Source organism: Flavobacterium hungaricum (genome assembly GCF_015182285.1).
Classification (GTDB): domain Bacteria; phylum Bacteroidota; class Bacteroidia; order Flavobacteriales; family Flavobacteriaceae; genus Flavobacterium; species Flavobacterium hungaricum.
Genome location: NZ_PRDM01000005.1, coordinates 1 through 57671, shown reverse-complemented (window position 1 = coordinate 57671; position 57671 = coordinate 1). Strand labels below are relative to the sequence as shown.

Annotated in this window: 46 protein-coding genes; 36 read left to right on the top strand and 10 right to left on the bottom strand. The window is 34.1% G+C overall.

All coding sequences use genetic code 11. The features are described from left to right. The first annotated feature begins 155 nt into the window (after nt 1-155). From C4F50_RS19650 to C4F50_RS19535, 24 genes are all read left to right on the top strand, one after another. The gene (locus tag C4F50_RS19650; protein WP_194140353.1) at nt 156-725 is read left to right on the top strand and encodes a DUF3109 family protein; all 570 of its coding nucleotides are present in this window, start codon (nt 156-158) and stop codon (nt 723-725) included. Nucleotides 726-1062: 337 nt separating this feature from the next. After that, nucleotides 1063-2040: a ribonucleotide-diphosphate reductase subunit beta gene (locus C4F50_RS19645; protein ID WP_194140352.1), complete on the top strand. Its 978-nt coding sequence runs from the start codon at nt 1063-1065 to the stop codon at nt 2038-2040. Nucleotides 2041-2303: 263 nt separating this feature from the next. After that, on the top strand, nt 2304-4694 hold the full coding sequence (locus C4F50_RS19640) for a ribonucleoside-diphosphate reductase subunit alpha (RefSeq protein WP_194140351.1): 2391 nt from the start codon (nt 2304-2306) through the stop codon (nt 4692-4694). Between the two features lie 194 nt (nt 4695-4888). Beyond that, entirely contained in the window at nt 4889-5158 is a 270-nt protein-coding gene (locus tag C4F50_RS19635) for a hypothetical protein (RefSeq protein ID WP_194140350.1), read from the top strand. Nucleotides 5159-5354: 196 nt separating this feature from the next. Further along, nucleotides 5355-6752: a DUF1800 domain-containing protein gene (locus tag C4F50_RS19630; RefSeq protein WP_194140349.1), complete on the top strand. Its 1398-nt coding sequence runs from the start codon at nt 5355-5357 to the stop codon at nt 6750-6752. Nucleotides 6753-6764: 12 nt separating this feature from the next. Beyond that, nucleotides 6765-7928 carry a DUF1501 domain-containing protein gene (locus tag C4F50_RS19625; protein ID WP_194140348.1) on the top strand — a complete coding sequence of 388 codons (1164 nt, stop codon included), beginning with the start codon at nt 6765-6767 and terminating at the stop codon, nt 7926-7928. Between the two features lie 59 nt (nt 7929-7987). After that, a complete protein-coding gene (locus C4F50_RS19620) occupies nt 7988-8194 on the top strand; it encodes an addiction module protein (protein ID WP_194140347.1) in 207 nt (68 codons plus the stop codon). Then, nucleotides 8194-8493, top strand: a complete 300-nt coding sequence (locus C4F50_RS19615; RefSeq protein ID WP_194140346.1) for a type II toxin-antitoxin system RelE/ParE family toxin — start codon at nt 8194-8196, stop codon at nt 8491-8493. The genes C4F50_RS19620 and C4F50_RS19615 overlap by 1 nt, the downstream gene beginning before the upstream one ends. A gap of 362 nt (nt 8494-8855) precedes the next feature. Continuing rightward, nucleotides 8856-9686 carry a prephenate dehydratase gene (locus C4F50_RS19610; RefSeq protein ID WP_194140345.1) on the top strand — a complete coding sequence of 277 codons (831 nt, stop codon included), beginning with the start codon at nt 8856-8858 and terminating at the stop codon, nt 9684-9686. A 126-nt stretch (nt 9687-9812) separates the two neighbouring features. Then, complete coding sequence (locus tag C4F50_RS19605) at nt 9813-10958, top strand: pyridoxal phosphate-dependent aminotransferase (protein WP_194140344.1); 1146 nt, start codon at nt 9813-9815, stop codon at nt 10956-10958. Nucleotides 10959-11191: 233 nt separating this feature from the next. Beyond that, nucleotides 11192-12052, top strand: a complete 861-nt coding sequence (locus C4F50_RS19600; protein WP_194140343.1) for a prephenate dehydrogenase — start codon at nt 11192-11194, stop codon at nt 12050-12052. A gap of 12 nt (nt 12053-12064) precedes the next feature. Next, nucleotides 12065-13147, top strand: a complete 1083-nt coding sequence (locus C4F50_RS19595) for a bifunctional 3-deoxy-7-phosphoheptulonate synthase/chorismate mutase type II (protein ID WP_071635330.1) — start codon at nt 12065-12067, stop codon at nt 13145-13147. A gap of 297 nt (nt 13148-13444) precedes the next feature. Further along, a complete protein-coding gene (locus C4F50_RS19590; protein WP_228012091.1) occupies nt 13445-16786 on the top strand; it encodes a DUF2135 domain-containing protein in 3342 nt (1113 codons plus the stop codon). 138 nt (nt 16787-16924) lie between these two features. Then, nucleotides 16925-17902 carry a ribosome small subunit-dependent GTPase A gene (rsgA, locus tag C4F50_RS19585; protein ID WP_194140342.1) on the top strand — a complete coding sequence of 326 codons (978 nt, stop codon included), beginning with the start codon at nt 16925-16927 and terminating at the stop codon, nt 17900-17902. Nucleotides 17903-18049: 147 nt separating this feature from the next. Then, on the top strand, nt 18050-18502 hold the full coding sequence (gene dtd, locus C4F50_RS19580) for a D-aminoacyl-tRNA deacylase (protein WP_194140341.1): 453 nt from the start codon (nt 18050-18052) through the stop codon (nt 18500-18502). A 64-nt stretch (nt 18503-18566) separates the two neighbouring features. Beyond that, nucleotides 18567-20477, top strand: coding sequence for a DUF3858 domain-containing protein (locus C4F50_RS19575; RefSeq protein WP_194140340.1), 1911 nt, complete (start codon nt 18567-18569; stop codon nt 20475-20477). A gap of 44 nt (nt 20478-20521) precedes the next feature. After that, entirely contained in the window at nt 20522-22534 is a 2013-nt protein-coding gene (locus C4F50_RS19570; protein WP_194140339.1) for a DUF3858 domain-containing protein, read from the top strand. Nucleotides 22535-22539: 5 nt separating this feature from the next. Beyond that, nucleotides 22540-24456, top strand: a complete 1917-nt coding sequence (locus C4F50_RS19565; protein ID WP_194140338.1) for a transglutaminase family protein — start codon at nt 22540-22542, stop codon at nt 24454-24456. 2 nt (nt 24457-24458) lie between these two features. Then, nucleotides 24459-26414: a DUF3858 domain-containing protein gene (locus tag C4F50_RS19560; RefSeq protein ID WP_194140337.1), complete on the top strand. Its 1956-nt coding sequence runs from the start codon at nt 24459-24461 to the stop codon at nt 26412-26414. Nucleotides 26415-26417: 3 nt separating this feature from the next. Next, on the top strand, nt 26418-26744 hold the full coding sequence (locus tag C4F50_RS19555; protein ID WP_194140336.1) for a nucleotide pyrophosphohydrolase: 327 nt from the start codon (nt 26418-26420) through the stop codon (nt 26742-26744). Nucleotides 26745-26824: 80 nt separating this feature from the next. Further along, nucleotides 26825-28048 carry a 3-phosphoshikimate 1-carboxyvinyltransferase gene (locus C4F50_RS19550; protein WP_194140335.1) on the top strand — a complete coding sequence of 408 codons (1224 nt, stop codon included), beginning with the start codon at nt 26825-26827 and terminating at the stop codon, nt 28046-28048. A gap of 429 nt (nt 28049-28477) precedes the next feature. Next, nucleotides 28478-29527 carry a tRNA preQ1(34) S-adenosylmethionine ribosyltransferase-isomerase QueA gene (gene queA, locus C4F50_RS19545; protein WP_194140334.1) on the top strand — a complete coding sequence of 350 codons (1050 nt, stop codon included), beginning with the start codon at nt 28478-28480 and terminating at the stop codon, nt 29525-29527. 385 nt (nt 29528-29912) lie between these two features. Further along, nucleotides 29913-31187, top strand: coding sequence for a kynureninase (gene kynU, locus C4F50_RS19540; RefSeq protein WP_194140333.1), 1275 nt, complete (start codon nt 29913-29915; stop codon nt 31185-31187). A gap of 638 nt (nt 31188-31825) precedes the next feature. Further along, a complete protein-coding gene (locus C4F50_RS19535; protein WP_194140332.1) occupies nt 31826-32275 on the top strand; it encodes a YMGG-like glycine zipper-containing protein in 450 nt (149 codons plus the stop codon). Nucleotides 32276-32334: 59 nt separating this feature from the next. Here the strand turns inward: C4F50_RS19535 and C4F50_RS19530 are convergent, their stop codons facing one another. Next, entirely contained in the window at nt 32335-34134 is a 1800-nt protein-coding gene (locus tag C4F50_RS19530; protein WP_194140331.1) for a hypothetical protein, read from the bottom strand. 152 nt (nt 34135-34286) lie between these two features. Continuing rightward, complete coding sequence (locus tag C4F50_RS19525) at nt 34287-35843, bottom strand: hypothetical protein (RefSeq protein WP_194140330.1); 1557 nt, start codon at nt 35841-35843, stop codon at nt 34287-34289. A gap of 113 nt (nt 35844-35956) precedes the next feature. Between C4F50_RS19525 and C4F50_RS19520 the strand changes: the two genes are divergently transcribed. Beyond that, entirely contained in the window at nt 35957-38347 is a 2391-nt protein-coding gene (locus tag C4F50_RS19520; protein WP_194140329.1) for a penicillin acylase family protein, read from the top strand. Between the two features lie 143 nt (nt 38348-38490). Here the strand turns inward: C4F50_RS19520 and C4F50_RS19515 are convergent, their stop codons facing one another. The 5 genes from C4F50_RS19515 to C4F50_RS19495 all read right to left on the bottom strand — a co-directional run bounded on the left by C4F50_RS19515 (nt 38491) and on the right by C4F50_RS19495 (nt 43809). Then, a complete protein-coding gene (locus C4F50_RS19515) occupies nt 38491-39939 on the bottom strand; it encodes a serine hydrolase (protein WP_194140328.1) in 1449 nt (482 codons plus the stop codon). A gap of 151 nt (nt 39940-40090) precedes the next feature. Next, entirely contained in the window at nt 40091-41614 is a 1524-nt protein-coding gene (locus C4F50_RS19510) for a serine hydrolase domain-containing protein (protein WP_194140327.1), read from the bottom strand. A gap of 197 nt (nt 41615-41811) precedes the next feature. Continuing rightward, entirely contained in the window at nt 41812-42618 is an 807-nt protein-coding gene (locus tag C4F50_RS19505) for a helix-turn-helix domain-containing protein (protein WP_194140326.1), read from the bottom strand. A gap of 10 nt (nt 42619-42628) precedes the next feature. Further along, nucleotides 42629-43162: a hypothetical protein gene (locus C4F50_RS19500; protein WP_194140325.1), complete on the bottom strand. Its 534-nt coding sequence runs from the start codon at nt 43160-43162 to the stop codon at nt 42629-42631. Nucleotides 43163-43215: 53 nt separating this feature from the next. Next, complete coding sequence (locus C4F50_RS19495) at nt 43216-43809, bottom strand: GNAT family N-acetyltransferase (protein WP_194140324.1); 594 nt, start codon at nt 43807-43809, stop codon at nt 43216-43218. A 250-nt stretch (nt 43810-44059) separates the two neighbouring features. On the opposite strand from C4F50_RS19495, the gene C4F50_RS19490 reads away from it, so the two are divergent. Then, on the top strand, nt 44060-45400 hold the full coding sequence (locus C4F50_RS19490; RefSeq protein WP_194140323.1) for an FAD-dependent oxidoreductase: 1341 nt from the start codon (nt 44060-44062) through the stop codon (nt 45398-45400). A 127-nt stretch (nt 45401-45527) separates the two neighbouring features. On the opposite strand, the gene C4F50_RS19485 is transcribed toward C4F50_RS19490, so the two are convergent. Beyond that, a complete protein-coding gene (locus C4F50_RS19485) occupies nt 45528-47045 on the bottom strand; it encodes a helicase HerA-like domain-containing protein (protein WP_194140322.1) in 1518 nt (505 codons plus the stop codon). A gap of 381 nt (nt 47046-47426) precedes the next feature. Here C4F50_RS19485 and C4F50_RS19480 point away from each other — a divergent pair, with 381 nt between their 5' ends. The 8 genes from C4F50_RS19480 (at nt 47427) to C4F50_RS19450 (ending at nt 53905) form a co-directional block, all read left to right on the top strand. After that, nucleotides 47427-48251 carry a MotA/TolQ/ExbB proton channel family protein gene (locus tag C4F50_RS19480; protein WP_194140321.1) on the top strand — a complete coding sequence of 275 codons (825 nt, stop codon included), beginning with the start codon at nt 47427-47429 and terminating at the stop codon, nt 48249-48251. Nucleotides 48252-48301: 50 nt separating this feature from the next. After that, complete coding sequence (locus tag C4F50_RS19475; protein ID WP_194140320.1) at nt 48302-48913, top strand: ExbD/TolR family protein; 612 nt, start codon at nt 48302-48304, stop codon at nt 48911-48913. An 18-nt stretch (nt 48914-48931) separates the two neighbouring features. After that, nucleotides 48932-49498 (top strand): ExbD/TolR family protein, encoded by a 567-nt coding sequence (locus C4F50_RS19470; RefSeq protein WP_194140319.1) that lies wholly within the window; start codon nt 48932-48934, stop codon nt 49496-49498. A gap of 30 nt (nt 49499-49528) precedes the next feature. Continuing rightward, a complete protein-coding gene (locus C4F50_RS19465; protein WP_194140318.1) occupies nt 49529-50332 on the top strand; it encodes an energy transducer TonB in 804 nt (267 codons plus the stop codon). Then, the gene (locus C4F50_RS25715; protein WP_228012090.1) at nt 50332-50559 is read left to right on the top strand and encodes a hypothetical protein; all 228 of its coding nucleotides are present in this window, start codon (nt 50332-50334) and stop codon (nt 50557-50559) included. The genes C4F50_RS19465 and C4F50_RS25715 overlap by 1 nt, the downstream gene beginning before the upstream one ends. Before the next feature lie 6 nt (nt 50560-50565). After that, nucleotides 50566-51489: a PstS family phosphate ABC transporter substrate-binding protein gene (locus C4F50_RS19460; protein ID WP_194140317.1), complete on the top strand. Its 924-nt coding sequence runs from the start codon at nt 50566-50568 to the stop codon at nt 51487-51489. A 16-nt stretch (nt 51490-51505) separates the two neighbouring features. Next, nucleotides 51506-53173 carry a tetratricopeptide repeat protein gene (locus C4F50_RS19455; protein ID WP_194140316.1) on the top strand — a complete coding sequence of 556 codons (1668 nt, stop codon included), beginning with the start codon at nt 51506-51508 and terminating at the stop codon, nt 53171-53173. Between the two features lie 99 nt (nt 53174-53272). After that, entirely contained in the window at nt 53273-53905 is a 633-nt protein-coding gene (locus C4F50_RS19450; RefSeq protein WP_194140315.1) for a 7-carboxy-7-deazaguanine synthase QueE, read from the top strand. An 80-nt stretch (nt 53906-53985) separates the two neighbouring features. Here the strand turns inward: C4F50_RS19450 and C4F50_RS19445 are convergent, their stop codons facing one another. Beyond that, nucleotides 53986-54531: a YfiT family bacillithiol transferase gene (locus C4F50_RS19445; RefSeq protein ID WP_194140314.1), complete on the bottom strand. Its 546-nt coding sequence runs from the start codon at nt 54529-54531 to the stop codon at nt 53986-53988. 20 nt (nt 54532-54551) lie between these two features. Next, nucleotides 54552-55259 carry a class I SAM-dependent methyltransferase gene (locus tag C4F50_RS19440; protein WP_194140313.1) on the bottom strand — a complete coding sequence of 236 codons (708 nt, stop codon included), beginning with the start codon at nt 55257-55259 and terminating at the stop codon, nt 54552-54554. A 72-nt stretch (nt 55260-55331) separates the two neighbouring features. On the opposite strand from C4F50_RS19440, the gene C4F50_RS19435 reads away from it, so the two are divergent. Together C4F50_RS19435 and C4F50_RS19430 are read left to right on the top strand one after the other, a co-directional pair. Beyond that, entirely contained in the window at nt 55332-55826 is a 495-nt protein-coding gene (locus C4F50_RS19435; protein WP_194140312.1) for a YkgJ family cysteine cluster protein, read from the top strand. Between the two features lie 96 nt (nt 55827-55922). Continuing rightward, complete coding sequence (locus C4F50_RS19430; protein ID WP_194140311.1) at nt 55923-57158, top strand: ABC transporter permease; 1236 nt, start codon at nt 55923-55925, stop codon at nt 57156-57158. The last annotated feature ends 513 nt before the right edge of the window (nt 57159-57671 follow it).

Sequence of the window (57671 nt, the reverse complement as noted above, 5' to 3'; positions counted from 1 at the left end):
CGCAAAGATTCGCAAAGATTTACGCAAAGTACGCAAAGGATAGAAAAGTGATAAAGCTTTGTGAATCTTTGCGTGCCTTGCGGTTAAATATTAAGAGTGTTTATCTGTTTTCTTTGACTATCTTTGCACTTTATAAATAACAGTATTTTAAGATCATGTTTCAGTTAGGAAAAACGATTATTTCGGAGGATATTCTTGAAAAAGAATTTGTGTGCAACTTGTCTGCCTGTAAAGGAGCTTGCTGCGTTGATGGTGATGCGGGTGCGCCTTTGAGTGAGGCCGAAACTAAAATTTTGGAAGAGATTTATCCAAAAGTAAAACCATTTTTGCGTAAAGAAGGAATTGAGGCAATCGAAGCGCAGGGAACTTGGGTAAAAGGAACAGACGGTGATCTTGAAACGCCGCTTATTGATAATAAAGACTGCGCTTATGTAATTTTTGACGGCCAGACTGCGCTTTGCGGTATTGAACAAGCCTATAATCAAGGAATCGTAGATTGGAAAAAACCAGTTTCATGTCATTTATATCCAATTCGTGTAAAAGACTTCACAGAGTTTGCTGCAGTCAATTATGATAAATGGGATATTTGTGATGATGCTTGTTCTCTTGGAAAAGAATTAGAAGTTCCGGTTTATAAATTTGTCAAAGAAGCTTTAATCAGACGATTTGGCGAAGATTGGTATCTGGAACTTGAAAAGGTAGCTCAGGAGCTTAAAAATTCATAAAATTACCTATCCGTTATATGGTCTTTTTGACTACATATTTTTGACTCAAAAAAATAAAGTTTTAACTCAAAAAAAACTTTTTAAAAACTATTAAAAAGTACTTGCATTTTTAGTTTAAAAGTCTATATTTTACGCCTGTTCAGGAGGTTTTTGAGCTTTTAAATATCTCATTTACAAATATTTAATTATTGTCTGAAAAATATCGCAATTTTTAGCCGTTGTTAAAAACTACGCCAGATTGTGAATAAGTTTGCCTTTCATTTTTGGCAGTAATTGACAATCTTTGTAGTGCTTGTTTGAGAGCAAAAAATCAATACAAAAATTAACAAAATCCATCATGTCTCAAATCGAACCAATATTACAAGAAAATAAAAACCGATTCGTTATTTTCCCGATTAAACATCATGATATTTGGGAGTGGTATAAAAAGATGGAAGCAAGTTTTTGGACTGCCGAAGAAATCGACTTGCACCAAGATTTGACAGATTGGAATAATAAATTAAATGATGACGAGAGATATTTTATTAAACATATCTTGGCATTCTTTGCTGCGTCTGACGGAATTGTAAACGAAAACCTGGCAGAGAACTTTGTAAACGAAGTTCAATATGCTGAAGCGAAATTTTTCTACGGTTTTCAAATCATGATGGAAAATATCCACAGTGAAACGTATTCTTTATTAATAGATACTTACGTAAAAGACGAAGCAGAAAAAGCACAATTGTTTAATGCTTTGGAGGTTTTTCCTGCCATTGGTAAAAAAGCAGAATGGGCTTTAAAATGGATCGAGTCTGATTCTTTCGCAGAAAGATTAATTGCTTTTGCAGCCGTAGAAGGAATTTTCTTTTCGGGAGCTTTCTGTTCTATTTACTGGTTGAAAAAACGTGGTTTAATGCCGGGATTAACTTTTTCTAATGAGTTGATTTCGCGTGACGAAGGCGTACATTGTGATTTTGCAGTCCACCTTCATAATCATCACTTAATTAATAAAGTGCCAAAAGAAAGAATTAAGGAAATTATCGTTAATGCTTTAGATATCGAAAGAGAATTTGTTACAGAATCACTTCCGGTAAGTTTAATTGGTATGAATGCAGCGTTAATGACACAATACTTAGAATTTGTTGCAGACAGATTGTTAGTAGAGTTAGGCTGCGAGCGTGTTTATGGATCAGCGAATCCGTTTGATTTCATGGACATGATTTCTCTTCAAGGAAAAACTAATTTCTTTGAAAAACGTGTTGCAGAGTATCAAAAATCTGGTGTTATGAATACCGACAGTGATGCTCAGAAAATTTCATTTGATGCAGATTTCTAGACAACAAGAATAATTTAATGACTGCTCTTCAAGCAGTATTAAAAAAGATTAACAAACATTTTTTTTAGGTTGAATCTCTTTCCCAAATCGCAGATTCAATAGCAATTTTTGACCCTTTTAAATTTGATTTTCAAATTTGAAAAGGGTAACTATTGAGAATGTCATAATTCTCTAAAATTAATTTAAAAACACGCAATGTTTAGGCGCTTGGATTCGTTTTCCATGTGACTTTCATTTTTTCAATAACTAAAAATAGTAAGCTTATGTATGTAGTAAAAAGAGATGGCCACAGAGAGCCCGTAATGTTTGATAAGATTACAGAGAGAATTAAAAAATTGTGTTACGGCTTGAATGAGCTTGTAGATCCTGTTAAGGTAGCAATGCGTGTTATCGAAGGATTGTATGATGGTGTTTCTACTTCTGAATTGGATAATCTTGCAGCAGAAACGGCGGCTTCTATGACAATTGCGCATCCAGATTATGCACAATTGGCAGCACGTGTGGCGATTTCGAACCTACATTCAAATACCAAAAAATCTTTCTCAGAAACGATGAAAGATATGTACAATTACGTAAATCCAAGAAACGGACAAGATGCGCCATTAATTTCGGATGAGGTATTTAAAGTAATTCAGGAAAACGCAGCTTTCTTAGATTCGCATATTATTTACACTCGAGATTTTAATTACGATTATTTTGGATTTAAAACCTTAGAGCGTTCTTATCTTCTTAAGATAAACGGAAAAATCGTAGAGCGTCCGCAGCACATGTTGATGCGTGTATCGGTTGGTATTCACTTAGACGATTTAAAATCGGTAATTGAAACTTACGATTTAATGTCTAAAAAGTTCTTTACACATGCAACGCCAACATTGTTCAATGCCGGAACTCCAAAACCGCAAATGTCTTCTTGTTTCTTATTAGCAATGCAGGACGACAGTATTGACGGAATCTACGATACCTTAAAACAAACAGCAAAAATTTCGCAGTCAGCGGGAGGAATTGGTCTTTCTATTCATAACGTTCGTGCGACAGGATCTTATATTCGTGGTACAAACGGAACTTCAAACGGAATTGTTCCGATGTTGAGAGTGTTTAACGACACCGCTCGTTATGTAGATCAAGGAGGAGGAAAACGCAAAGGAAGTTTTGCGATTTATATCGAGACCTGGCATGCTGATATTTTTGATTTCTTGGATTTAAAGAAAAATACCGGGAAAGAAGAAATGCGTGCAAGAGATTTATTCTTTGCTATGTGGACTTCAGATTTATTTATGAAACGTGTTCAGGAAGACGCATCATGGACTTTAATGTGTCCTAACGAATGTCCAGGTCTTTACGATGTTTACGGAGAAGAATTTGAAGCATTATATACTGATTACGAATTTCAAGGAAAAGGAAGAAAAACAATCCGCGCTCGTGAATTATGGGAGAAAATCCTAGAATCTCAAATCGAGACTGGAACACCTTATATGTTGTACAAAGATGCAGCAAACCGTAAATCGAACCACAAGAATTTAGGTACAATCCGTTCTTCAAACTTGTGTACAGAGATTATGGAGTTTACATCTAAAGATGAAATTGCTGTTTGTAACTTAGCTTCTATTTCGTTGCCAATGTTTATCGAAAACGGAAAATTTGATCACGAAGCGCTTTACAATGTTACAAAACGTGTAACTCGTAACTTGAACAAAGTAATCGACAGAAATTACTATCCGGTAAAAGAAGCAGAAAATTCTAATTTACGTCACCGTCCGGTTGGATTAGGGGTACAAGGTTTAGCAGATGCTTTTATCATGCTTCGTATGCCTTTTACAAGTGACGAGGCTAAGAAATTAAATCAAGAGATTTTCGAAACTTTATACTTTGCTGCTGTAACCGCTTCTATGGAAATGGCGAAAGAAGAAGGACCGTATTCTACATTTGAAGGTTCTCCAATGTCAAAAGGAGAATTCCAATACAACATGTGGGGAATGAAAGATGAAGAATTATCTGGTCGTTGGGACTGGGCTTCATTAAGAAAAGAAGTTGTAGAGCACGGAGTTCGTAACTCGTTATTGGTTGCGCCAATGCCAACAGCATCTACCTCTCAGATTTTAGGAAACAACGAAGCATTCGAACCGTATACTTCTAACATTTACACACGTCGTGTATTGTCTGGTGAATTTATTGTAGTAAACAAACATTTACTTCACGATTTAGTAGAAAGAGGTTTGTGGAACGAAGATTTGAAACAAGAAATCATGCGTCACAACGGATCGGTTCAAAATATTGATATTATTCCGCAAGACTTAAAAGAATTATACAAAACAGTTTGGGAAATGTCGATGAAAGATATTATCGATATGTCGCGCCAAAGAGGTTATTTTATTGACCAATCTCAATCGTTGAACTTGTTCATGCAAGATGCAAACTATTCTAAACTTACATCAATGCACTTCTATGCTTGGCAGTCAGGTTTAAAAACAGGAATGTATTACTTAAGAACAAAATCTGCAGTTGATGCGATTAAATTCACACTAAACAACGATAAAAAAGAAGAGACACCAACATTAGTTGCAGCAACAGAAGAAATCAGTGTTGAGGATTATAAAGCAATGCTTTTAAAAGCTCAAGCCGCAGATCCTGAGGATTGTGAAATGTGTGGGTCTTAATAATTTTAGATTTTAGTCCCGAAGCCTCGGGATAGATTTTAGATTTTTAAAATTTAGATTTAATATATTTAAAGCAGTTATCATTTTTTTGGTGACTGCTTTTTTTTTTGGAGCGATTCCCACTTTTCTTTGTTAAAGAGGTTTTTACTTTAATCTGGGTTTGAATTCCGTTTTCATTATATAAAATTGAGAAGATGAATTTATTAGAAAATACAATTAGAGAGAAAAAAGAACTTTATAAACTTGCTGTGAAATATTTTCAAAATATAAATCCTGATGAATATGAAAATATTACATTCGATGATTTGGCTGCAAAATCTATTTCAATTTTAATAGATCATGATTTTATTCCCACTCCATGTATTGAAATCAGATTAGAGCTTTTAAGAAATCAAAAAAGAGTGGCTACTTATTTTGTTTATGTTAATGAAAACAGAGAATTTATAGATGAATTTCTAACATAGCCTGTATTTTCAATCCCGGTTATGTTGATTATCATTATGCTTACTATTAAATAAACAATATCCCGAAAAATTCCCCGTTTAAAACTATTACCAAATACTTTTAAATCTTAGCACCTTAGAACCTCAGTGACTTAGCCTCTTCAAAAAATTAAACCTTTTAAAGAGAACGAAGTCTTATTGTAATAATTTCCAGATTATGAAAAAAAGCAGTCTTTGGTCTTTACGATTAGGTTTTTCGGGAAAACAAGCCGATAAAATTGAAAAACTCGGATTAGAAAAATTTCTAAAACATTCCTATGATTCAAAATTTGACAGGGAATTCCCGGCGTTTCTGCAAGATCAGCCTAAAACCGCTTTAGAACTTAAGCAAGTTCGCGAATTAGTCAAAACCTCAGATCCTGAAACTAAAAAGGAAATTCAGAAAAAAGAAAATCAAGCAGCCACAGAACTTAAAAAATGGTGGATTGCCAAAATGCGCAATGACGAATTTCCGTTGCGTGAAAATATGGTTTGTTTCTGGCACAATCATTTCGTCTCCACTTCACAAAAAGTAAAAATCAATTATTGGATTTATCAGCACAATATGATTTTACGCGAAAATGCTTTTGGGAATTTTAAAGATTTAACCAAGCAGATTCTGAAATCGAATGCAATGGTGCGCTATCTCGATAATGGCGATAATAAAAAAGGCAAAATCAACGAAAACTTAAGCCGTGAATTGCTCGAATTATTCACTATCGGAATTGGAAATTATACCGAAGAAGACATTAAGAACGGTGCCAAAGCTTTGGCGGGTTTAAATGTAGGTGATAACGGAGCAGTTTATAGAAAGAATGCAGAAGACAACAGCGATAAAACTTATTTCGGGAAAACCGGAAACTGGAAGGCAGACGATTTAGTCGATATTATTTTTGAGCAGAAAAACATTCCGTATTTAATTACACGAAAAATTCTAAAATGGTTTGTATATGATGCTCCTTCAGAAAAATTAGTGACGTATTATGGCGATTATTTCAGAAAAGTAAAGTTTGAAATCGAGCCTTTGCTGACCAAGATTTTTACAGAAGAATATGCTAAAGAAAATGCTGGAAGCAAAATTAAAAATCCGCTTGTTTATATTCTGCAGTTAACAAATGAACTGCACATGCAGGATTTTGACAATGGAATGGTGCAGTATTTCTTGAAACAACAGGGAATGGATTTGTACAATCAAATCAATGTGAAAGGCTGGGACGGCGGCAATTCGTGGCTGACTTCTCAGATTTATTTGCAGCGAAATAATACATCTGATTTATTGTGTAAAGGACGAACGATTACGGGGAAATTTCTAAATAAAATGAATTCAGATCCTGAAAAACCAGTACTTGAAATTAATAAAGTTAAAGTTGAGGTTCAATTTGATGACAGCGGAAACAATAAAACAATTATTTCTGAATTGTCAGATCGCTTGCTTTTTAAAACAAATGAGGCTATTCAAAAAGATATGGAAAACCTTTTGAAATACGATTTTGATCCTAAAGAATCCAATGCAGATGCGGCTGTAATTCGGTTATTCAATTATATCACCAAACTGCCCGAATATCAATTAATCTAAAAGTTTGAAATCATGAACAGAAGAACTTTTTTAACTCTAACAGGAACTTTTACCGGCGGAATGCTTGTACTGCCAGATTTTCTACACGCTTTTGGAACGCAGCAAAATTTAATTGTCGGTGAGCAACGTGTCGTTTTTGTACAATTAAATGGTGGTAATGATGGGTTGAATACTTTTATTCCGTACGACGATCCTTTGTATTATGATTTACGAACAAAAATTGCTTTGAATAAAGATTTGGTGATTGGTAAAAACCGAGGCATGGCGTTTCATCCGTCGCTGAAAGACTTTGCGCAAATACAGCAAAATGGAGATTTAACCGTTATTCAGAATGTTGGTTATCCAGAACCAGTGCGGTCCCATTTTAGAAGCCAGGAAATTTGGCAGACTGCTGTTGATTCTAATAAATATGTAAATGAAGGATGGCTGGGGCGTTATCTGGATTTGCAATGCAAGGGACATCAGCCAACGGCAGGTGTTAACTTAGATTCGATTGATAATCTGGCTTTGAAAGGAATAGAACCGAATTCAATTACTGTAAAAGATCCGAATCGATTTAAAGTAAAAGCGGGAATGGAAGAATTAAAATTATCGGATAATCCGCAATTGGATTTTGTTCGAAAAATTGCCAATTCGGTTACTGAAGGTTCTGATGAAATCCAGAAAGCTTTATCGAAATCTAAATCGGAAAGCAGTTATGCAAAAACGGAACTTTCTAAAAACTTGGAATGGATTGCTCGTTTGATTAAAGGAAATTTAAATTCAAAAGTATATTATACTTCGTTAAATGGTTTTGATACACATGACAATCAGCTTGCGATTCATGAAAGGAAATTGACCGACCTAAATGATTCGGTTTTTAGTTTCTATAAAGATTTAAAACAGGCTAATCTACTGCAAAATGTAACAATAGTGGTTTTTTCAGAATTTGGACGTCGCGTAAAAGACAACGGAAACGGTACGGATCACGGGACTGCGGCGCCAATGTTTATTATTGGAGGAAATAATAAAGGAACGATTTTAGGTAAAAATCCCAATCTTGCAGACTTAGATAATGGAGATTTAAAATATGAAATTGATTTTAGGAGTGTCTATGCCTCTTTATTAAAAGAAAAAATGAACTTTGATTATTCTAAAATTGGGATTAGGAACGCGCCGGTTTCGGGATTGTTTTGAATAAGTTATAACGTAATTTAATTTGTTTAAATTTGTACATTGATAATAATACGAATAAGATGGATATTAAAAATTTATCGAGATATAGTAATGCTGAAAAAATTGTTTTAGCAGAGCAGCTGTGGGATAGCGTTTCTAAAGAGGATTTAGAAATTTCTGATGATGTTAAAAGAGAATTGGATATTCGAATTCAGAATTTGGAAGAAGGGAAAGCTGAATTGTATTCTTGGGATGAGGTTAAAGCACATCTAAAATCGGTTAGATAATGTACAAAATTCGTTTTGTAAAAGAAGCTTTATTTGATATTGAAGATGTTGTTATGTGGTATGAACAACAAAGAATTGGACTTTCTTATGATTTTGAACTCTGTCTGGAAGCCGGAATTGATGCTGTTTTACGAAATCCAGATTTATTTCAAAAGAAGTATAAAAAGATAAGAATACATTTTATTTCCAGATTTCCTTATGGAATTCATTACTTGGTAGGGAAAGATGAAATTGTTGTGATTGGAGTTTTTCATACTTCTCGCTCTCCGAAAAACTGGTCTAAAAGGCTAGAGAGGTAAAAAAAACTTAGCGCCTTAGTACCCCAGTATCTTTATCATCTCCGAAAAACCCATTGTAAATATCTCATTTCAAGCCGATATTTTTACATTATCATACAAAACCTGCTAAATTTGTTAAGAATTCCTTTTTTGTTTCATAAAATGCAATATTTTTTTTGGAGGGGTAAAAATAATTTATACATTCGCAGAGAATTTAAACAATAAGACAAACAAAATGGCAAGTAACCGTTTTTATTTTAGCAGCAATTTTTATTTCTTCTTTAGTAGAAGTCAGGATTGTGCTATGGTTATTTGAGAAAAATTTTAAGACAAATAAAACTAATATACAATCCTGATGCAAATCAGGATTTTTTTTTGACTATATGACAACGAAAATTGCAATACAAGGTATTAAAGGATCATTTCATCATCAGGTTGTAAAAGAGTATTTTGCTGAAAACGTGGCTATTGATGAATGTTTGTCTTTTGAAGAATTGATCGACAGCCTTATTGCCGGAAAATCTGATCAGGCTGTAATGGCGATTGAAAATTCGATTGCAGGTCCGATTATCCCGAATTATGCTTTGATTGACAAGAACAATCTGCACATTATTGGAGAGCATTATTTAAATATTCAACAGAATTTAATGGCATTAAAAGGTCAGAAAATTGAAGATATCAGAGAGGTTCATTCGCACCCAATGGCACTTTTGCAGTGTATGGATTTCTTGAAGCAATATCCAAATATCAAATTGGTTGAGGACAAAGATACGGCAGAAACGGCAAGAAGAATTCAGGAAAAACAGCTGACAGGAATTGCGGCAATTGCAAGCGAAACAGCAGCTGAAATGTACGATTTGGATATTATTGCACCATCGATTCAGACGATCAAAAATAATATGACACGTTTTGTAATCATCAAAAAACAAAATTCATTTCTGCCAGAGAGCGAAATCAACAGAGCATCTGTCAAATTTGAATTGGATCATAAAAGAGGAAGTTTAGCGGCAGTTTTAAATGTTATGAGCGACTGCAAACTGAATTTAACAAAAATTCAGTCGCTTCCAAAAATCGAAACACCTTGGAAATATTCATTTTTCGTAGATGTGACATTTGAGAAATACGAAGATTATGCAAAAGCAAAAGCCTTATTAAATATAATGGCAGAATATTTTAAAGTGCTGGGTGAGTATAGAGATACGAAACCTTTGTAAAAGGAAAATTCCAATTTTTGAAATTCCAAATTCCAACTTGGAAGATTTGAAATTCCAATTGTCAGGCTGAGCGGAGTCGAAGCCCGCGAGACAAAAAAAGAAACTGAAAAAGAGAACAAATAAAAAATGATTACAACAGCAAAAAGATTAGACACAGTTGAAGAATACTACTTCTCCTCAAAATTGAGAGAAGTGAGACAGCTGATGTCTGAGGGAAAATCGATCATCAATATGGGAATTGGAAGCCCTGATTTGAGTCCGTCGAAAGCAGTTATTGAAGCGGTGGCTTCTGCAATTCAGGACGAAAACGGACATGGCTATCAAAGCTATCAGGGATTGCCGGAATTGAGAAAGGGGATGGCCGATTTTTATCAGAATCAGTTTGGTGTTGAATTAAATCCGAATAATGAGATTTTGCCTTTGATGGGTTCAAAAGAAGGAATTATGCACATTTCGATGGCTTTTTTAAATGAAGGCGATCACGTTTTGATTCCGAATCCAGGGTATCCAACTTATACTTCGGTAACCAATTTGGTTCAGGCAGTTCCGGTTTATTATGATTTGAAAGAAGAAAATGGCTGGGAACCGGATTTTGAAGCTTTAGAAAAATTAGAGCTGGAGAAAGTAAAAATTATGTGGCTGGGTTATCCGCACATGCCGACTGGAGCAAGAGGAAGTTTAGCGTTATTTGAAAAATTGGTTGCTTTTGCTAAAAAACACAACATCTTATTGATCAACGACAATCCGTATAGTTTTGTTTTGAATGATAATCCAATGAGTTTATTGCAGGTTGAAGGTGCAAAAGATGTGGCTTTAGAATTGAATTCACTTAGTAAAACGTTCAACATGGCAGGCTGGAGAGTCGGAATGGTTTTAGGAAATCCTGAAATTATCGATGCCGTTCTTAAAGTAAAAAGCAACATGGACAGCGGTATGTTTTACGGAATCCAAAAAGGTGCAGTTGCAGCGCTAAATTGTGATAAATATTGGTTCGAAGACCAAAATAAAATTTACAGACGCCGTAGAGAACTAACCGAAAAATTAGCAGAAAAATTAGGCTGTAAAGTTTATAAAGAAGGAGTTGGGCTTTTTGTCTGGGCAAAACTTCCAGAAGGAATTGAATCATCAGAAAAGTTCATTGACGAAATATTATACGAGAAACATATTTTCATCACACCGGGAACAATCTTCGGAAGCAATGGTGAAGGTTATATTAGATTCTCGTTGTGTGTAAAAGAAGAAAAAGTACAAGAAGCGATAGATCGATTTTAGTAATTGTAGATATCAGATTTTAGATTTTAGATTGTCAGGCTGAGCGAAATCGAAGCCCGCTCTAGTTAGAAAAGCACTTCGACTTAGCTCAGGGTGACAGAAAAGATAAAAAGTCTTGAAAGAACGAGAAGCCCTAGCCCTGATAGAAGCGGCATCCTTTTGTGGTCTCGTTTCTTTAACGAGACCACAAAAGATACAGCGGATAGCAGGATTAGCTTCAAATAAAAAGAATTATGAAAGTATACGTAATAGGAATAGGATTAATAGGAGGTTCAATGGTGTTAGACATCAAGGGCCGTTATCCTGAAGCAACTATTCTGGGCATCGATAATAACGAAAAACATTTGCAGCAGGCAATTGAATTAGGGGTTATCGACGAAGCAGGGAAAATGGAAGATTTGTCGGGTGCCGATTTTGTAATTGTTTCGGTTCCGGTAGATGTAGCGCTGACGGTTTTGCCTAAAGTTCTGGATTCGGTTGGAGATAAAACAATTGTTTTTGAAGTTGGATCGACTAAAAAACCGATTTGCGAAGCAGTAGCCGGTCATCCGAAGAGAAGAAATTTTATCGCGACACATCCAATTGCAGGAACAGAGTTTTCGGGACCTTCGGCAGCGATAAGAGGATTGTTTCAAGGGAAAACGAATATAATCTGCGAAGTAGAAAAAACGGCTTTTAAACTGCAGGAAAAAGCTTTGAATCTTTTCTCTTCAATCGGAATGAGAATTCGATATATGGATCCGACTTCGCACGATAAACACATTGCTTACGTTTCGCATTTGTCGCATATTAGTTCGTTTATGCTCGGGAAAACAGTGATGAATAAGGAAAAAGACGAACAGGATATTTTTGACATGGCGGGAAGTGGATTTGAAAGTACGGTGCGTCTGGCAAAAAGTTCGCCGGCAATGTGGACACCAATTTTCAAACAAAATCAAGAACACGTTCTGGAAACATTAGAAGAATATATTGCAAATCTCAGTCGGTTTAGGGATTTGTTGAAAGACGAAAATTACAATGCCATTTTTGAAGAAATGGAAAGCACAAATAAAATAAAAGAAATACTAAACGGATTAACAACAACTAAAAAGTAAATTAGAATTAAGATGGAAAATAAGAAAGAAATGAGAAAGTGGTTAGAAGATTTCAATTTAAATCACCCACTTGTGATAGCTGGACCTTGTAGTGCAGAAACGGAAGATCAAGTATTGAAAATTGCTCACGAATTAAAAGATTCAAAAGTTAGTGTATTCAGAGCAGGAATCTGGAAACCAAGAACGCGTCCGGGAGGATTTGAAGGTGTTGGAGAAATTGGTTTAAAATGGTTACAAAAAGCAAAAGCTGAAACTGGTTTATTAATGGGTACTGAAGTGGCAACTGCAGCACACTGTAAACTGGCTTTAGAACATGATATCGATGTATTATGGGTGGGTGCCCGTACAACTGCAAACCCTTTCGCAGTTCAGGAAATTGCTGATACTTTAAAAGGAACTGATAAAATCGTTTTGGTTAAAAACCCAGTAAACCCTGATTTAGCTTTATGGTTAGGTGGTGTTGAGCGTTTACACATGGCTGGAATTGAGAAATTAGGAGTTATTCACAGAGGTTTCTCTACTTACGAAAAAACAAAATACAGAAACATTCCAGAATGGCAGATTGCTATCGAATTGCAAAATAAATTCCCTGATTTACCATTAATCATCGACCCATCTCACATAACAGGAGATCGTAAAATGATTTTTGAAGTAACTCAAGAGGCTTTAGATTTGAATTACGATGGTATGATTATCGAAACGCACTACGATCCAGACAATGCTTGGTCTGATGCTGCACAGCAAGTTACACCAGATTCTTTGAAACAAATCATTAAAGATTTGACGATCAGAAAAACGGATGATACTACAGATGAGTACAGTTCAAAAATGACAAAATTAAGAGCTAACATCGACGTTCTAGACGCTAACTTATTAGAACTTTTAGGAAAACGTATGAAAGTAGCTGACGAAATTGGTCAGGTGAAAAAAGATGCAAACGTAGCGATTCTTCAAAACAACCGTTGGAACGAAATCTTAGGAAAAATGATCTTGGAAGGTGAGAAAAAAGGTCTTACTGAAGAGTTTGTTTTGAGAATGTTCAAAGCAATCCACCAAGAAAGTATTGGTCACCAAGAGAAAATTTTCAACGCATAATTTTTGCTGAACCATATAAGTGATATAAGATAATTTAAGTTTCTATAAAACGCTGATCTTGGGTTTTCTTATATCATAATATTAAAATTATATTGTTTTTTAAGAATCTCCATTGCTTTATTAATTTAAAGTTTTGGAGATTTTTTGTTCTAAACTTCTATATTCTCTGACTTACTGCTTCAATCTTCAGCTAATATTTTCTTATATCACTTGTATGATTTAATTTTTTTTTCACGGCTGCCAACCTTTTTATATTTTTGATTCTCTATATGATTATAGAACCTTAACTTTCGAGTCATGAAATCAAAAATGTTTAAGCCAGAAAAATTTCAAGCCCATTTGAAATTATTATTTTATGTTCTGCTGTTTTTCGGAACCAAAACTTTTGCGCAGAGTCCAGAAATGTCAGTCAAAGGTGAAGAAGCTGAAAAAGTCAGAATGAGCCAGCTGCTTGTAAATGTGAAAGTGGTTGGCAATATCGCTTACACAACTGCCGAAATGCATTTTTTTAATTCGGGAAACCGCCAGATGGAAGCAGAATTGATTTTTCCATTGCCCGAGAATGTTTCGGTTTCAAGATATGCCATTGACATTAATGGAAAAATGAGAGAAGCGGTTCCTGTAAATAAAAATAAAGGGAAACAAGTTTTTGAAGCCATTGAACATCGTAGAGTTGATCCAGGATTGCTGGAAAAAGTAGACGGGAATAATTTTAAAACCCGAATTTATCCTTTAATGCCAAACGGAGAACGAATTGTGATAATTGGGTATGAAGAAGAACTTACGGCTTCAGACAAAAATAATCTGGCTTACCAGTTGGTAAGTCGTTATCCTAAGAAATTGGATAAATTTTCAGTGAAAATTTCTGTTCTTGGCGCTTCAACTTCACCAAAAATTATCGAAAAATCGTCCAGAATTTCCTTTTCAAAATGGGATCAATCCTTTAATGCTTCTTTCGAAAAAGAAAATTATCAGCCGACAGAAAAAATAGTTTTTGAAGTTCCAATACAAAACAATGCGCCAAGTGTTTTGACTCAGGATGCTGGTGGTCAATATTATTTTTATGGAAATGTTTTTATTGAAGGCAATACAAAAGCAAGAAAAATTCCGTCTTCAATTGGTTTAATTTGGGATAATTCATTAAGCTGCCAGACTCGTGATCTGAAAAAAGAATTGGATTTATTGGAGGCTTATTTTCAAAAAATACAAAACACCAAAGTGACGTTGTACTTTTTAAATTACATTTTTGAAAAGCAAAAAGAGTTTGTGATTTCGAATGGAAATTGGAGTGAATTAAAAACGGTTTTAGAAAATACAAAATACGATGGAGGAACTCGTTATTCGCAGTTAACTTTTGCAAATCACGATCAGTATTTGTTTTCTACGGATGGTTTGTCTTCTTTGAGCGAAAATTCATTTCCTAAAACGAAAAAACCAGTATTTACGATTTCATCTTGCGTTTCTGCAGATTTTGCTTTTTTAAATTATACGGCTTCGCAAACGGGCGGCAATTTCATCAATTTGAATCAATTGAGTACAGAAAATGCTTTGGGTAAATTGACAAATACGAATCTAAAGTTTTTAGGAATAAAAGAAAATCTGTTGATTACCGATTTATTTCCGATGGAAGGAACTCCAGTTTCTGGAAGTTTTAGTTTTGCTGGAATTTCACTAAATCCGAAAAATGAAATTACGCTGCTGTTCGGAAATGGCGATGATGCTGTTTTAGAAAGAAAAATAACGTTAGATGCCGCTGTTCAAAGTACAAATGAAGTTAATGTCGAAAAGCTTTGGGCTCAGAAAAAGATCGCCAATCTTGAATTGCAATACGAGAAAAATGCTCAGGAAATTGAAACTTTAGGAAAGAAATATGGAATCATTACCAAAAATACGTCTCTGATTGTCTTGGAAAATCTTCAAGATTATATCATGTATGATATTATTCCTCCGGCTGAATTACGCACAGAATTTGACAGAATTAAAAAGCAGGAGCAAGATAGAAATAGCGCAAAACAAAAAAGTAACTGGGAAAATGTAGACGGTTATTTTACAGCTTTAAATTCTTGGTGGAAAGAAGATATAAAATATGTGGCTCCGAAAGTTATTCCAAGATCCAAATACAAGAAACGCAATGCAAGGGAAACAATAAAGGGAGATCCAGATGCTGTTTTAACTATTGATGAACCTGTTGGATCAGGGCCAGTTAATGAAGTTATAGCTGAGGATAATGCTGTTTATAATACACAAGCTTCTCCTCCTCCCGCAAAAGTTGATCAGGTTAAATTTGTTACACCAGTTGTTGCAAAATCGCAAGAAGTTATTGAAGATGCGCCAAAAATTGTGGAGTTGAAAGATAAAAAAGTGGGTAGTGAAATTATAGATACTTCAAAAAATGATGAAGTTGAGGCAGCTGGATATGAGATTCAAAAAAAGGTTGTTTCGGGGCTAACAAATAATATGTCGCAAAAGTTAGAAGGAAAAACAGAAGGCGTGCCAGTATATCGTGATGGAGATAAACAAAGTCAGACTGTTAGAGGTTATCTATCAGGAGATTCAAAAAAGCCTTTAATTATAGTAGACGGTCAGATTTATGAGGGGGAATTAACAGATGTAAAAGAAGATATCGATTCTGTTGATGTTTTGAAAGATGCAGCTGCAACAGCTATTTATGGAAGCAGGGGAGCAGATGGAGTTATCATAATAACTACAAAAAAGAAAGCGGGTAATAAGAGTGTGACAACAACAAAATCTTGGAACCCAGACCGATTATATTTAAAAGCTTTAGCAGCAGCGCCAAAAGAAAAACAATACGATTTGTATTTTGAATTAAGAAAGGCACAGGAAAGAAATCCGAGTTTTTATTTTGATGTTGCGCATTTTTTCTACAATCAGGGCGATATCAAAAAAGCATTGCAGGTTATCAGTAATATTGCAGATTTAGGATTAGAAAATCATCAGCTTTATAAAACATTGACCTATACTTTGCGCGAATGGAAAGATTATGATGATGCGGTCTATACTGCAAAACAAGTGGTAAAATGGAGATCGCACGAACCGCAGAGTTTACGTGATTATGCTTTGACTCTTGAAGATGCTGGAAAATATCAGGAAGCTTTTGATGAATTGATTAAAGCCTTAGAAGTGAATTATTACGGAGAAATGCGTGGGCAATATGAGGGTGTTGAAGATATTATTCTAATGGATTTGAACCGAATGATTACACAACATTCAGGTTTGAAAACAGGAAAATTAGATAAAAAATATTTGGATAAAATGCCAGTTGATATTAGAATTCTCATGAATTGGAATCAAATGGATGTAGATTTAGATCTTCATGTAGTTGAACCAAACGGAGAAGAATGTTACTATAGTCATACCAGTACTGAGGCAGGCGCAAGATTCTCAAAAGACTTTACACAGGGTTATGGCCCAGAGCAATATTTGATTCGTAATGCAATCAAAGGGAAATATTTAATTAAAACCAATTATTTTGGCGAAACGCAATTAACAGAAAACGGTCCTGCGACGATTATGATAGAAATTTATACTACCAAAGCAGGAAAAGTGACTAAAACTTTAAAAACAATTCAGCTTGGAAAAATAAAAGAAAATGAAGTTTTAGCCGAAATCGTTTGGTAATGGCTTTAAATAAATAAGATGTCTTTCAAATTTAAAAGGCGAAGTTGCGTTGTTCAATTCTAAAAACGTAATTTTGCCTTTTATTTTTTAGATTTCAAAACAATCAGAAATCTAAAAGCTGCAATCTAAAATTAAAGAATGACAGGACTCGTTTATAAATCTACAGGAAGCTGGTACACCGTAAAATCTGAAAAAGGCGATTTTATAGAATGCCGTATGAAAGGGAAATTCAGAATGAAAGGTATCAAAAGTACCAACCCAATTGCTGTGGGCGATATTGTCGATTATGAACTCGAAGAAACTTCCGATACCTTAACGGGAACGATTCATAAAATTCACGAAAGAAAAAACTACATCGTTCGTAAATCGGTTAACTTATCCAAACAGATTCACATTATTGCTTCGAATATCGATCAGGTTTTTTTACTGATTACGATTGATAATCCGCCAACGACTACCAGTTTTATAGATCGTTTTCTGGTTACTGCAGAAGCATACGGAATTGAGGCGGTTCTTGTTTTTAATAAAATAGATACTTTAACAGAACAAACTTTAGACGATCAGCTTTATCTGCAGCACATTTATCAGGAAATTGGATATAAATGTCTTCGCATTTCTTCAACAGAAAATAAGGGTGTTGACAAATTAAAAGAAATGATGGTGGGAAAAGTAAGTATGTTTTCGGGACATTCTGGAGTTGGGAAATCAACTTTGGTAAATGCCATGGAGCCAAGTTTACATTTAAAAACCTCTGTCATTTCAGAACAAAGCAAGCAGGGGCAGCATACTACGACTTTTGCTGAAATGTATGATTTGTCTTTTGATGCCCGAATTATTGATACGCCGGGAATAAAAGGTTTCGGAATTGTAGATATGGAACCTACAGAAATAAGCGGGTATTTTCCAGAATTTTTCAAGCTGAAATATCAATGTAAGTTTAACAACTGTTTACACAAAGAAGAACCGCATTGTGCTATAAAAGCAGCTTTAGAAAAAGACGAGATCGCTTGGTCTCGATACAACAGCTATCTTAAAATCCTAGAGGGCGATGACGAACATTATCGTACAGACACTTATGGAGAAGATAGGGCCGCGAGTGATGAAACGAGAAAGTAAGAAATAATAAATTCCATTTCTTTTAAATTTCAAATCCCAGATAATCGCCAATTTGCACTTGTAGAGCTACATTGCCATGCAGCTAACATTCATAAATAAAATCCAAATAATCCTTTAATCTGTGGCTTAAAACCACATGTCAACAAAATGAAAGTAGTTATCCAAAGAGTTTCTCAAGCTTCTGTAACAGTAGATGAAAAAATCACTGCCGAAATTCAAAAAGGCTTATTGATTTTAGTTGGAATTGAAGATGAGGATACTCAGGAAGATGTTGACTGGCTTGCAGGAAAAATTATTAAAATGAGAATTTTTGGTGATGAAAATGATGTCATGAACTGCTCGGTTCAAGATGTTGATGGCGATATTATTGTCGTTTCTCAATTTACACTTCATGCTTCTACTAAAAAAGGAAACCGTCCTTCTTACATAAAAGCTTCAAAACCAGAGTTTGCAATTCCGATGTATGAGAACTTTGTAAAAACTCTGGAAAAAGAATTTCAAAAGAAAGTACAAACCGGAATTTTTGGTGCCGATATGAAAGTCAGTCTCTTAAATGACGGTCCTGTAACAATACTAATAGACAGTAAAAATAAAGAGTAAAAATAAATTAAACATTTGTTAAGAATTTCTGAAAATAATATATATTTGACGAAATTACTTACTAATGAAAAGCCTTTATTACACGTTTATTTTTTTACTATTTACGTTATTTTCTTACGCCCAGAAAGCAGAATATTCTATATTAACCATTGCCGATAGTTTAAAAGAAAATGCCAATGCTGTAGTGCGTCTGGATCAGATGGACATCGTTATCGTTTCGCAGCGAAGCATGAATATGAAATCCCAAAGAGTCGTAACTGTTTTAAACGAAAAAGGACTTAATCATATAGAAGCATATCAGCATTATGACAAAAAAACTTCGATTAAAAATATAGAGGCAGTTGTTTATAATAGTTTGGGCGGCGAAATCAAAAAGATTAAGCGCAAAGATTTTAGAGATCAAAGCGCTGTAAGCGGCAGTACGCTTTTCTCAGACAGCCGTGTCGTTTTTCTGGACTACACTCCAGTTACTTATCCTTTTACCATTGTTTATACGTGTGAAGTCGAAACTTCTAATACCGCTTTTATTCCGCAGTGGGCTTTTTTAAGCGGTTATTATGCAAGTGTTGAAAAAAGTGTTTTGAATGTCACTTTTCCAAATAATTTGGGGTTCAAAAAAAAGGAATTCCAGTTTTCAGGTTATAATATAAAAAAACAAGAAGAGACAGATACTAAGCTTAGTTACACAGCAGTCAATATTGCAGCACAAAAAAGAGAAGATTACAGTCCCTCGTCTAGTGATCTGTTTCCAAGGGTAATGATGGGATTGGAGAAATTTCATCTTGAAGGTGTTGATGGGAACGCTGCTACTTGGGAAGCATTTGGAAAATGGTACAGTGATAACATCTTAAACGGAACTACTGAACTGCCAGAAGAAACAAAAACTAAAATAAAAGCGCTGGTAGGAAATGAAAAAGATCCGATAAAAAAAGCAAAAATTATTTATGATTTTGTACAGAAAAAATCCAGATATGTCAGCATTCAGGTAGGAATCGGAGGCTGGAAACCCATGCTGGCGTCAGATGTAGACAGGTTAGGTTACGGCGACTGTAAAGCTTTAAGCAATTATACTAAAGCGCTTTTGGAAGCTGTAGATGTGCCTTCGTATAACACTATTTTGTATGGTGATCCCTATAATAAATCCAGTATCGAATCTGATTTTGTTTCTATGCAGGGAAATCATATGATATTGGCCATTCCAAGCGGAAATGATTATGTCTGGCTCGAATGCACCAGTCAGGATGACCCATTTGGATATCAGGGAACTTTTACCGATGACCGCAATGTTTTGGTCGTAAAACCAGAAGGAGGGCAGATTGTCAGAACCAAAATTTATGAGGACATAGGAAATATACAAAAAGATAAAGGATCTTATTCTATTGACGAAAATGGTAATTTCTCAGGAGCGCTGTCTATTGTTTCAGAAGGATCACAATATAGCCAAAGAACGAGGGTAGAACATTTGCAGCCTACAGAAAAAGAAAAGCATTATAAAAATCACTGGGAAAACATCAACAATTTAAAATTAGAAAAAATCAGCCTGAACAACGATAAAGAAAACATTCGTTTTACAGAAGATGTTCAGTTGAGCGCGACAAGTTACGGAGCAGTTTCTGGGAACAAAATGATTTTTGTAGTCAATTCTTTTAATCAGACAGATGGCAGTGTAAAACGCATTCGAAACAGAAAAAATCCGTTTGAAATTCAAAGAGGTTATTTCGATACTGACGAAATTGAGATTAATCTGCCAACTGGTTTTAACATTGAATTTATTCCTTCTAATTATGAATTGAAAGGGAAGTTTGGAGAATACAAAACCGAAATCATTAAAAAAGACAATAATAAACTGCTTTACAAAAGATCGATGTTTCTCAATAAAGGAAAATATTCAAATAAAGAATACGACGAATACCGCCTTTTTATGGAGCAGGTTTCCAGAAATGATAATGCCAAAATCATTCTAACTAAAAATTAAAAAACAACCCAATAATAAATCAAAACTAACCAAAACCAATAGTAATGAAAATCGTTAAACTATTTAGCAGTACACTCTTTTTACTGCTTGCGACTTTTGTAAACGGTCAAGAACTTAAATTAGGAAAAGTATCTGTTGCTGAATTAGAACAGAAGGCACATCCAAAAGATTCTGCTGCAACTGCAGCTATTTTGTACAAAAGAGGAAACTCGAAAATTGAGTATAATGAAACCGATGGCTTTGTTCTCGTTACAGACGTAGAAACAAGAATAAAAATCTATAAAAAAGACGGTTCAGAATACGCAAACCAGCAGGTAAGTTATTATCTAGATGGAAATAGCAGAGAAGTGGTGAGTTTTTCTGATGCCTATACTTATAATCTTGTAAACGGAAAAATAGAAAAAATAAAGGTAAAAAGTGACGGTTTTTTTGAAGAAGTAGTCAATAAGTACCGCGGGCGAAAAAAAATCACATTTCCAAATGTTAAAGAAGGTTCTGTTTTAGAATACAAATATAGTGTTCGCACCAAAAATATTGCCTGGATGCCGGATTGGGAGTTTCAAGAAGAAATTCCAGTAAATTATTCTCAGTTTTCAACCTTTGTGCCAGAATATTATGTTTTTAATATAAGACAGAAAGGTTATATTTTTCCGAAAATAGCGGTAGAGAAAAACCAGAAAAGCATGATTTATACAGAAAAAGAACGTACAGACGGACATGTAGTTCAGACTTCTTTTTCAACTTCTAAAGTAGATTATCTAGAAACAAAAACAACCTATCTGCTAGAGAATATTCCGGCAATGAAAGAAGAAGATTTTGTAAATAATATTAATAATTACAGATCTAGTCTGGAGCAGGAATTATCGATGATAAAATATCCAAGTGCACCGGTTAAAGTCCTTTCGCACGATTGGGAATCTGTAGCCAAAACTATTTACGATTTTGACAGTTTTGGTCCAGAATTGAATAAAACAGGTTATTTTGAAGATGATTTGAAACCTTTAATTGCCAATGCTAAAACAGCCGAAGAAAAAATACTGATTATTTTAAATTTTGCAAAATCAAAAGTAAAGTGGAATGACTATATGGGGTATTCTACTGAGAAAGGCGTAAGAAAAGCATACAAAGAAGGAAGTGGGAATATCGGCGACATTAATTTGATGCTTACTGCCATGCTGCGATATTCTGGTTTAGAAGCTAATCCAGTTTTAGTAAGTACACGTTCTAATGGTATATCAATTTTTCCGAACAGAACAGCTTTTAATTATGTAATTGCGGCAGTAGAAACTTCTAATGGAAAAGTTTTATTGGATGCCTCAGATAAGTTTTCGGCTCCAAATATTCTGCCGATACGAACTTTGAACTGGCACGGAAGATTAATTAGAAAAGACGGAACTTCTGAAGATGTCGATTTAATTCCGAAAAAAAATTCAAATGATATCGTTTTTATGAGTTACGATATTGCGCCAGAGGGTAAGATAACAGGGAAAATTAGAAGACAATGTACCGATTATAATGCTTTTAAAACAAGAAATACTGTTGACGGCGTAAAAGAAGAAGAGTATTTAGAGAAATTAGAAAATAAAAATCGTAAAATCGAAATCAGCGATTATTCGCGTATTAACGAAAAAGATGTTTTACTGCCTACAATTGAAACATATTCTTTTGCTGGAAACGATTTGTGCGAGGTAATAGGAGGTAAAATTTATATTAATCCACTATTGTTTTTTGCTAACGAAAAAAATCCATTTAAACAGGAAGTGAGAGAATATCCGGTAGACTTTGGTTTTCCGTTTTTGGATAAATTTAATGTAACAATAAAAATTCCAGATGGTTTTACGGTAGAAACTTTGCCAGCACCATCTGCAATAAACATGGAAGATAATGTGGGGAGCTTTAAATTTAATGTTGCATTTAATGATAATGTGTTACAATTAACTGTAGCCAATCAGATTAATGAGGCTATTATTTCTACAGAACAATATGAAATGCTTAAAGAATATTACAAAGGGCTTGTTGCTAAACAAACAGAAAAAATTGTTCTGAAAAAAATCTAGCATAAATGCGTAATCTATTTCTATTTGTTTTTCTTTTTTTTACACTACTAAAAAGCAGCGCACAAGATCTGGCATTTAGTACGATCACTATTGCAGCGCTCGAAGAAAAAGCCCATCCTAAAGATTCGGCTGCTGTCGGCGCTGTTTTACTGAGTACAGTAAAAGTTAATCTTAAAATGAATGGAAGTACAGAAATAGTTACTCATAAAAGGATAAAAATTTATAAAACAGAAGGGTATAATTTATCCAACATTCAAATCTATTGTCCGGCAGGAAAATCAAATACTGTAGCGATTGTAAAAGCCTTTACTTACAATCTAGAAGACGGTAAAGTTGTTAAAACAAAACTGACTTCTGAGAGTGAGTTTGTCGAGAAAACAAATACCAATTTCTGGATTAAAAAAATTACATTTCCAAATGTAAAAGAAGGTTCTATTGTTGAATATGAATATAAAGAATGGGGTGGTTTTTTGGGTTTGTACAATTGGAATTTTCAAGAAAATATTCCAGTAAATTATTCTGAAGTTAAAACCATTATACCAGATCCGTATGTGTTCAAAAAAAATATCAAAGGACTGTATACACCTAAGATGATTTCTAAAGTAGCCAATACTTACGGCTACAGTGCGACAGAGACCAGTTATTCTTTTCAGAATCTTCCGGCGATGAAAGAAGAGGCCTTTGTTAATAATATCAATAACTACAGAAGCAGTATTTCATTTGAACTAGAAAGTGTTGCTGTTCCAGGACAGCTTTACAAAACATTTTCGACTGATTGGGTAAGTGTTACAAAGACAATTTATGATTTTGAAAAGTTTGGACCAGAACTTAATAAAACAGGATATTTTGAAGAAGACCTGAAAAAAATAATTGAAGGAAAAAACAATCCGAATGCAAAAATTACAGCAATATTAGAATACGTAAAGGCAACGGTTAAGTGGGATGACTATGTGGGGTATTCCTGCATAAGAGGTGTTCGAAAAGCGTATAAAGAAAAATTGGGAAATTGTGCCGATATTAATTTAATGCTCACCGCCATGCTGCGTTATGCAGGATTAACGGCAAATCCTGTTTTAATAAGTACTCGCTCTAACGGAATTGCTTTTTTTCCAAATCTATCTGCCTTTAATTATGTAATTACCGCTGTTGAAAACGGTGATGAAATGATACTTTTGGATGCAACAGACAAATATTCGGCTCCGAACGTGCTTCCGTTAAGAGCATTAAATTGGTTTGGAAGATTAGTTCGTAAAGACGGGACTTCTGAAAATATAGATTTAGCACCGAAAAAAACATCGGCAGAGAATTTTTCTGTTGATTATACCATTGAAGCAAACGGACAGATAAACGGAAAAGTAAGGCATCAGTTTACAGAATACAATGCATTGGCTTTTAGAAATAAATTTGAAAAAGATAAACAAGAAACCTATCTAATAACTCTTGAAGAGCAACTGGGTAAAATTGAAATTACAGATTACGCTCAATCCAACTTAAATGACGTTTTGCTTGCTCCTGTCGAAAGTTTTTCTTTTTCCGGCGCAGATTTATGCGAATTGATCGGAGATAAAATTTACCTTAACCCCATGCTGTTTTTTGCGAATACTACAAATCCTTTCAAGCAGGAAAAAAGAGAATATCCGATAGATTTTGGTTTTCCTTTCGCAGAAAAATACAACATTAACATTAGAATCCCCGACGGATTTACATTAGAAACTATTCCTGAGGCCAAAGGGTTGGTTATGGAAGATGATTTGGGAACTTTTAAATACAATATTGCATTTAACGAAAACATGCTGCAGCTCCTCATTACCCATCAGATTAACGTTCCTATTGTAACCACAGAACAATATGCAACCATAAGAGAGTATTATAAAGAAATGATTGCGAAACAAACCCAGAAAATAGTTTTAAAAAAGATTTGAAAATGAGATTTTATATTGCCGTCTTTTTACTTTTTTTTATTTTAAAAGTAAATGCACAAAGTTATGAGTTAGGAAAAGTAACAATTGAAGAACTGCAGGAAAAAGTAAATAAAACCGATACTACAGCACCAGCTGCTATTTTATTTAAAAAAGGGAAAACTTATTTCTCTTACAATGAGCAAACCGGGTTTCTTGCCAATCATGTTTACGAGTTCAGAATAAAAATTTACAAAAAAGAAGGCTTAAGCTGGGCAACTCAAAAAGTATCGTATTATGTGGGTTACGAGAATTTGAGAGATGATAAAGCGGCTTTTTCAGACGTGGCAACATACAATCTCGAGAATGGGAAAATTGTAAAAACAAAACTCAATAGCGAAGGCAATTTTAAAGAGAAAGTTAATAAATATTGGAATGTTGCTTCTATTACTTTGCCTAATGTAAAAGAGGGGTCTGTGATTGAATTTAAGTATACGTTGAAATCGGAAAATATAGTTCGTCTTCCAGATTTTGAATTTCAGTACGAGATCCCAGTTAACTATTTTGAATATCGATCGGAAATTCCAGAGTTTTTTATTTACAAAACATTGCTTGTGGGAACTTTTAAACCTGAAATGAGTGGTGATATTGGGCAAATTAAACAAGTATATGCAAGCGAGTACAAACAAATAAATACGCTCTATTCGGGAAAGGACGTTCCTGCGCTTAAAAAAGAAAATTTTATAGATAATATTGACAATTATAAAGGCTCTATTCAAAATGAATTGGAACTAAAAAGATTCCCAAATAAACCTGTTGTAAATTATACTAAAACTTGGGAAGGATTGGCTGTCAGTACTTATAAAGATGCGAATCTGATTAGAGAATTAACAGACAGAGGTTATTTTGAAGACGATTTAAAGAAGATTATAGCAGATAAAAGCTCTCCAAGAAAGCGTTTGGATACGATTTTCAAGTTTGTTCAGGAAAGAATGAATTGGAATAAAAAGAAAGGGTATTACGTAGATAAAGGGGTAAAAAAAGCATACGAAGAAAAAACTGGTAATACAGCCGAAATCAATTTACTGTTGATTGCGATGTTAAAAGCTGCCCAAATACAAGTTCATCCTGTTTTAGTAAGCACGATCGAAAACGGAATTCCTTTATTTCCAAACCGAACTGTTTTTAATTATCTTATTGCGGCGGCCGAAATTGACGGAGAAAAAATTCTGTTGGATGCAACCAACAAATTTACCGTTCCCAATATCCTTCCGTTGAATGTTTTAAATTGGAAAGGAAGATTAATCAGAGAGAACGGTACTAGTGAGGAAGTAGAATTAATTCCGACTAAACCCTCTATGATTGTTAACAGTGTTAGTGCCTCAATAGTGCCGGAATCAGCAAAATTAGAAGGGGTTTTATCTTTGCAAAAAACAGATTACAAAGCGTTAGATTTTAGAGAAAGCTTTGCAAATATGACAAATGAAAGTCATATTGAAAATATTGAAAGTCAATATAAAGGCTTAGAAATAGAAGAGTATAAGGCTGAAATTAAAAATCTATCAAAGCCAGTATATGAGAAAGTTACTTTTAGTGCTGCAAATGCTTATGATATAATCGGAGGCAAACTAATTATAAATCCGCTGGTGTTTTTTGCATACAAGAACAATCCTTTCAAATTGGAAAAAAGACAAATGCCAATTTATTTTGGTTATCCAGAACAGCGAAGATTTAATTTGTTTCTGCAAATTCCGCAAGGTTACAAAGTAGAATCCCTGCCATCTCCCATACGAATTGTAATGGAAGACAAAGCAGCTTCTTATACCATGAATTTGACAGCTGATGAAAATCAAATACAAATTAAGGTGATACAAGAAATAACTAAAGCTATCTTTGCAGTTGACGATTATGATATGATAAGAGATTTTTTTGATAAAATAATCGAAATTCAAAATCAAAAAATAATACTAAAAAAAGCATAGGAAATGGATTTGAAAAATGCACAACTTGATGTTGATACTTGGATAAAAGAACACGGAGTTCGTTATTTTAACGAATTAACCAATATGGCGCAGCTTACAGAAGAAGTAGGGGAGGTAGCCCGAATTATTGCACGCCGTTACGGAGAACAATCTGAAAAAGAAAGCGATAAAAATAAAGATTTAGGAGAAGAACTAGCCGATGTTGTTTTTGTGGTTTTATGTCTGGCCAATCAGACAAGAATAGATTTACAGGCCGCTTTTGACAAAAAAATGGACCTAAAATCGGTTCGTGACAAAGACCGCCATAAAAACAACGATAAATTAAAATAATGTGATAAGTGGCGGCAAAGTTTTGGTGTATGCTTTTTTTAAAATAAATTTGCCAAAATGCCTAAAACAACACTCCTAAAATGAATTTATTACTACAAACCAATCATAAAAATCTACAAGGTCAAATTGCCGTTACGGGTTCAAAAAGCGAAACCAATCGTTTATTACTTCTAAAAGCTTTGTTTCCGAATATTACTTTAGCCAATACTTCAAATTCAGACGACAGCGAAGTCATGCAGAAAGCCTTAATTGGAAATGATGAAATTGTAGACATTCACCACGCTGGAACTGCAATGCGTTTCTTAACAGCTTATTTTGCCGTTAATGCAGATCGAGAAGTCGTAATGACAGGCTCAAGCAGGATGCAGGAACGTCCGATTAAAATATTAGTAGAAGCTTTGGCGCAATTAGGCGTTGAAATTTCATATGAAAAAGAAGTCGGCTATCCGCCAATCAGAATTAAAGGAAAAAAAGTTACCGCTTCAAAAGTGACTTTGGCAGCCAATGTCAGCAGTCAGTATATTTCGGCACTTTTATTAGTGGCTTCAAAACTAGAAAATGGTTTAGAACTGACTTTAGAAGGAGAAATTACTTCTATTCCGTATATTAAAATGACTTTGGCTTTGCTAAAAGATTTAGATATTCAGACTACTTTTGAAGGAAATGTGATTAAAGTTTTTCCTAAAACAGCAGTTGAAACCAAAGAAATGGTCGTAGAATCAGATTGGAGTTCAGCCTCTTACTTTTTTAGTTTAGTCGCTTTGGCAGACACTGCATCCATTACGTTAAGCAGTTACAAAGCAAACAGTCTGCAGGGAGATTCAGAGTTAGTTTCTTTCTATGAAAAGTTAGGAGTAAAAACCACTTTTGATGGAAATAAAATGACTTTGGTAAAACAAGAAAATTTTGAATACCAGACTATAAACTTCGATCTGAATAATACTCCAGACATCGCACAAACTATTGTAGTTACGTGTTTAGGTCTTGGTATTGGATGCCACTTGACAGGCCTTCATACTTTAAAAATAAAAGAAACCGATCGTTTAGAAGCTTTAAGAATAGAATTGACAAAACTGGGAGCAGACATCTCTGTGACCAATGATAGTTTGACTTTGAATGCTTCTCAAAATATCAATCACAATGTGAAAATTGCTACTTACAACGATCACCGTATGGCAATGGCATTTGCGCCGCTGGCATTAAAAGTGCCTATCATTATTGATGATGCAGAAGTAGTTTCAAAATCATATCCGGATTTCTGGAACGATTTAAAAGCTTTAAACTTCCAAGTTTCAGAATTGTAAAGACTTTAAACTATATAAGTTATATAAGTTCATTTAAATTAAAGCTCAATAAAACATAGCCTCTGGTTTTAACCAGAGGTTTTTTATGCTTGAGTTTGGCTATAATCGCATAGTTTGTCATTTCAATCCCGAGGCTTCGGGAGAGAAATCTTAGCAAGAAGCTCCGTAAAGAAAAGTCAATCTTTGTTGATTCTGCAACGGAGATTTCGATCCCGAAGCCTCGGGATCGAAATGATAATAATATGTTGAAGATGTTTTTTGTAGGTAAAAACATTTTTAATGGTTACTAAAACCTCAGTAAATCAACGACTTTTGAAAATAAACGTCAAAACACTTGACAACGCCTATCTCACAATCGTATATTTGCATCCGATTTAAAATTTTAGGCATGTTGTCTAAAATCTACATTCTAAAATCTACAATTCAAATATGAAATTATCACACTTCAATTTCAACTTACCGAAAGAACTTTTAGCTGAATTTCCAGCAGAAAATAGAGACGAGTCTCGTTTAATGGTAATCGATCGTCAAAAACAAACTATCGAACATAAAATGTTTAAAGACGTTATCAATTATTTTGATGACGGAGACGTTTTAATTCTAAATAATACTAAAGTTTTTCCTGCACGTTTGTACGGAAACAAAGAAAAAACAGGAGCAAGAATTGAAGTTTTCTTATTAAGAGAATTAAATTCTGAGCAAAGGCTTTGGGACGTTTTAGTTGATCCAGCTAGAAAAATCCGTATCGGAAATAAATTGTATTTCGGAGATGATGATTCATTAGTTGCTGAGGTTATTGACAATACTACTTCTCGTGGTAGAACTTTACGTTTCTTATACGACGGTTCTTACGAAGAGTTTAGAAACAAATTGACAGAACTTGGAGAAACTCCAATTCCTAAATACATCAACAGAGAAGTTACTGCTGAGGATGCAGAAAGATACCAGACAATTTATGCAAAAGAAGAAGGAGCTGTAGCAGCACCGACTGCTGGTTTACACTTCTCAAAACATCTTTTGAAGAAATTAGAAATCAAAGGAGTAAACTTTGCAGAAGTAACTTTACACGTAGGTTTAGGAACTTTTAATCCGGTTGAGGTAGAAGATTTATCTAAACATAAAATGGATTCTGAGGAATTGATTATCAATCAAAAAGCCTGCGATATCGTAAACGAAGCAAAAGCGAAAAGAAAACGTATCTGTGCTGTAGGTACAACTTCTATGCGTGCAATTGAAAGTTCTGTTTCTTCTGCAAATACTTTGAACCCTTACGAAGGATGGACAAACAAATTTATTTTTCCTCCTCACGATTTTAGTATTGCAAACTGTATGATTACAAACTTCCACACACCAAAATCAACATTATTAATGATGATTTCTGCTTTCTGTGGACATGATTTAATGAAAAAAGCATACGAAGAAGCGATCAAAGAAGGATACAAATTCTATTCTTACGGAGATGCAATGTTAATTCTATAATTAGATTTTTTAGCATATAAAAAGACCCGACAAGTTTTAAGACCTGTCGGGTTTTCTATTTTTAATGATATTGTTTCAAGTTTCAGGTTCAAGTTCGTTCTGCAGTTTAACCGCAAAGTTCGCAAGGATTTTTTGCTCACTTTATATTTGCCAAGTGCTAAAGAACGCAAAGCTTTGCGAACTTAGCGTTTGTAAACGTCAGCCTTGATAAAAAATCCTTGCGAACTTTGCGGTTAAACACACAAAGCATGTCAACATGAAACATGAAACGTGAAACATGAAACATGAAACTTGAAACTTGAAACATGAAACCTGAAACCTGAAACTTGAAACAAAAAAACAATAATCGATTTTTTTGTTATTTTAGCATTCAAAACAAAACACAATGACTTTTCAAAATACTCGTGAGTTTGCACAACAACTCGATAAAAATGATGCTTTACACCTTTACCAAAGCGAATTTATTTTTCCTAAAGTAAACGACAAAAGAGTTATTTATTTTACAGGAAACTCTTTAGGATTACAGCCAAAGCGAACCAAAGCATATATAGACGAAGTGATGACTGACTGGGCAGAATTGGCAGTTGAAGGTCATTTTTATGCCGAAAAACCTTGGTGGGATTATCAGGAAAGATTTGCTGAACCATTAAGTAAAATAGTAGGTGCTTTGCCTTCGGAAGTTACAGTAATGAATACGCTGACGGTAAATCTTCACTTATTAATGGTTTCTTTTTATCAGCCGACAAAAACACGATATAAAATTATCTGCGAAGAAAAAGCTTTTCCTTCTGATCAGTATATGTTTCAGAGCCAGGTTAATTTTCACGGCTATAAAGCGGAAGAGGCCATCGTAGAAATTAAACGACGCGAGGGCGAGCACAATATTCGCCTTGAAGATGTTCTGGCAAAAATAGAAGAAGTGGGCGATGAGCTGGCTTTAGTTTTAATTGGCGGGGTTAATTATTATACCGGACAAGTTTTCGATATTAAAACCATAACCGCTGCTGGACAAAAAGCAGGTGCAAAAGTAGGTTGGGACTTAGCTCATGCTGCCGGAAATATCAAACTAGAACTTCACGATTGGAACGTAGATTTTGCTGCTTGGTGCAGTTATAAATATATGAATTCGGGACCAGGAAATGCCTCTGGATGTTTTGTTCATGAAAAACACCACAATTCAGAGCTGCCAAGATTTGCCGGATGGTGGGGACATAATAAAGAACGTCGTTTTAAAATGGAACCTAATTTTGATCCCGTTCATGGAGCAGACGGATGGCAGATAAGCAACTTGCCAGTACTTTCTTTAGCACCTTATCTGGCTTCAGTAGAAATGTTTGCTGAGATTGGAATGGAGGCTTTAATTAAAAAAAGAGATCATATTACTTCCTATTTAGAATTTATTCTTCATGAAATTGATAAAGAAGTTGCGGGTAATTTTGAAATTATTACCCCTTCTAATCCAGAAGAAAGAGCTTCTCAATTATCTGTTTTTTTACACGGAGAAGGAAGAGCTTTATTCGATTATTTAATGAAAAATGGAGTCATTACAGATTGGCGCGAACCAAACGTAATTCGTCTGGCGCCCGTGCCGTTATATTGTTCTTACGAAGATATGTATGATTTTGGGCAGATTTTGAAAAGTGGTATTTTAGGGAAATAAGTTGCAAAGTTACAAAGCTACAAAGCGACAAAGTTTTTTTAGCAACAAATTAAGAGGATTAAAAGGGATTTTTTGATCTGAGAATTTATATAAACTTATCAATTGCCTCCAGCTTTAGCTGGAGGTTTTTTATACACACAGTTTAAGGCTTTAGCCAAATTTTTAAAAGTTTGGCTAAACTCTTTAGTTATATTCTTCTATTAGACACATCTGAAGCTGGAGATAATTACAATTAAAACTTGCGCCTCTGCGAGAATAATTCTCCTGCAGATTTGGCAGATCAAGCAGATTAAAAAAATAATTTGCGTACATCTGCTTAAATCTTTTAAAATCTGCGTGAAATAAAACTTTGCTTTTTGGTGAGATGATTATTTGTAGCGTCATCAAAATATGTAATAATAATTATTTTTCCGATTGAACAAAAAAATCTTTTTTAATCCTCTTAATTTGTGGCTAAAAACAATGCGTTATACATACTGCGGTGTGCCTCTACATATTAAAAAAAAACTTTGAACCTTTGTTACTCTGCCCCTTTGTCCCTTTTTCTTTAAATTTTATAAAAAATCAAAAAAATACTGTAACCCCATAAAAATAGAACTTCCGTAATTTGTAGAGTAATAATCTTAAAAACTACAATCATGAAAGCCTTATATATTTTATTGGCAGCATTGACTATCGTTTCTTGCCAAAACCAAGGGAAAAATGAAATTAATAAAGCAAAGCAAGCGAGTATAGATTCAATGAAAGTTGAAATTAACAAGCAGAAAATTATTGATTCCATGAAGGTAGAAATGGCTGCGCTGGAAGAGAAAAAAGAAGCAGAGCAAAAAGCCTTAGAACAAAAAGCGGCAGAACAAAAAGTTGTAGTTGTACATCAAACAGATGGTACAGCAGCTGCAGCAACTCCAAAAAAGAAAGGCTGGAGTGCAACAGCTAAAGGTGCTGTTATTGGTGCCGGAGTAGGTGCTGCAACTGGAGCAATTGTAAGTAAGAAAAAAGGAGAAGGCGCTATTATTGGCGGACTAGCCGGAGCTGCTTTGGGTACTGGAACGGGTGCCGTTATTGACAGTAAAAAGAAAAAAGAGTAAACAAATTTATATTAAAAATAAGAACCCCAAATTATCAATTTAATTTGGGGTTTTCATTTTTAAACAAGCTCGTTGACTGGAATTGCAATACTTACTAATTCAGATTTACAAGAATCGAGTTGTGGTAAGTCTCCTGTAAAGACTGGGGTCGATTCAAATAAATTTTTATAGTACGCAATTCCATCTAACAAATTCGATTTAAAGGCATTCCATTTTTTAAGCTGAGCCGTAGAGCATTCTCTGGAAAAAGTATTAATCTCATTTCTAAGATAATCCACATACATCCTCAGCTCTTTTATAAACAGGTTTGGTCGATTGGGGTTTCTCAAAACCGATTTATATCCGTAAATGTGATGCATCATTTCTTTAAGGCTGACTTCTTGATCGAAGTAAGCTAAATTAGGACCTGGGCAGATCACAACACCTTGCGCTTGTCCTTTAACTTTAATATGATTTTCTAAATAAGAAGCATTTGCCAAACCAACGCACAAACAAGATTTTTCGGTTATTTTGACTTTGCTTTTTTCAAATTCTTCAAGAGAAAGTGTGTCTTTTTTGCTTTCTAATTCCTCTAATTTTATATCCTGATATTTTTTTGAGGCAGTACAAATTCCGTGCGGGTCGTACTCTTTACTTAAAGCCAGAAATTTTTTCGGGCAAGAACTTCCTGCTTTATTATCGTCAATTCGTTTTTGTTTTAAAAATTCATTAGACGTTCCTTTTACAGTATTAAATGGAACTCCCAAAGGCGAGATATTACTCAGGTAAAAATCATCTTCTTTGGCATTCATTAATAAATTGCGGGTTTCCTGATCTACAGAAGTGGCTTCTGGAACCAATAAGAAAGGAGAACCCCAGCCAACAGAATCGACTTGATATTTTTCTAATAAAAATTCATGTTCTGCAGCAGTTCCTACACCGCCTTGAACTGTAATTTTAATTTCTAAAGGGGCATTCGGAACTACTTTATTTTTTTGTTCTAAGGCCTTAATCATTAATTCGTGGGCAGATTGTATCAATTGCTCTTTTTTCTGCTTGAATTCTTCTAAAATAGTGCCCAATAGCAGTCCTTCGGTTGCAAAGGCATGTCCGCCGCAGTTTAATCCCGATTCAATTCGGTATTCAGAAACCCAAAGTCCTTTTTTTGCCAAGAAGTTTCCTTGAATCATAGCCGATCTAAAATCACTGACTTTTAAAATAATTTTCTTTCTCAGTTTATTGTTTTCGTCTGGAAAGAAGTCTGGGAAATTTTCAAAATAACTATAAAGTCTCGGATTCATTCCGGCAGAAAGCACCAGAGACGATTCTAAATTGCTGTTAGCAAAACCACGTAAAGCTGCGTGAGCATCGTTAAATTCAATCGGGAGCTGTTCGTTTTTGATGAAATTATCTTTATCTAATTTCGTCATGATGTTAACATCTATTTCTCCCGCAGTAAGATGCGATTCGATGTAATTTTGAATGTTCTCCTTAAAAGAGATTCCCTCTTCTAATAAATTTTGAAACCCTTTTTTAATGTCAGAAGTATTGGGCAGCATATCGATAAAATTTTCGACAGCAGCTTTACTTCCGGCTAATTCGGTTTTAAAGTTTTCGAATTTTTCTTTTACAATTTTATCAACTAAGTTTAAATAAGAAGTGATTCGTTCGGCACGATAGTCATGAAATTTCTGACTGATTTCTTCGTAGGGAAAATTAAATTTTGTGCTGTAAAAATTTCGCATCTTCTCTATTAAATCGTCATCGGCAAGTGCAATAACAGACGAAATACCGTATTGAGCTACTCGAATGGGACTGTCTATGGTATAAGCAAGCCCCATCACGGGAATATGAAAAGTATGCAGATTACTTTTTGTCATTTGTTTTAGATTAAAATAGGAACAAATGAAAAAAAATATTTTTTTTAAAAACCTGATAATTGTCAGGTTTGAAAATTGGTGAAAAAGTTTTTCGGTCCTGAATTCACTAATTATTTTAAAATAAAATTGGTGACTTCAGGACCGAAAATATATTAAATCAAAATCTTTTTCAAAGATTCAGCAATATTGCGCCATAAGAAATTGTAGAATGATTTTTCCTGAATGCGCTCTAGTTCCACATCGGCGGTTTTTGCCTTATCTTTTGAGTCGTTTTTGACAAGTAAATTAGCAATGGCACTCTTTATTTTGGCTTCTTTTTCTGGTTTTTTCTTTTTGAAAAGCTTTACCTTAAGATCATCGTAATCCAAAGAAGCATTTCCTTTTGAAGCGGCATCATTACCATAAAAATTAAAGCGGTATTTATGAAAGGCTCCGGTAAAAGAAGCATTCATGTACGGTTTGCTGAAATTTTGCATCGCTCTCACATCAAAATTTGAAATAACGCCCTGAATATGGAAACTGTCTTTTAGATCCAAAACATTAAAACTCCAATCGACATTCAAAGGTGATGCTTTCATAAAAATACAATTGATTTTAATTTTTACATCATCCATTTTCTTTAATCCAAAACCACTTCGCAGATTTGTTGCCTGCAGGTTGAATTGATCAAAATTTAAAACGCCCGGACCTTTAGAAAAATCCATTTCTTCTTCGTAAACCAGTTTTGATTTTAAAACTTGTAAAGTATCTATTTGTAATGGAAATTTAATATTTCGCAACAAATGATTGTACAAGTATTTTTTGCTCAAATCATCTTTTGGCATTTTCCCGCGATAAATATTAGCATTGAGATGATTCATGACAATGGAGGTCGCTTTAAAGAAAAAACGATCATTTTTAAATCCCCAATCCATTTTATTAATATCCGCAGAATCTAATTTTATGGTATAAATGTCTTTTTCTTTTGGTAATTGGCGTACAAAGTTTTTGCGGTCATACTGTGGCACTGCACTAAAATTATTAATTTTTGCATAATTATTTTCGGTGCTGATTTTTCCAATAGTAATGTGATAAAAATGACTTGGTCTGTAAAATAGACTGTCGCACATCAACGTATATTTTTTGTATTGAAGCGGCAGTTTCTCATTCAAAGTTGCATCGGTAATTAAAATTCCTTCCAGCTTTAAAATAATATTTTTGACACTAAAAAGCGTTTTGTCATTGTCTAAAGAAACCACATCAACAGTTCCGTCATTTAAGTAAATATTGCTGACAGCAACAATTTTTCTGAACGGTTCTACAATTTCGGTTTTAATGCTTTTGCTGCTATTCAATAATTTTTCGCCTTTTTTGTAAAGAATTACACGTGGTTTGTTAATGATGATGCTTTCTGCCTGAATAATATCTCTAAAAGCCAAATCCCAAATGTTGAAATGTTTGATGGTAATGGATTCAATTTTAGAAAACAAGCCATTTTTGCTGTCTTTAGGTTCGTTTTTAGGACTTACCAGTAAAGTTTGCGCATAAATATTTCTGGAGAAAAGAGAAACTTCTATTTTTTCGTAATTGATATTATAGGCTGTCTTGTTTTTTTCGTGTATTACAATTGGTAATTGTTTTTTAATCCAATAATTGAGTCCAATATTGATTAAAATCACAAAAACAAAGAGAGATATTATAACAATTGCTATTTTTTTATAGATTGACATTTATGCTATTAATTTTAATTACATAAATTTAGACTTTTAAAAACGGATGTCTCTTATAAAATTTTTAAGAAAAGTTACATCTTGCAAATTTTATCCTTTTACTTCTTTAAAATATGAGAATAATTAAAAAAATCCTTCTGACTCTTTTAGTTTTTATTATAGTAGCGGCTATTGGTTTATGGGCTTATATTTTTCATTTGAAACCGAAATACGAAGGCGAACTGGAATTGCAAAATCTTGAAAAAGAAGCCACAGTTTATTTTGATGAATTTGGAGTGCCGCACATTTATGCCGACTCAGAAAAAGACGCCATGAGAGTGCTTGGTTACGTTCATGCTCAGGAAAGATTATGGCAGATGGAATTATTGCGCAGAATTGCACCCGGAAGGCTTTCTGAGCTTTTTGGTTCGGTTGCACTGCAGAACGATAAATTTTTTGCAGGGATTGGGATAGAAGAAGCTTCCGCGAAAGCGATAGCAAAACTCGACAAAAACAGCGAAAGTTATGAAGTGACTCAAGCTTATTTGGACGGAATTAATCAATATTTAGAAGAAGGAGCAACGCCGATTGAGTTTACTTTGGTTGGAGTAAAAAAGCAAAAATTTACGATAAAAGACGTTTACAATATTTTCGGATACATGTCTTTCAGTTTTGCAATGGCCCAAAAATCGGATCCTTTGATGACCGATATTCGCAATAAATACGGAGCATCATATTTAAAAGATTTAGGGATTGAAGGAGAATTTAATACAACGAGAATTAAAATCTCTAAAGAAAAGGCAGCCGAATATGCCGAAATTTCAAAATCGGTTGCAGCAATGCTCGATCAATCGCCGGTGCCGCCTTTTGTAGGGAGTAACAGCTGGGTTGTAGGGCCTAAAAAATCCAAAACTGGAAAAGTGATTTTTGCAAACGATCCGCATATTGGGTTTTCGCAGCCGGCAACTTGGTACGAAGCGCATTTAATTACACCAAAGTTTGAATTGTACGGCTGTTATTTGGCCGGAACGCCATTTCCGCTTTTAGCACATAATCGTGATTACGCTTACGGATTAACAATGTTCGAAAATGACGACATCGATTTTTATCAGGAAAAAAATAAATCTGATGATCCCAATCAATATCAAACACCAACTGGTTTTGCTTCCTATGAAGTACGAAAAAAGACCATTAAAGTAAAAGACACTTCGGATGTTGTTCTGAGTATAAAATCAAGCCGCCACGGACCTATTATGAATGATTTTATGGATCGTCTGGAAAAGAAGAATCCGATTGCAATGTTATGGACTTATACGAATCAGCCTATTCAGATTTTGGATGCCGCTTACGGACTTTCTCATGCTAAGAATAAGGAGGATTTTAAAAATGCGGTCAAATTAATTGCCGCGCCAGGATTAAATGTAATGTATGGTGACGCCAAAGGAAATGTCGGCTGGTGGGCTTCTGGAAAATTGTACCGACACAATGAAGGCGTCAATACGTTTTTAATTTTGGATGGAGCCAGCGGAAAAGACGACATCAAGCAGTATTTAGATTTTGATAAAAATCCATCAGCAGAAAATCCAGAATGGGGATACATCTATTCTGCCAATAATCAGCCGGAAGCTATTGATAACGGCTATTTGTATCCGGGTTATTACCTGCCGGAAGATCGTGCTAAAAGAATTTCGGGAATTCTGAACGCAAAATCGGATTGGGATAAAGAAGCGATAAGTAAAATGATTTACGACAATACTTCTGATGTTGCTCCTCTAGTGGTTAAGAATTTGATTTCGAGTTTAGATAACAAAACGCTTTCTGCCGAAGAAAAAGAGGTACTCGATGTCTTGAAATCTTGGAAAGGGACAAACAATCTGCAGGATATTGCGCCGACGATTTACAACAAATGGATTTATCTGTATTTGAAAAACACTTTCGAAGACGAAATGGGCAAAGAGAATTTTAAATTGTTTTTGGATATTTCTGCTGGAAAACAGATTATTGCCAGACAAATTACAAATGAAAGTTCTGTTTGGTGGGATAATGTGAAAACTAAAAACATAAAAGAAACCAGAACAGAAATTGTTTCAAAATCGTTTCATGATGCGGTTGCGTCATTGCAAATGCAGCTTGGAAATGAAATTTCAGATTGGAAATGGGGTAAAGTTCATACTCTCGAACACGAACATCCGCTTGGAAAAGTAAAAGCGCTGAGAGGCATATTTAATGTAGGACCATTTGATTCTCCCGGATCAAACGAAGTCATTAATAATTTATTTTTCGGTTTTAATGAAGAAGGAAAATACTATACCAAAGGCGGTCCGTCAACCAGAAGAATCATTGATTTTGCAGATGTAGAAAATAGCTGGAGTATTCTGCCAACGGGACAATCTGGAAATCCGTTTAGTAAACATTACGACGATCAAGCCGAAATGTACAATGCAGGAAAATTTAGAAAAATGAAATTGAATAAAGAGGAAATTGTTAAGACTTCTACAAAATTAATATTGAAACCGAAGAAGTAGTTTTTGTTTAAGGTTTCAAGTTTCAAGTTTCAAGTTTCAAGTTTCAAGTTTCAGGTTAGAAAAAACTTTGTCAAAGTTCTAAACTTTGACAAAGTTGACATTTCTAGTTGTTTAAAATCTTTGCGCCTTTGCAGTTTTGAACTTTACTTCGTGATTTCTGCCAAAACTTTTTTGCCGCCTTCATTAGTCGGATCCAATTCTACCGATTTTTTATAATTTACAATGGCTAGTTTTTTATCACCGTCGGCCAAATATGCTTCACCCAGACTATCGTAAGCATTTCCAGATTTTGGAAAAGTTTCAGTATTGATTTTAAAAACTTCAATAGCTTCTTTCTTTTTTCCATCCTGCAATAATTGATAACCCACACGATTTATATCGCCTTCTTTGATGGCGTAAACAGGGTCATTTTTTAATTTCTTATACGCTTCGTTCCCCGCCGTGAGACCTTTTGCAGTATAAATATCTAATAAATCCAGCGCCAATGATTTTTTTGGCTGGTTAAAAGGCTGCTTGTATAAAATAGCCTTAATTGCATCGTTCATTTCACCTAAAACCGTTCCGCCGGTATTATTCAATAAAACGATCAAATTTTTATCTGCAGGATAACGCGAGATAATGGTGTTAAAACCATTTATTCCTCCTCCATGTCCTACAGTTTTAATCTTGTCTTTAGTTCCATTATCAACTTCATCAATAAACCAGCCATAACCGTAAGAAGCTCGTCCTGCACTTATGTAAGGTTTAAATAAAGATTCCATAGCTTTTTCTGAAAGCAGTTTAGTAGTATAAAGTGCCTGATCCCATAAATATAAATCTTCTACAGTCGAATATAAAGAACCCGCTGCATACGGAATACTCATATCAAGATAGGCTGCATTGACCACTTTTTTACCGTGTTTTTCATAGCCGGCCGCTCTGTTTTTTAAGATAACATCGCTGTGATCGTAACCCGAATTAACCATTTTCAAAGGCGTAAAAATTATTTCCTGTAAATACTGTTCGTAGGTTTTGCCTGAAATTTTCTCAATGATATATCCTAATAAGAAATAACCGGAATTAGAGTAATTAAATTTTTCACCAGGAGTAAATTCTAATGGTAAACTAGAAAAAGTTTTGACAAACTCTTCTGGGGTATACGGATTTCGGGCTTTGTCTTTAAAGAAATTTGGCGCACTGGTATAATTTGGAATTCCAGAAGTATGAGTCAATAAGTGATGAATCGTAATTTTATCTCCATTCTCTTTTGGATAATCTTTTAGGTAAGTCGTAATCGGAACATCTAGTTTTATTTTACCCTCTTCAGCTAATTTTACAATCAGCAATGCCGTAAATTGTTTGGAGATAGAACCTAATCTAAATTTGGTGTCCGCTTGATTTGGAATATTCCATTCCATGTTGGCTTCGCCAAAACCTTTTTTAAAGATTACTTTTCCGTTTTCTGCCACCAAAGCAGCACCATTAAATTGTCCGTATTCTTTATATTTATTTAAAAGATCTTCAATTTGCCTGGCTTTATCCTGTGCAGTTGCAATGGATGTCGAAAGCAGGACCAAAAAAGATAATGCAATTAGTTGGATTGATTTTTTCATAATTGATGATTTGGTTTAGGATTAATAAATGATTCGTTTTTTGATTGATGATTGAAACTTTGTAATTGTTAGTGTATCAGTTAATTAATCGAAATTACGATTTTTTTGATGAAACTTTTAAACGCTTACAAAATGTTAGACGACCAAATTTTCATTTGGTTTCAATCGCAATCAATTTTTTTCCATTTTCTCCTAAATAATGTGTAATTATCTTTTCGTAAACCTTATACCCATCGTCAACGTTGGTAAAAATCAAGACTCCTTCTTTTGTTTTTGGCAGTATAAAAGCCAGTGTCTGCACACCTTTGTCTGCTCCGCCGTGTGAAAGGGCATATTCGCCGTTTCCAAAATCATAAATTTCAAAACCAAGCCCAAAATATTTATCCTTTTTAGTTTGTATTTGGTGCGCATTCATCTCTTCAAAAACTTTTTGAGATAAACCCTCGCCATTCATCACACTGCATAAAAAAGTTCCATAATCCGATAGTGTAGTCATAAGGTCATCAGCTGCGTTTGCCGTTTTAATTTTGGTAGGTTCATAGGCATTTCCCTTATTATCATAACCAATTGCAAATCTTGTAAGGTCAATTTTATCGTTCCAGACCAATTGAGAATCATTCATTTTAAGGGGTTTAAAAATCAATTCGTCTGCCAGCTGGTCTAGTTTTTTGTTGAATTTCTTTTCCAAAGCTTTACGCAGATATTCAAAACCTTCTCCTGAATATTGGTATTTTGTACCAGGTTTAAATTTAAAATCGAGTTTTCCAGATTCGTTCATATGCCTCCAATTCGGAAAACCCGTTTGATGGCTTAAAATAATTCTTGTAGTCAACAATTTATAATTTGGATCGTTCTTGATGTCCGGATCGATCCAGTATTTATCCAGCGGTTCGTCCAAATTCCATTTTCCTTGACTTACCAATTTTAAAGTAACCATCGCTGTGATTGGTTTTGTAAGTGAAGCCACATTCCAGATAGTATTATAGGGAGCTGTAACTCCTTTTTTAAGTTCGCCAAAAACTTTTACTTCTTGTAGTTTTCCGTTAGTTATAACTCCAATTCCAAGAGCTGGAACATTATTTTGCGCCAGCCATTTTTTAATTTCCTGATCGTTATCAAAAATATCTGATTTTGTGCCTGCAGTATTGGCGTTTTGATGATCGTAACTAAAAGATCTTCTCAGTTTCCAAATACCGTTGTTAAGTAACCATACATGAGTAAACCGTGCCGTGCTGCCAAAATTTTCTTTTGCATTTGCAAGGGATTCATTTTTGGAGACTGATTTTTCATAAAACTGATGAATTCCCATCTGCATTGCGCCATACAGAACGCCTTTTTTGTATAACGGATAAACTTCGGTGCTATTTGGGACTAAGTATCTTCGGGCTTTATAGCTTTCAATAGAACCGCACAAGCCTTTTTTAAGATTATGAAGAAACAATGCTTTGTCTGAAATACTGTCTTTATCGTGATAAAACTCAAAATCTGCGCTTAACAAATTTTCAAACTGTGAAATGTCGCATGTATTAAAACCTACATTAAAAAGAAGACTGTCTTTTGACATAATAGTTTTGTACAATTCGGAGTTTTTTTCTTCCTGAGAAAATCCCGTTAGAGTTGAAAAAAATAGAATTCCGATAAGAATAATTTTTGAAATTGAATTGATGATTTTCATTGTGATTGATTGGATTGATGATTAAAAGTTTAAATGTAATTGATTAACACATAGAAACATAGGTTTTTTTGCTGCCAAAAGAAGAACGTACTATGCAATACATTCTGTAAACTATGCCTCTAGGTGTTAAAAACTAATTTAAACGTTTTGCAAAAATACCTCACTCAAGATTTTGGAAATTGTACAAAAGCGAAATTTTATCTTTTTTGCGAAAGAAAATAAGAATCAGGATTGAATGTCTTTGGAGTTGCTTTGGTCACATCTTTAAACTTTCGAATAAAATGCGATTGGTCAAAGTATTTGTTGTAAAGGGCAATTTCGGTTAGACTCATTTTTTCTAAATCAGTATTTACCATTTGGTCAACCGATTTTCTGAATTTTAGAATCTGAATGTATTTTTTGATCGTAAGCCCAGTTGCGGTTTTAAATTTAATCTGGAGTAAACGCTGTGAAGATTGTAACTGCAATGCAATTTCAGAAACAGAAATTTCGTCTTCCTTATTTTTGATTATTTCACAGATTTTTTCAACGCTGTTTTGGCTTGGATTTAAGTCGGATAATTGTTCACAATAACCATTGGTCGTTTCTAACAGTTTTTCGACAGGATTAGCAATAGTAATTCTAAAAGGAAGTGTTTCACTGTCGATTTTAATTATCGAATCGGTAAAATTGCTTAGATCATATTTGGTAAACATCGAAAGTGTCCATGCATGAAGCTGTAAGATGGTGACTTTAGTTTTTGGCTGGATATTCACCAAAACTTTATTCGTCATTTGCGAACAAAAGTAAAAACCTTCATTCATTTCGTATTTCTTTTTGCTGGTATGAACCTCTATAGCGTTGCCGCTTACAATGGCCATATTAAAACATCCGTTTGGCAAAACAAGTTTGTTTTCAATCAGACTTTCGCCGAATGAATTATCCAAACACCATATTTTATTGACAAATCTTTCGGATTTTTGCGATACGTAATGTTCGGAATACAGTTTTAAGTTGTCAGACATAAAAATATTTTTATCGGACTGTTGCAGCTTTAATTTCTAATGAGTTTGTCAACTCTTTGAAAGAATTTAAATAAGTATTAAACTCTGCCGAATCTTTAGCAGAAAGTACCACTGTAAAAATACTTGTTTTAGATTCGATGACTAATAAAGCTTCTTTTCGTCCATTGGGATAAGTGTAGGTTACGATCTTGTATTTTCCAGTCAGGAAATTATTTGGTTTTAAATTGTCAAAAGTGAGATCGAGATTTTGAATACTAATATCTGGAATGTTATTTTTTAAACCTGTATTATTTCCTTCAATCCAAGCATTTAAATCTGGAGAAGATTCGTAATCCAATCCAAGAACATACATATAGGTCCTGTCGCTGACATTTTTTGCTTCAGGTTTTATAAGAAACGGAATTTCTTCGTTAGGCGACTGAAGCCAGCTGTTAGGAATACTCACAAAAAGTAAGTGCTTTTTGCCTACAATCATTTTTGTTTGTCCGTAAGAGTTTAGAAAACTAATTGAAATTAAGAGGAATAAGAAAAGTTTTTTTTTCATGTATTTTAATAATGATCAACAGAAATTTTAGAGGCTAAAGTAAACAATTACAATTATAAAAACTCTTCGAAATAAGTATTCTTAGTTTTTTCCCATTCTTCCAAAATGACACTGTAATAAACATCATCTTTGCTTTTTCCTTCAGAATCTACATAGTTATTTCTAAAAAGACCTTCTTTTTTAGCGCCCAATTTTTCGATTGCTTTTTGAGAACGCAGATTCTCAAGATCGGCACTAAATTGTATTCTTCTAAACTGAATCTTTTCGAAACCAAAATTCAGTAATTCAAATTTACAGGCTTTATTCAAACCAGTTCCTTGAAAAGCTTTTCCATACCACGTCCAGCCAATTTCGCATTTTTGACTTGCATGATTCAAATAGCCATAGCGAGTGCTTCCTGCTGCTTTATTCTTTGCTTTATCTATAATAAGAAATGGATAACACATTCCAGTTTCTTTTTGTTTTAATGTACTTTGAATATAGTTTTCAAAATCCTGATCGCTTCGGATGTACATTCCCATATACTTCCAGATTTCATCATCAAAAATGATTTCTTTTAGTTCGATGTTTCTTTCGCTTTCAAACGGAATCAACAATACTTTTTCGTTTTCTAAGATTATATTGGAGTGTAAAATTTCGCTGTTCATAAACTTTCTTAAATAGTTTGTAATGATTTTAAAGCAAAACTAATTGTTTAATAATTGTAAATAAATTTAATAAAATAACAATTTGTTATAAAAATATAAAATTATTTATACCTGTTTTGAACTGAAAAAATTAAAAAGAATAATTAAAGTAAAAGTCTTTTTCTATCTATAACAGTAAATATTTCCTTTATTTTTAAGGTCTTGTGTTTTTATTACTTATTTTTACAATCTTATTATTAGATTTTCCTTGATGCAAACTTCACTAAAAATTGCAGTTGTCGGTTCTGGATTAGTCGGATCGCTTTTGGCAATTTATCTTAAAAAAGCAGGTCACACCGTTCATGTTTATGATCGCAGTCCTGATATTCGTAAAATAAATTTTTCTGGACGTTCTATAAATCTCGCTATGTCTAATCGTGGCTGGAGAGCACTTGATGCGGTTGGAGTTGGAGATTCTGTACGCGAAATAGCAATTCCGATGGACAAACGCGCGATTCATTTGGTCGATAAACTGAATTTTCAGAATTATGGTCAAGACGGAGAAGCGATTTATTCTATTTCTAGAGGAAGATTAAATAGAAAAATGATTGATCTTGCCGAAAATGCGGGAGCCGAATTCTATTTTGAACAGAAAATCTGGGACGTTACCATGAGCGACGCAACGCTTCATATCGGCGAAAGCGAAAGAGGCGAGTGGGAAGAAAAAAAATACGATATGGTTTTTGGCGCTGATGGGGCGTTTTCGAGAATCCGCCATAGAATGCAGCGTCAGAGTATGTTTAACTATTCGCAGGAATTTTTAAATGTAGGTTATAAAGAATTAAATATTCCAGCAAATCCCGACGGAACCCATAAATTAGACAAAAACTCGTTTCATATCTGGCCTCGAGGTGAATACATGTTAATTGCGCTTCCAAACTTAGACGGCAGTTTTACTTGTACACTTTTTATGCCGTTTGAAGGCGAAAATTCTTTTGCATCGTTAACAGATCGTAAAGAAGTGGAAGATTTCTTTGCAAAGAAATTCCCTGATTCTATTGAGGTAATTCCAGAATTAGCAAATGATTTCTTTAACAATCCGACAAGTACATTGGTTACAATGAAATGTTTTCCGTGGACGTATGAAGATAAGATTGCTTTGATCGGTGACGCGTGTCATGCTATTGTTCCATTTTATGGACAGGGAATGAATGCCGGTTTTGAAGATATTACCGTTTTGAACGAAATGATTGAGAAATACGGAAATGATTGGAAAAAGATCTTCTCAGAATATCAGATTTCCCGTAAACCAAATGCCGATGCGATTGCAGAACTTTCGTATCGAAATTTCATGGAAATGAGCACCAAAACGGCCGATGAAAAATTCCTGCTTCAAAAGAAAATAGAAAAAGCATTTTCGGATAAACATCCTGATAAATGGATTCCCCTTTACAGTCGTGTTACTTTTAGCGATCGTCCTTATGCTGAAGCTTTGGCGATTGGCGATTACCAAAACGGAATTATGGAAGAAGTGTTGAGAATAGAAAATATTGAAAATATTTGGGACACTCCAGAAGTAGAAACTAAAATATTAGAATTACTGTCTAGATAATTTATAAGTTCATTACAGCCCAAAACTGTTGTCCTTAAACTCTTTTTGACCGAGACTACAAAATAAAACCCGACATGTTTTAAACTGTCGGGTTTTGCTTTTATAACTATAGGGATCAAATATTTTTTTACTTCTTAAAGATTTTTGTCAAAACACCAAAAACGCCTCTTATGAAGGTAGCGCTTGTAACGACTTTTAGAACAGATTTGGTTACTACTTCTGTAGTAGTTGGTCCCGCTTTAGAAGATTTAGCTGGAGCTTGTTGTTCTTGTTCTGCCACTGCTTGGTTGGCTTGATCAATTTTTTTTGTCAAGATTTCGTAGGCGCTTTCGCGATCAATTTCTTCGGCGTATTTTTTTACCAGTTTCGATTTGCCGTTTATGGCAGCGATTTCTTCTGATGATAAAATATCCATTCGGCTCATTGGTGCACGCATCATAGTTGCAACCAAAGGAGTCGGAATACCTTTTTCATTCAACGCTGTAACCAAAGCTTCACCGATTCCAAGACTTGTTAATAATTCGTCCGTTTTATAATATTCAGAAGTTGGGTAATTGTCTGCCGTTTTCTTAATTGCCTGACGGTCATTAGCGGTAAAAGCTCTCAAAGCATGCTGGATTTTTAATCCCAATTGCGCCAAAACACCACTCGGAACATCCATCGGGTTTTGTGTTACAAAATAAACACCAACACCTTTTGAACGAATTAGTTTTACAATCGTTTCGATTTGCTCCAGAAGTGCTTTGCTGGCTTCATTAAATATTAAATGCGCTTCATCAATAAAAATAACCAGCTCCGGCTGCGAAGCATCTCCTTTCTCAGGCATTTTTTGATAAATCTCTGCTAAAAGGCTCAACATAAAAGTCGAGAATAATTTTGGTTTATCTTGAATATCTGTTAAACGAATGATATTTACGTAACCTTTTCCGTTTTCGTCGATGCGCATTAAATCATCCGTTTCAAACGAAAGTTCGCCAAAAAACAAATCACCGCCTTGTTGTTCGAGTTCAATAATTTTTCTTAAAATCGTTCCCGTTGTCGAAGTTGAGATTTTGCCATAATTGGCAGTAATTTCTTCTTTGCCTTCTTCGGTAATATAATTAATAACCTTTTTAATGTCTTTAAGGTCTAACAAGGGCATTTGGTTGTCGTCGCAATATTTAAAAATAACTGCAATAACTCCCGCCTGAGTATCATTAAGGTCTAATATTCTGGAAAATAAAACAGGTCCAAATTCAGAAACCGTTGCGCGCAGGCGAACACCGTCCTGTTTAGAAAGTGACATCAATTCTACAGGAAAAGCAGATACATTAAAAGGAATGTCAATTTTAGCGTGACGCTCTGTGATAAAACCTTCTTCTTTTCCTTCTTTGGCAATACCACTAAAATCTCCTTTAATATCCATCATCAAAACAGGAATTCCAGCATTCGAAAGCTGTTCCGAAAAAACCTGAATCGTTTTAGTTTTTCCAGTTCCGGTTGCTCCCGCAATCAGTCCGTGTCGGTTTAAAGTTTTAAGCGGAATTTTGACATGAGCTTCTGCAAGCGGCTCACCGTCAAGCATTGCGCCCCCAAGAATAATGCTGTCTCCCTTAGATGCATAACCATTATTTATAGCAGCAATAAAATTGTCTTTTTTATTCATTTTTTTATTTGTAATTTAGTTGGTTATATGAGTGTTGCTTGTATTTTAGGCATTTTTGTGATGGTTTTTTTTAGTAAGAAAAAGCTTTTTTTGATTGAATTATAAATAAAAAAAAAATTCGCAGCTTTTTAAGAAGATATCAACGGAATCTTTGAATATTTACTAAAACGTTGTAATTTTTCTAATTATCGACCTTTTTTTTGTTTTATCTAAAAAATGACGCTGACAAATTAATGAGATATTTTTTAAATTGAAGTTAAATTTCGGTCAATAAAATTAAAAAAAGTTTTTTTATTTAAACTAAACGTATAAATTTGCTCCTCTACAAGTTAAATATAACTAAAAAATAAAAATTATTTAAAACTATTAAAATTAAAAAAAATGGCAAACGTTAAAGTTAAAAAAGAAAGCACTTCAAATGGGGGAGGAATGGTTACTGGAATCATTATTGCAGCGTGTATTATAGTGGGGGTGTTTATTTGGAAATTTATCATGGGAGATTCTGCTAACTTCGAGGGCGGAAATTCAGAAACTGGTCATCCACTTAATACTTTAGGAATGGTATATAAAGGAGGTTTCATTGTACCAGTATTATTAGGTATGTTTTTAATGGTTGTTGTTTTTTCTATTGAAAGATTTATCGTTATCTCTAAAGCTGCTGGAAAAGCAAACTTAGATGCATTTATGAGAAACGTTCAAGGAAGTATTAAAGAAGGAAACATCGAGGCTGCTATCGCTTCATGTGACAAACAACAAGGTTCAGTTGCAAATGCAATTAAATCTGCTTTGATTAAATATCAAGATGTTAAGAAAGAAGGTTTCAACAGTGAAGAAGCTTCAGAAGTAATCCACAAAGAAATCGAAGAGGCTACTTCATTAGAAATGCCAATGTTAGAGAAAAACATGACTATCATCTCTACTTTAGTATCTTTAGGTACATTAGGAGGATTATTAGGAACTGTATCTGGTATGATTAAAGCGTTTGGTGCGTTAGCTTCTGCTGGTACTCCTGACCAAGCTGCTCTTGCAACAGGTATCTCTGAGGCACTTATCAACACTGCAACAGGTATCTCTACTTCTGTATTAGCGATTATCTCTTACAATTTCTTTACTGCTAAAATTGACGATTTAACTTACTCTATTGATGAGGCTGGTACTACTATCGTTAATACTTACAGAAAATTCAGAGGAAGCTTAAGACAATAATTAATTTTTGATATTAATTTTTTATATCAAAAAAACAAAATAAAAAGATAATGGCTAAAATAAAAATGAAAAAAAAGTCGACATCGACAGACATGACTGCGATGTGTGATGTTGCATTCCTTTTGCTAACGTTCTTTATTTTGACCGCTACTGCTAAAGTGCCAGAGGCACTACCTGTAGATACGCCTTCATCTACTGTACAAAGTAAATTACCAGATTCTGATTTGGCAATTATTACAGTAGGAAAAGGAAAAGTATTTTTTGACATCAAAGGAAGAGAGCTTCGTAAAAGAACTCTTGAAGGAATGGGTGCAAAATATGGTGTAACATTTTCTGAAGATGATAAAGCTAAATTTGCATTGATGGACGATTTTGGTGTACCAGTTGCAGGGTTAAAGTCTATCATTGATATGAAAGCAGCGGACAGAACCAAAGCAAATCAAGGTGGAATTCCGTTGGATTCGTTAGATAATCAATTAAAAGATTGGCTTTTAGTTTCTAGAAGAGCGGCAATTGATTTAGATGACAAAGAATTGCAGATTGCGATAAAAGGAGATGCAAAAGAAGAATATCCAAAAATTAAAAAAATTATGGATATCCTACAAGATCAGAAAATCAATTCCTTTAACTTAGTTACTGGAATGAGAGGAAAAGACTTTTAATTAAAAAACATACACTAAATGGCTGAATTAAATACCGGCGACGGCGGTGGTGGTAAAGGTGGTAAAGTAAGAAGCAAAAAACAAAGCTCGAAGGTCGATTTGACGGCGATGGTGGATTTGGCATTCTTGTTGATTACATTCTTTATGTTAACTACTTCGTTGTCTAAACCTCAATCGATGGATTTGTCATTGCCTAATAAAGATGAAAATGACAAGCCAACTGATAATACTAAGGTAGATGAGAATCGAACTATGACAGTAATGTTAGGGGATGATAATAAGATGGTTTACTATATGGGATTATTAGAAACTCCTAAAGTGGGGCCTAAAGATATTGCATATGGTAAAGATGGTATTCGTAGAGAATTGTTAAAACAAAAGAAAAATGTTTTAGCTTATTCTGCTGCTAAAGGAAAACCAGACCAAGGAATAATTGTGATTATCAAACCAACTAAAAAATCAAATTACCGTAATTTGGTTGATATTTTGGATGAGATGGCAATTACTAAAGTTGAAACTTATGCGATTGTTCCTGAGTTTACTGCAGAAGAAACGAAATTGATAGATAAACCAGCTGCTCAATAAGCTTTTTTATCAAATTAAAAATCAAGAGATATGAAATTAGATATTATAAAAAATCAGTGGCTTGATATCGTATTCGAAGGACGTAATAAGATATATGGTGCATATGAGTTAAGAAAATCAAACGGTAAGACTACTGTAAAAGCGCTTATCATTGGTTCGATTATTTTTAGCTTTGCTGTTGCAGCTCCTCTTATTGTTAGTTTATTACCTGATTCTGGAGAAGAAGAAGTGAATACAGATATTAAGATTGCTACGGTAAAATTACCTCCTAAACCAAAAGAGGAAATTAAACCAAATCAACCGCCGCCGCCACCGCCGCCGCCAAAAGTGGATCAGGTGAAGTTTGTGAAACCGGTTGTTGCAAAAGCAGAAGAAGTTACCGAAGATCCACCAAAAATTGTGGATTTAAAGGACAAAAAAGTAGGTGCTGAAACTATCAAAGGAGATCCAGATGCAGTTTTAACTGTAGATGAGCCAGTTGGTAAAGGTCCAGTTGCCGAAGTAGTACAAGAAGATAACACTGTATACAACACAGCTGGTATCGAAGTAAAACCAGATTTCCCAGGAGGTATTGAGAAATTCTACAAATTCGTAGGAAACAATTACAAAACTCCAGAAGAAGAAGGTCTTAAAGGTAAAGTTTACGTTACGTTTGTAGTTGAAAAAGACGGGTCATTAACAGATATTAAAGTTTTAAGAGATATCGGTTATGGTACAGGAGCAGAAGCAATTCGTGTTCTTAAAAAATGTCCAAAATGGACTCCCGGCGAGCAAAATGGTAAAAAAGTTAGGGTATTATACTCGCTTCCTATTACTATTCAATCTGCAGAATAATGTTAAAAGATATGCTTAATAATATTCAGAAGAAATCGCTCAAAGAGCGATTTCTTCTTGTTTTAGGAATACTGTTTTTTTTAATTTATCTTGTGCTGGGTTTAATGATCATGTTTTGGGAAAAACTTCCGTTAAACATGGAAACTAAATACAGATATGCTTTTGGCGGATTGCTGATAGTATATTCCGCAATTAGATTTTTGAGATTAATTAATTCAAAAGAATAATAAAATATGTTGAAATATAGTAAGGTATTGGCTTTGTTTATTTTTGTCTTTTTGTTTGCCATGTGTAACCAAAAAAGCAAGAATGAAGCGCAGAAAGAAACTATTTTAAAAGGAGCTGTTGATATTACTGTTGATGAAACAGTAAAGCAAATTGTAGATGATCAGGTAGCTGTTTTTGAAGGAACTTACTATGATGCAAAAATTACGGTAAAATCAAAATCAGAAGCTGAAGTTATCAATGATTTATTGAACCAAAAAGCAAAAATTGCGATTACAGCCCGTGATTTGACCGCTGAGGAAAAAGCGCGTTTTGAGAAAAGTAAGATTAATCCACGTGTTACCCCTTTCGCTCAAGATGCCGTTGCATTTATTTCAAATAAAAGCAATAATGATACTTTAATTGCGTTGAAAAACGTAATCGATTTTATGCAGGGAAAAGGAGATTCTAGAATCAAAGGATTGGTTTTTGATAATCCGAATTCTAGTACGGTTCGATATATGAAAGAATTGGCTAAGATTAAAGACGTTCCAAAAACCGGAGTTTTCTCTTTTAAAACAAATGACGAAGTTATTAAGTTTGTTTCGGAAAATGATGGGATGATTGGAATTGTTGGTGTAAATTGGCTTTCGCAGCCTTCACCAAATACGACAGACTTAATCAAGAAAATTAATGTTTTGAGTGTAAAAGGGTTGAATAGTGATAAATATTACAGTCCTACTCAAAATGACTTGGCAGAAGCAAAATATCCTTTGGCACGTGATTTGTTTATAATCAATTGTCAGGGTTATTCTGGACTTGGAATGGGGTTCGCTTCATTCATTGCGGGTGATATCGGACAAAGAATCGTTTTAAAATCAGGGTTGCTTCCTATTAATACGCCAGGAAGAAAACTGAAAATAAGAAGTGAAATTATAAAAGATAACGAATAAATTAATTACGATAAAGATGAATAAATTTAAAATTTTTAGTCTTGCCTTAGTTGTCTCAGCTACTGCGGCAAAAGCGCAAGACATCAATCAGGCAAAAAAGGCAATTGATGCAGAACAATTTGATAAAGCAAAAGGTTTGTTGAAATCAATCATTAAAGCAAAACCTTCTGATGGTGAAGCAAATTTTGTTTTAGGAAATGTTTACTTAAATCAATCTGTTGTTGATTCTGCTAAAATTTATTACCAAAATGGTTTACAGGCTTCTGATAAGAAAAACTTAAATTATATTGGTTTAGGTCAATTGGATTTAGATGCTAAAAATAGTGCTGCTGCTCAAGCTAATTTTACTTTAGCTACAAAAGATATGAAACGTAAAGATGTAAATGAATTTATTTACATTGGTAGAGCTTATATTAATTCTGAGAACCCAGATTATAAAACAGCAATCACCACTTTACAAAAAGCATTAGCAATTGAACCTCAAAATGCTCAAGCTTTGTTAGCAATTGGGGATGCATATTATGGAGATAAGAACCAAAATGATGCTTACAAAGCATATCGTGATGCTTTTACAGCAGATAATACTTTGTTAAGAGCAAAAATGCAATTAGGGGTTTTATTGAAAAATGCAAAATCGTATGACGAAGCAATTAAATCATTTAATGAAGTTATAGCTTTAGATGCTAATTACGGACCAGTGTACAGAGAACTTGCTGAAACATATTACAAATGGGCAAGAAACAAACCTTCAACTGCTAAGACTAATTTGCAAAATGCAATTACAAACTATGAGAAATATTTAAGTTTAACAGATTATTCTCTTGATTCTAAAATGCGTCACGCAGATTTCTTGATTTTGGTAAAAGATTACAAAAGTTTAGAAACTGTAGCAAACAAAATGATTGCTGAGGATAAAGTTAATCCAAGAATTTATAGATATTTAGGATACGCAGCTTACGAAAACGGAAATGTTGACGTTGCGATTAAATCTATCGAAGATTACATGAAAGTTCCTTCAAACAAAGTAATTGGTAGAGATTATTTATACTTAGGTTTGGCAAAAATCAAAAAAGGAACTGATGCTTCTGGTGTTGTACAGCAAGCAGCTTTTGATGCTGGATTTGCAGATATCAAAAAAGCAATTGAGTTAGAGCCTTTAGCCGTTGAAGAATTGGCTGATTTTGGAAAAGCTTTATTCGGTAAAAAACAATATACTCAAGCTGCAGCAATTTTTGAACTTGGAGCAAGCAACAAAGAATCTAAGAATTATTTGGATGATGCTGTTTATTATGGTATTTCTGTTTATTACGGTAATGCTTCAAAACCTGCAGAAAGCCGTGATAAAGCTGCTTTAGAGAATGCAGATGCAACTTTTGATAAAGTTTTAGTCGCTTCGCCAAGTTATGATGAAGCATACTTATACAAAGGAAGAATCAATAGTGCATTAGACAAAGATGATTTAACGATCAAAAACTATGAAGAATATGTAGCTAAAACTACTGCAAAAGGTGCAGAAGAATTAGCAAAACCTGCAACAGTGAAAAAAGTTGTTGAAGCTTACAATTCAATTGGAGCGGCATATGCAAATACTGACAAAGTAAAAGCGGTAGAGTATTTTAATAAAACTTTGGTTTTAGACCCTGCAAATACTTACGCAGCACAATCTATTAAATCTTTAAAATAATTTAGATTTTAGTTCAAATAGTAAAACCCGATAGTTCAAAAAACTATCGGGTTTTTTGTTCATATATTATTGACTATCTTTGCACTTTAAAATAATAAAATGTTACCAAAAGAAATACAATTAGAAGTAAATAAAGGAGCAATGCTGCCTTTGATGGAAGAGTTTTATACCATTCAAGGAGAAGGATCACATACGGGCAGGGCTGCTTATTTTATTAGAATTGGGGGATGTGATGTAGGATGTCATTGGTGTGATGTAAAGGAAAGCTGGAATGCAGAAAATCATCCGCCAACAAGTATTGACCTAATTGTTCAAAACGCTGCAAAATATGCAGACACAGTTGTGGTAACTGGAGGCGAGCCATTGTCTTGGGACATGACGCTTTTGACACAAAAATTAAAGGAGAGTGGTTTGAAAGTCCATATTGAAACTTCTGGAGCTTTTCCGTTATCAGGAACTTGGGATTGGATTTGTCTTTCACCTAAAAAAAATAAACTGCCGACAAAAACCGTTTATGATAATGCACATGAACTTAAAGTAATTATTCATAACAAACACGACTTTATTTTTGCAGAGGAACAAGCGGAACAAGTAAATGATAATGCAATTCTTTTTTTACAGCCGGAGTGGAGTAAGAAAGAAGAAATGACACCGCTCATTGTTGATTATGTAATGAATAATCCAAAATGGAGAGTGTCGCTGCAGACGCATAAATATTTGAATATACCATAAACAAAAAAATCTCTTCATATGAAGAGATTTTTTTGTTTACTGAAAAGGATGCAAATGTGTAAAAAGGATACAATATGCTTTTAATCCCAATTTTTATGTTTCTTCAAAGAAGTTATATGTGCTAAATGGTGATTTCCATGCCAGGCATAAGTGCCAATAATCTTTTTCAATTTGTTTTCAGAATTGTCTGAGGGATGAACAAAGGTTTTTTCTAAATCATTTTCTGATAAGTTTTTCATGATGTAAGCTATTCTAAAATGAAGGCCTTTTAATAAATCAAGTGTCGGTTGGACAGGCATTTTTAAATTATCAGGAAGCTCAGACCACATCACTTCATCATAAGCTTTAATAACAGGATTGTTTTCAGTCAAAGTCCATTTTATTCTTATGAAACAATTCATATGGCTTTCAGCACAATGATGAATCACTTGTCGCACAGTCCATCCGCCTGGGCGATAAGGAGTGTCCAGCTGCTCGTCTGTAAGATGAGCAGTTTCTTTTTCTAATTTTTCTGGCAGATTTTCAATTTCTTTAATTTTTTCAGAAAGATATTCGTTCGAATAGTTTTCTGGGGCAATAAATTTTCCGATCGGATATTTTAATTTTTCTAAATCTCGTTCCGTCATAGTAAAAGCATTTTTTATTTTTAAATAGAAAGTTTGGCTAAATAATCGAAATGTTCTCCTTCCGTAATTAATTCACAAGTCAAACCATTTGAAATTGCAACATTTTGAAGCGTATTGTAATCCAGATACAGCCAATCAAAAGAATCTTCTTTTTCGCCTTTGTAACTTATATTAAAAACAAGCTCCCCATAATAATCATTATCAGACGGAATCCACTTACCGCCGTCTTCGTCTTCATCAAACATATAAATAATGTCTGAACTGTCAATTAAAATTTGACCGCCCGGATTCAAAAGAGATTTTAACTTGGATAAATAAGTATTGCAATTTTTCAATTTTCCAAAAATTCCCGTCCCGTTCATTAAAAGTAAAATGGTGTCAAATTTTTCTCCTTCAAAATCCAAAATATTTTTAACTTCAGCATTCTTTACGCCTCTTAGTTTGCAAGTTTCAACTGCCTTTGTTGAAATGTCTATTGCTGTTACTTCTAGATTTCTTTCATTTTGCAATGATAAAGTGTGGCTTCCTGCCCCGCATCCAACATCCAAAACTTTGCCTTTAGCGAGCTGCAGTGCTTTTTGCTCGATTTGAGGCATTTCGTTATAAGTACGAAAAAGATATTCGATGCTCATTTCGTCTTCTTCAGAAATAGAAGTTTCTGTTATAATGTCCTCAGGGTTATTGTTCGTTTGGAAATCGAATATCGCTTTCCCAAAAAGATCTTTCATTGTTTTAATTCAAAGATTAAGGTTTCAAGTTTAAAGTTGCTTAATTTTGCAGTTCAACTTTTAATTATAAACTTGAAACAAATTTTAAACAACTTAAATAAGTTAGCCAAAGATAGGCATAACGAAAACAAAAAGTATTTCGATAAGCTCAAAAAGAAACAGCCTAAGAATTTAGATTATGTAATGCAGGATTTGCACGATGCAGAATTTAAAAAGACAGATTGTTTGCAGTGTGCTAATTGCTGTAAAACAACGGGGCCGTTATTTACTTTAGCCGACATCGAAAGAATTTCAAAACATTTCCGTCAAAAGCCCCAGCAGTTTATTGATCAATATCTGAGAATTGATGAAGATCAGGATTATGTTTTGCAAAATGTTCCATGTACTTTTTTAGATAATGAGAATTATTGCATGATTTATGACGTGCGTCCAAAAGCATGTCGGGAGTTTCCGCATACAGATAGAAAGAAATTCCATCAGATTTCTAACTTAACTTTAAAAAATGTTGCAATCTGCCCAGCAGCTTTTAATATCGTAGAGGAAATGAAGAAAAAACTTCCGCTGTAAAACTTGAAATCGTTAATTGTTTTTAAGAGAATCTGATTTTCTCTTTTTAAAACGTATTTTTGAATAGATTAATAACTTTAAGAAATCTCTTTTAAATTGAATTTAGAATATTTTATAGCCAAAAGACTTATTACTGCAAAAGATTATAAGAGCAGTATTTCGGCACCTATAATTAAAATCGCGATTTCTGCAATTGCAATCGGAATTATTATGATGATTGTTTCTGTAGCAACCGGGATTGGTCTGCAGAAAAAAATCCGTGATAAAGTTTCCGCATTCAATGGGCAGGTTATTATTTCGAATTATGACAATAACAATTCAGATATTACTTTAATTCCAATATCAAAAAAGCAGGATTTCTATCCAGATTTCAAAAGTGTCCCAGAAGTGAGCCATATTCAGGCAATCGCAACTAAAGCTGGAATTATAAGAACTGAAAATGCATTTGAAGGGATTGTTTTTAAAGGAGTGGGTGCAGACTATGATTGGAATAATATCAAAGAGTATATTGTACAAGGCAAGCTGCCTGATTTTACAAAAGCATTGAACGAAGATGTTATAATTTCAAAATTTCTTGCCGATAGATTAAATCTGAAACTTGGGGATCAATTCAATACTTTTTTTATAAAAGAAGAGCAGGGTAAACTGCCCAACAGTCGTCGATTTAAAATTGCAGGTATTTTTAATTCTGGATTTCAGGACTTTGATGCAACATACATAATAGGTGATATCAGACATGTTCAAAGAATTAATAAGTGGAATGAAGATCAGATTGGCGCTTTCGAAGTATTTGTAAAAGACTTTAGTGCTATAGAGTCAACGGGTAATCAAATTTATGAACAGACATCATCAAATCTTGATACAAAAACGATTGTAAAAAAATACAGCTATATTTTTGACTGGCTTCAATTGTTCGACTTTAATATTGTTATAATATTAGCCGTAATGATTTTGGTGGCGACTATCAACATGGTGGTGGCATTGCTGGTCCTGATTTTAGAAAGAACACAAATGATTGGAATTCTTAAATCAATGGGAGCAAATAACTGGACAGTTCGCAAAGTCTTTTTGTATAATGCCTTTTACTTAATTGTTCGAGGATTGTTTTGGGGAAATCTAATTGGTATTACTTTATTATTGTTGCAGCAGCAATTTGGAATAGTTCAATTAAATCCTGAAAACTATTATGTCAACCAAGCACCTGTTTATCTAAACTGGATGTACATCTTATTGTTAAACCTGCTTACTATAACAGTTTGTTTTTTGGTTCTTTTGATTCCGTCTTATATAATAACAAAGATATCTCCAGTAAAAGCAATCCGCTTCGATTGATAATAACGAAATAATAATTCTCATCTCCAACCCGACAGTTTTTCAAAACCTGTCTGGTTTGTTTTTGCTTGTTCTATTATATATAAGTGTAAAATCATTTCTCTTAATAATCCTTTCTGTTTTTAATTCGGCATTTCAGGAATTTGGAGTTTGATGATATGGAGCTGTTACCTGCTTTTTGCTGTATCTTTTGTTTTTTAAAGGAAAAAACAAAAGGATGCCGCTTCAATCAGGGCTGGGCAGACATTTTGAAAAGATGGTTATGTTGTAAAATCAGCTGAAAGGACTGCTTAAATCTGAAAATTCCACAAAAGTCGCTGTTGCAAACCCTTTGAAAATAACAAAAACACACCTGAAAGAAGAAAAAACTTACGTTATTTTAAAAAACTTTGATTTGTAAAGCTGCTGTTATCAAAGAGTTAAGAAAAACGGTTAAAAAAGATGGGAAAAATGTAAAATAAAAGCTTGTTAATGTAAATAAAGGTGCTACTTTTGCACCCGCAACAACGAAAG

Coding starts and splice junctions, on each gene's coding strand:
- C4F50_RS19635 (WP_194140350.1), top strand. CDS start 4,889: ATGAATTTATTAGAAAATACAATTAGAGAGAAAAAAGAACTTTATAAA.
- C4F50_RS19520 (WP_194140329.1), top strand. CDS start 35,957: ATGAGAATAATTAAAAAAATCCTTCTGACTCTTTTAGTTTTTATTATA.
- C4F50_RS19480 (WP_194140321.1), top strand. CDS start 47,427: ATGGCAAACGTTAAAGTTAAAAAAGAAAGCACTTCAAATGGGGGAGGA.
- C4F50_RS19605 (WP_194140344.1), top strand. CDS start 9,813: ATGATTACAACAGCAAAAAGATTAGACACAGTTGAAGAATACTACTTC.
- C4F50_RS19440 (WP_194140313.1), bottom strand. CDS start 55,259: ATGAAAGATCTTTTTGGGAAAGCGATATTCGATTTCCAAACGAACAAT.
- C4F50_RS19535 (WP_194140332.1), top strand. CDS start 31,826: ATGAAAGCCTTATATATTTTATTGGCAGCATTGACTATCGTTTCTTGC.
- C4F50_RS19595 (WP_071635330.1), top strand. CDS start 12,065: ATGGAAAATAAGAAAGAAATGAGAAAGTGGTTAGAAGATTTCAATTTA.
- C4F50_RS19600 (WP_194140343.1), top strand. CDS start 11,192: ATGAAAGTATACGTAATAGGAATAGGATTAATAGGAGGTTCAATGGTG.
- C4F50_RS19500 (WP_194140325.1), bottom strand. CDS start 43,162: ATGAAAAAAAAACTTTTCTTATTCCTCTTAATTTCAATTAGTTTTCTA.
- kynU (WP_194140333.1), top strand. CDS start 29,913: ATGACTTTTCAAAATACTCGTGAGTTTGCACAACAACTCGATAAAAAT.
- C4F50_RS19550 (WP_194140335.1), top strand. CDS start 26,825: ATGAATTTATTACTACAAACCAATCATAAAAATCTACAAGGTCAAATT.
- C4F50_RS19495 (WP_194140324.1), bottom strand. CDS start 43,809: ATGAACAGCGAAATTTTACACTCCAATATAATCTTAGAAAACGAAAAA.
- C4F50_RS19620 (WP_194140347.1), top strand. CDS start 7,988: ATGGATATTAAAAATTTATCGAGATATAGTAATGCTGAAAAAATTGTT.
- C4F50_RS19445 (WP_194140314.1), bottom strand. CDS start 54,531: ATGACGGAACGAGATTTAGAAAAATTAAAATATCCGATCGGAAAATTT.
- C4F50_RS19450 (WP_194140315.1), top strand. CDS start 53,273: ATGTTACCAAAAGAAATACAATTAGAAGTAAATAAAGGAGCAATGCTG.
- dtd (WP_194140341.1), top strand. CDS start 18,050: ATGAAAGTAGTTATCCAAAGAGTTTCTCAAGCTTCTGTAACAGTAGAT.
- C4F50_RS19530 (WP_194140331.1), bottom strand. CDS start 34,134: ATGACAAAAAGTAATCTGCATACTTTTCATATTCCCGTGATGGGGCTT.
- C4F50_RS19625 (WP_194140348.1), top strand. CDS start 6,765: ATGAACAGAAGAACTTTTTTAACTCTAACAGGAACTTTTACCGGCGGA.
- C4F50_RS19590 (WP_228012091.1), top strand. CDS start 13,445: ATGAAATCAAAAATGTTTAAGCCAGAAAAATTTCAAGCCCATTTGAAA.
- C4F50_RS19560 (WP_194140337.1), top strand. CDS start 24,459: ATGAGATTTTATATTGCCGTCTTTTTACTTTTTTTTATTTTAAAAGTA.
- C4F50_RS19515 (WP_194140328.1), bottom strand. CDS start 39,939: ATGAAAAAATCAATCCAACTAATTGCATTATCTTTTTTGGTCCTGCTT.
- C4F50_RS19610 (WP_194140345.1), top strand. CDS start 8,856: ATGACAACGAAAATTGCAATACAAGGTATTAAAGGATCATTTCATCAT.
- C4F50_RS25715 (WP_228012090.1), top strand. CDS start 50,332: ATGTTAAAAGATATGCTTAATAATATTCAGAAGAAATCGCTCAAAGAG.
- C4F50_RS19650 (WP_194140353.1), top strand. CDS start 156: ATGTTTCAGTTAGGAAAAACGATTATTTCGGAGGATATTCTTGAAAAA.
- C4F50_RS19565 (WP_194140338.1), top strand. CDS start 22,540: ATGCGTAATCTATTTCTATTTGTTTTTCTTTTTTTTACACTACTAAAA.
- C4F50_RS19465 (WP_194140318.1), top strand. CDS start 49,529: ATGAAATTAGATATTATAAAAAATCAGTGGCTTGATATCGTATTCGAA.
- C4F50_RS19475 (WP_194140320.1), top strand. CDS start 48,302: ATGGCTAAAATAAAAATGAAAAAAAAGTCGACATCGACAGACATGACT.
- C4F50_RS19615 (WP_194140346.1), top strand. CDS start 8,194: ATGTACAAAATTCGTTTTGTAAAAGAAGCTTTATTTGATATTGAAGAT.
- C4F50_RS19460 (WP_194140317.1), top strand. CDS start 50,566: ATGTTGAAATATAGTAAGGTATTGGCTTTGTTTATTTTTGTCTTTTTG.
- C4F50_RS19525 (WP_194140330.1), bottom strand. CDS start 35,843: ATGTCAATCTATAAAAAAATAGCAATTGTTATAATATCTCTCTTTGTT.
- C4F50_RS19505 (WP_194140326.1), bottom strand. CDS start 42,618: ATGTCTGACAACTTAAAACTGTATTCCGAACATTACGTATCGCAAAAA.
- C4F50_RS19555 (WP_194140336.1), top strand. CDS start 26,418: ATGGATTTGAAAAATGCACAACTTGATGTTGATACTTGGATAAAAGAA.
- rsgA (WP_194140342.1), top strand. CDS start 16,925: ATGACAGGACTCGTTTATAAATCTACAGGAAGCTGGTACACCGTAAAA.
- C4F50_RS19510 (WP_194140327.1), bottom strand. CDS start 41,614: ATGAAAATCATCAATTCAATTTCAAAAATTATTCTTATCGGAATTCTA.
- C4F50_RS19570 (WP_194140339.1), top strand. CDS start 20,522: ATGAAAATCGTTAAACTATTTAGCAGTACACTCTTTTTACTGCTTGCG.
- C4F50_RS19640 (WP_194140351.1), top strand. CDS start 2,304: ATGTATGTAGTAAAAAGAGATGGCCACAGAGAGCCCGTAATGTTTGAT.
- C4F50_RS19485 (WP_194140322.1), bottom strand. CDS start 47,045: ATGAATAAAAAAGACAATTTTATTGCTGCTATAAATAATGGTTATGCA.
- C4F50_RS19470 (WP_194140319.1), top strand. CDS start 48,932: ATGGCTGAATTAAATACCGGCGACGGCGGTGGTGGTAAAGGTGGTAAA.
- C4F50_RS19630 (WP_194140349.1), top strand. CDS start 5,355: ATGAAAAAAAGCAGTCTTTGGTCTTTACGATTAGGTTTTTCGGGAAAA.
- C4F50_RS19490 (WP_194140323.1), top strand. CDS start 44,060: ATGCAAACTTCACTAAAAATTGCAGTTGTCGGTTCTGGATTAGTCGGA.
- C4F50_RS19455 (WP_194140316.1), top strand. CDS start 51,506: ATGAATAAATTTAAAATTTTTAGTCTTGCCTTAGTTGTCTCAGCTACT.
- C4F50_RS19575 (WP_194140340.1), top strand. CDS start 18,567: ATGAAAAGCCTTTATTACACGTTTATTTTTTTACTATTTACGTTATTT.
- queA (WP_194140334.1), top strand. CDS start 28,478: ATGAAATTATCACACTTCAATTTCAACTTACCGAAAGAACTTTTAGCT.
- C4F50_RS19645 (WP_194140352.1), top strand. CDS start 1,063: ATGTCTCAAATCGAACCAATATTACAAGAAAATAAAAACCGATTCGTT.